General features: G+C 68.8%; 62 protein-coding genes and 1 pseudogene (1 of these 63 only partly in view). 38 read left to right on the top strand and 25 right to left on the bottom strand.

Translation table 11 applies throughout. The features are described from left to right. From ACZ7FF_RS15070 to ACZ7FF_RS15090, 5 genes are all read right to left on the bottom strand, one after another. Positions 1-879: the 5' portion of a hypothetical protein gene (locus tag ACZ7FF_RS15070; RefSeq protein ID WP_470812582.1), read on the bottom strand. 345 nt of this gene lie to the left of the window's left edge; only the first 879 of its 1224 coding nucleotides appear in the window; its start codon is at positions 877-879; its stop codon lies off the left edge, out of view. Between the two features lie 76 nt (positions 880-955). Then, positions 956-1225 carry a hypothetical protein gene (locus ACZ7FF_RS15075; protein WP_470812584.1) on the bottom strand — a complete coding sequence of 90 codons (270 nt, stop codon included), beginning with the start codon at positions 1223-1225 and terminating at the stop codon, positions 956-958. 14 nt (positions 1226-1239) lie between these two features. Further along, positions 1240-1671, bottom strand: a complete 432-nt coding sequence (locus ACZ7FF_RS15080; protein WP_470812586.1) for a phage terminase small subunit — start codon at positions 1669-1671, stop codon at positions 1240-1242. Beyond that, a complete protein-coding gene (locus ACZ7FF_RS15085) occupies positions 1668-1847 on the bottom strand; it encodes a hypothetical protein (protein WP_470812588.1) in 180 nt (59 codons plus the stop codon). The genes ACZ7FF_RS15080 and ACZ7FF_RS15085 overlap by 4 nt, the downstream gene beginning before the upstream one ends. 84 nt (positions 1848-1931) lie before the next feature. Continuing rightward, the gene (locus tag ACZ7FF_RS15090; RefSeq protein WP_470812590.1) at positions 1932-2372 is read right to left on the bottom strand and encodes an HNH endonuclease; all 441 of its coding nucleotides are present in this window, start codon (positions 2370-2372) and stop codon (positions 1932-1934) included. A gap of 383 nt (positions 2373-2755) precedes the next feature. Between ACZ7FF_RS15090 and ACZ7FF_RS15095 the strand changes: the two genes are divergently transcribed. From ACZ7FF_RS15095 to ACZ7FF_RS15205, 23 genes and pseudogenes are all read left to right on the top strand, one after another. Then, positions 2756-3238, top strand: coding sequence for a hypothetical protein (locus ACZ7FF_RS15095; protein ID WP_470812591.1), 483 nt, complete (start codon positions 2756-2758; stop codon positions 3236-3238). Positions 3239-3639: 401 nt separating this feature from the next. Continuing rightward, the gene (locus tag ACZ7FF_RS15100; protein WP_470812593.1) at positions 3640-4143 is read left to right on the top strand and encodes a hypothetical protein; all 504 of its coding nucleotides are present in this window, start codon (positions 3640-3642) and stop codon (positions 4141-4143) included. Then, positions 4140-4925, top strand: a complete 786-nt coding sequence (locus tag ACZ7FF_RS15105; RefSeq protein ID WP_470812595.1) for a RecB family exonuclease — start codon at positions 4140-4142, stop codon at positions 4923-4925. The genes ACZ7FF_RS15100 and ACZ7FF_RS15105 overlap by 4 nt, the downstream gene beginning before the upstream one ends. 24 nt (positions 4926-4949) lie before the next feature. Beyond that, the gene (locus ACZ7FF_RS15110; RefSeq protein WP_470812597.1) at positions 4950-5765 is read left to right on the top strand and encodes an AAA family ATPase; all 816 of its coding nucleotides are present in this window, start codon (positions 4950-4952) and stop codon (positions 5763-5765) included. Between the two features lie 78 nt (positions 5766-5843). Continuing rightward, positions 5844-6254: a hypothetical protein gene (locus ACZ7FF_RS15115; RefSeq protein ID WP_470812599.1), complete on the top strand. Its 411-nt coding sequence runs from the start codon at positions 5844-5846 to the stop codon at positions 6252-6254. 2 nt (positions 6255-6256) lie between these two features. Next, positions 6257-6400: a hypothetical protein gene (locus tag ACZ7FF_RS15120; RefSeq protein WP_470812601.1), complete on the top strand. Its 144-nt coding sequence runs from the start codon at positions 6257-6259 to the stop codon at positions 6398-6400. Continuing rightward, positions 6390-6773: a CHC2 zinc finger domain-containing protein gene (locus tag ACZ7FF_RS15125; protein ID WP_470812603.1), complete on the top strand. Its 384-nt coding sequence runs from the start codon at positions 6390-6392 to the stop codon at positions 6771-6773. Before ACZ7FF_RS15120 ends, ACZ7FF_RS15125 begins: the two co-directional genes overlap by 11 nt. Next, a complete protein-coding gene (locus ACZ7FF_RS15130) occupies positions 6697-7299 on the top strand; it encodes a topoisomerase (protein ID WP_470812605.1) in 603 nt (200 codons plus the stop codon). Before ACZ7FF_RS15125 ends, ACZ7FF_RS15130 begins: the two co-directional genes overlap by 77 nt. After that, positions 7296-7496 (top strand): hypothetical protein, encoded by a 201-nt coding sequence (locus ACZ7FF_RS15135; RefSeq protein WP_470812606.1) that lies wholly within the window; start codon positions 7296-7298, stop codon positions 7494-7496. Before ACZ7FF_RS15130 ends, ACZ7FF_RS15135 begins: the two co-directional genes overlap by 4 nt. Continuing rightward, positions 7493-7891, top strand: a complete 399-nt coding sequence (locus ACZ7FF_RS15140) for a DUF3310 domain-containing protein (protein WP_470812608.1) — start codon at positions 7493-7495, stop codon at positions 7889-7891. Before ACZ7FF_RS15135 ends, ACZ7FF_RS15140 begins: the two co-directional genes overlap by 4 nt. 14 nt (positions 7892-7905) lie before the next feature. Beyond that, positions 7906-8694 (top strand): metallophosphoesterase, encoded by a 789-nt coding sequence (locus ACZ7FF_RS15145; RefSeq protein ID WP_470812765.1) that lies wholly within the window; start codon positions 7906-7908, stop codon positions 8692-8694. Next, positions 8694-9254, top strand: a complete 561-nt coding sequence (locus ACZ7FF_RS15150; RefSeq protein WP_470812610.1) for a hypothetical protein — start codon at positions 8694-8696, stop codon at positions 9252-9254. Before ACZ7FF_RS15145 ends, ACZ7FF_RS15150 begins: the two co-directional genes overlap by 1 nt. Positions 9255-9258: 4 nt before the next feature. Further along, complete coding sequence (gene nrdJ, locus ACZ7FF_RS15155; RefSeq protein WP_470812612.1) at positions 9259-11268, top strand: ribonucleoside-triphosphate reductase, adenosylcobalamin-dependent; 2010 nt, start codon at positions 9259-9261, stop codon at positions 11266-11268. A gap of 77 nt (positions 11269-11345) precedes the next feature. Further along, positions 11346-11855: a hypothetical protein gene (locus tag ACZ7FF_RS15160; RefSeq protein ID WP_470812614.1), complete on the top strand. Its 510-nt coding sequence runs from the start codon at positions 11346-11348 to the stop codon at positions 11853-11855. A 57-nt stretch (positions 11856-11912) separates the two neighbouring features. Continuing rightward, a complete protein-coding gene (thyX, locus tag ACZ7FF_RS15165) occupies positions 11913-12611 on the top strand; it encodes an FAD-dependent thymidylate synthase (RefSeq protein WP_470812616.1) in 699 nt (232 codons plus the stop codon). Positions 12612-12995: 384 nt separating this feature from the next. Beyond that, complete coding sequence (locus tag ACZ7FF_RS15170; RefSeq protein ID WP_470812618.1) at positions 12996-14789, top strand: DNA polymerase; 1794 nt, start codon at positions 12996-12998, stop codon at positions 14787-14789. Positions 14790-14798: 9 nt separating this feature from the next. Then, positions 14799-15077, top strand: coding sequence for a hypothetical protein (locus ACZ7FF_RS15175; RefSeq protein WP_470812620.1), 279 nt, complete (start codon positions 14799-14801; stop codon positions 15075-15077). 154 nt (positions 15078-15231) lie between these two features. Next, entirely contained in the window at positions 15232-15480 is a 249-nt protein-coding gene (locus tag ACZ7FF_RS15180) for a hypothetical protein (protein ID WP_470812622.1), read from the top strand. Further along, entirely contained in the window at positions 15477-15920 is a 444-nt protein-coding gene (locus tag ACZ7FF_RS15185) for a cytidine/deoxycytidylate deaminase family protein (protein WP_470812624.1), read from the top strand. Before ACZ7FF_RS15180 ends, ACZ7FF_RS15185 begins: the two co-directional genes overlap by 4 nt. Positions 15921-15927: 7 nt before the next feature. Continuing rightward, entirely contained in the window at positions 15928-16116 is a 189-nt protein-coding gene (locus ACZ7FF_RS15190; protein ID WP_470812626.1) for a helix-turn-helix domain-containing protein, read from the top strand. A gap of 53 nt (positions 16117-16169) precedes the next feature. Beyond that, positions 16170-17384: a tyrosine-type recombinase/integrase gene (locus tag ACZ7FF_RS15195; protein ID WP_470812628.1), complete on the top strand. Its 1215-nt coding sequence runs from the start codon at positions 16170-16172 to the stop codon at positions 17382-17384. 87 nt (positions 17385-17471) lie between these two features. Continuing rightward, a pseudogene (locus tag ACZ7FF_RS15200) lies at positions 17472-18008 on the top strand (amidohydrolase family protein); the annotation flags it as partial. 151 nt (positions 18009-18159) lie between these two features. Then, the gene (locus ACZ7FF_RS15205) at positions 18160-18528 is read left to right on the top strand and encodes an ATP-binding protein (protein WP_470812630.1); all 369 of its coding nucleotides are present in this window, start codon (positions 18160-18162) and stop codon (positions 18526-18528) included. A 95-nt stretch (positions 18529-18623) separates the two neighbouring features. Here the strand turns inward: ACZ7FF_RS15205 and ACZ7FF_RS15210 are convergent, their stop codons facing one another. The 5 genes from ACZ7FF_RS15210 to afsQ1 form a co-directional block, all read right to left on the bottom strand. Beyond that, the gene (locus ACZ7FF_RS15210; RefSeq protein WP_470812632.1) at positions 18624-18827 is read right to left on the bottom strand and encodes a PspC domain-containing protein; all 204 of its coding nucleotides are present in this window, start codon (positions 18825-18827) and stop codon (positions 18624-18626) included. Positions 18828-18934: 107 nt separating this feature from the next. Beyond that, positions 18935-19486 (bottom strand): VanZ family protein, encoded by a 552-nt coding sequence (locus ACZ7FF_RS15215; RefSeq protein WP_470812634.1) that lies wholly within the window; start codon positions 19484-19486, stop codon positions 18935-18937. Between the two features lie 119 nt (positions 19487-19605). After that, positions 19606-20208: a hypothetical protein gene (locus ACZ7FF_RS15220; RefSeq protein ID WP_470812636.1), complete on the bottom strand. Its 603-nt coding sequence runs from the start codon at positions 20206-20208 to the stop codon at positions 19606-19608. Then, entirely contained in the window at positions 20205-21797 is a 1593-nt protein-coding gene (locus ACZ7FF_RS15225; protein ID WP_470812638.1) for a sensor histidine kinase, read from the bottom strand. The genes ACZ7FF_RS15220 and ACZ7FF_RS15225 overlap by 4 nt, the downstream gene beginning before the upstream one ends. Next, positions 21794-22471, bottom strand: coding sequence for a two-component system response regulator AfsQ1 (gene afsQ1 / locus ACZ7FF_RS15230; RefSeq protein ID WP_026248263.1), 678 nt, complete (start codon positions 22469-22471; stop codon positions 21794-21796). Before afsQ1 ends, ACZ7FF_RS15225 begins: the two co-directional genes overlap by 4 nt. 242 nt (positions 22472-22713) lie before the next feature. On the opposite strand from afsQ1, the gene ACZ7FF_RS15235 reads away from it, so the two are divergent. Then, entirely contained in the window at positions 22714-23451 is a 738-nt protein-coding gene (locus ACZ7FF_RS15235) for a SigE family RNA polymerase sigma factor (RefSeq protein WP_470812640.1), read from the top strand. A gap of 161 nt (positions 23452-23612) precedes the next feature. On the opposite strand, the gene ACZ7FF_RS15240 is transcribed toward ACZ7FF_RS15235, so the two are convergent. Beyond that, entirely contained in the window at positions 23613-24215 is a 603-nt protein-coding gene (locus tag ACZ7FF_RS15240; protein WP_470812766.1) for a uridine kinase family protein, read from the bottom strand. A gap of 160 nt (positions 24216-24375) precedes the next feature. Between ACZ7FF_RS15240 and ACZ7FF_RS15245 the strand changes: the two genes are divergently transcribed. Continuing rightward, positions 24376-24777 (top strand): hypothetical protein, encoded by a 402-nt coding sequence (locus ACZ7FF_RS15245; protein ID WP_470812641.1) that lies wholly within the window; start codon positions 24376-24378, stop codon positions 24775-24777. Between the two features lie 88 nt (positions 24778-24865). Here ACZ7FF_RS15245 and ACZ7FF_RS15250 read toward each other — a convergent pair whose 3' ends face one another. Genes ACZ7FF_RS15250 through deoC form a run of 3 tightly spaced genes read right to left on the bottom strand, consistent with a single transcriptional unit; the run spans position 24866 to position 28144 of the window. Beyond that, on the bottom strand, positions 24866-25750 hold the full coding sequence (locus ACZ7FF_RS15250; protein WP_470812642.1) for an aldehyde dehydrogenase family protein: 885 nt from the start codon (positions 25748-25750) through the stop codon (positions 24866-24868). Beyond that, positions 25743-27179 carry an aldehyde dehydrogenase family protein gene (locus ACZ7FF_RS15255; RefSeq protein ID WP_470812643.1) on the bottom strand — a complete coding sequence of 479 codons (1437 nt, stop codon included), beginning with the start codon at positions 27177-27179 and terminating at the stop codon, positions 25743-25745. The genes ACZ7FF_RS15250 and ACZ7FF_RS15255 overlap by 8 nt, the downstream gene beginning before the upstream one ends. Positions 27180-27184: 5 nt before the next feature. Further along, positions 27185-28144 (bottom strand): deoxyribose-phosphate aldolase, encoded by a 960-nt coding sequence (deoC, locus tag ACZ7FF_RS15260; protein ID WP_470812767.1) that lies wholly within the window; start codon positions 28142-28144, stop codon positions 27185-27187. Positions 28145-28280: 136 nt separating this feature from the next. Between deoC and ACZ7FF_RS15265 the strand changes: the two genes are divergently transcribed. Then, on the top strand, positions 28281-29000 hold the full coding sequence (locus ACZ7FF_RS15265; RefSeq protein ID WP_470812644.1) for a PH domain-containing protein: 720 nt from the start codon (positions 28281-28283) through the stop codon (positions 28998-29000). A gap of 120 nt (positions 29001-29120) precedes the next feature. Here the strand turns inward: ACZ7FF_RS15265 and ACZ7FF_RS15270 are convergent, their stop codons facing one another. From ACZ7FF_RS15270 to ACZ7FF_RS15280, 3 genes are all read right to left on the bottom strand, one after another. Beyond that, entirely contained in the window at positions 29121-30767 is a 1647-nt protein-coding gene (locus ACZ7FF_RS15270) for a phospho-sugar mutase (RefSeq protein ID WP_470812645.1), read from the bottom strand. Positions 30768-30881: 114 nt separating this feature from the next. Continuing rightward, positions 30882-31706: a purine-nucleoside phosphorylase gene (locus tag ACZ7FF_RS15275; RefSeq protein ID WP_470812646.1), complete on the bottom strand. Its 825-nt coding sequence runs from the start codon at positions 31704-31706 to the stop codon at positions 30882-30884. A gap of 137 nt (positions 31707-31843) precedes the next feature. Further along, a complete protein-coding gene (locus ACZ7FF_RS15280; RefSeq protein ID WP_470812647.1) occupies positions 31844-32281 on the bottom strand; it encodes a gamma-glutamylcyclotransferase family protein in 438 nt (145 codons plus the stop codon). An 86-nt stretch (positions 32282-32367) separates the two neighbouring features. On the opposite strand from ACZ7FF_RS15280, the gene ACZ7FF_RS15285 reads away from it, so the two are divergent. Both ACZ7FF_RS15285 and ACZ7FF_RS15290 read left to right on the top strand, forming a co-directional pair. Then, positions 32368-33816, top strand: a complete 1449-nt coding sequence (locus ACZ7FF_RS15285) for an NAD(P)H-quinone dehydrogenase (RefSeq protein ID WP_470812648.1) — start codon at positions 32368-32370, stop codon at positions 33814-33816. 166 nt (positions 33817-33982) lie between these two features. Next, a complete protein-coding gene (locus ACZ7FF_RS15290; protein ID WP_470812649.1) occupies positions 33983-34927 on the top strand; it encodes a DeoR/GlpR family DNA-binding transcription regulator in 945 nt (314 codons plus the stop codon). Positions 34928-35953: 1026 nt separating this feature from the next. Here the strand turns inward: ACZ7FF_RS15290 and ACZ7FF_RS15295 are convergent. Continuing rightward, on the bottom strand, positions 35954-37726 hold the full coding sequence (locus tag ACZ7FF_RS15295) for an acetyl/propionyl/methylcrotonyl-CoA carboxylase subunit alpha (RefSeq protein ID WP_470812650.1): 1773 nt from the start codon (positions 37724-37726) through the stop codon (positions 35954-35956). 391 nt (positions 37727-38117) lie between these two features. Between ACZ7FF_RS15295 and ACZ7FF_RS15300 the strand changes: the two genes are divergently transcribed. After that, on the top strand, positions 38118-38669 hold the full coding sequence (locus ACZ7FF_RS15300; protein WP_470812651.1) for a hypothetical protein: 552 nt from the start codon (positions 38118-38120) through the stop codon (positions 38667-38669). On the opposite strand, the gene ACZ7FF_RS15305 is transcribed toward ACZ7FF_RS15300, so the two are convergent. The 4 genes from ACZ7FF_RS15305 to ACZ7FF_RS15320 all read right to left on the bottom strand — a co-directional run bounded on the left by ACZ7FF_RS15305 (position 38641) and on the right by ACZ7FF_RS15320 (position 41376). Further along, entirely contained in the window at positions 38641-39258 is a 618-nt protein-coding gene (locus ACZ7FF_RS15305; protein ID WP_470812652.1) for a Maf family protein, read from the bottom strand. The genes ACZ7FF_RS15300 and ACZ7FF_RS15305 overlap by 29 nt on opposite strands. 32 nt (positions 39259-39290) lie before the next feature. After that, positions 39291-39419: a morphogenic membrane protein MmpB gene (mmpB, locus tag ACZ7FF_RS15310; RefSeq protein WP_470812653.1), complete on the bottom strand. Its 129-nt coding sequence runs from the start codon at positions 39417-39419 to the stop codon at positions 39291-39293. 108 nt (positions 39420-39527) lie between these two features. Further along, entirely contained in the window at positions 39528-39737 is a 210-nt protein-coding gene (locus ACZ7FF_RS15315; RefSeq protein ID WP_470812654.1) for an acyl-CoA carboxylase epsilon subunit, read from the bottom strand. Positions 39738-39762: 25 nt separating this feature from the next. Further along, complete coding sequence (locus ACZ7FF_RS15320) at positions 39763-41376, bottom strand: acyl-CoA carboxylase subunit beta (protein ID WP_470812655.1); 1614 nt, start codon at positions 41374-41376, stop codon at positions 39763-39765. Positions 41377-41486: 110 nt separating this feature from the next. On the opposite strand from ACZ7FF_RS15320, the gene ACZ7FF_RS15325 reads away from it, so the two are divergent. Continuing rightward, positions 41487-42353 carry a biotin--[acetyl-CoA-carboxylase] ligase gene (locus tag ACZ7FF_RS15325; RefSeq protein ID WP_470812656.1) on the top strand — a complete coding sequence of 289 codons (867 nt, stop codon included), beginning with the start codon at positions 41487-41489 and terminating at the stop codon, positions 42351-42353. Positions 42354-42634: 281 nt separating this feature from the next. After that, on the top strand, positions 42635-43753 hold the full coding sequence (locus tag ACZ7FF_RS15330) for an adenylate/guanylate cyclase domain-containing protein (RefSeq protein ID WP_470812657.1): 1119 nt from the start codon (positions 42635-42637) through the stop codon (positions 43751-43753). Positions 43754-43817: 64 nt separating this feature from the next. On the opposite strand, the gene ACZ7FF_RS15335 is transcribed toward ACZ7FF_RS15330, so the two are convergent. Next, positions 43818-44417: a hypothetical protein gene (locus tag ACZ7FF_RS15335; RefSeq protein WP_470812658.1), complete on the bottom strand. Its 600-nt coding sequence runs from the start codon at positions 44415-44417 to the stop codon at positions 43818-43820. Positions 44418-44614: 197 nt separating this feature from the next. Between ACZ7FF_RS15335 and ACZ7FF_RS15340 the strand changes: the two genes are divergently transcribed. The 3 genes from ACZ7FF_RS15340 to hutH all read left to right on the top strand — a co-directional run bounded on the left by ACZ7FF_RS15340 (position 44615) and on the right by hutH (position 48268). Further along, positions 44615-45409 carry an enoyl-CoA hydratase/isomerase family protein gene (locus ACZ7FF_RS15340; RefSeq protein WP_470812659.1) on the top strand — a complete coding sequence of 265 codons (795 nt, stop codon included), beginning with the start codon at positions 44615-44617 and terminating at the stop codon, positions 45407-45409. A 66-nt stretch (positions 45410-45475) separates the two neighbouring features. Continuing rightward, positions 45476-46618: a GGDEF domain-containing protein gene (locus tag ACZ7FF_RS15345; RefSeq protein WP_470812660.1), complete on the top strand. Its 1143-nt coding sequence runs from the start codon at positions 45476-45478 to the stop codon at positions 46616-46618. A 111-nt stretch (positions 46619-46729) separates the two neighbouring features. Then, positions 46730-48268 (top strand): histidine ammonia-lyase, encoded by a 1539-nt coding sequence (hutH, locus tag ACZ7FF_RS15350; protein WP_470812768.1) that lies wholly within the window; start codon positions 46730-46732, stop codon positions 48266-48268. Between the two features lie 69 nt (positions 48269-48337). Here hutH and ACZ7FF_RS15355 read toward each other — a convergent pair whose 3' ends face one another. Continuing rightward, positions 48338-49126: a hypothetical protein gene (locus ACZ7FF_RS15355; protein WP_470812661.1), complete on the bottom strand. Its 789-nt coding sequence runs from the start codon at positions 49124-49126 to the stop codon at positions 48338-48340. Between the two features lie 42 nt (positions 49127-49168). Continuing rightward, complete coding sequence (locus tag ACZ7FF_RS15360) at positions 49169-49495, bottom strand: hypothetical protein (protein WP_470812662.1); 327 nt, start codon at positions 49493-49495, stop codon at positions 49169-49171. A 110-nt stretch (positions 49496-49605) separates the two neighbouring features. Between ACZ7FF_RS15360 and ACZ7FF_RS15365 the strand changes: the two genes are divergently transcribed. From ACZ7FF_RS15365 to ACZ7FF_RS15380, 4 genes are all read left to right on the top strand, one after another. After that, on the top strand, positions 49606-49950 hold the full coding sequence (locus tag ACZ7FF_RS15365; protein ID WP_470812663.1) for a hypothetical protein: 345 nt from the start codon (positions 49606-49608) through the stop codon (positions 49948-49950). Positions 49951-50168: 218 nt separating this feature from the next. Beyond that, positions 50169-51413 (top strand): L,D-transpeptidase, encoded by a 1245-nt coding sequence (locus ACZ7FF_RS15370; RefSeq protein ID WP_470812664.1) that lies wholly within the window; start codon positions 50169-50171, stop codon positions 51411-51413. 144 nt (positions 51414-51557) lie between these two features. Then, positions 51558-53042, top strand: coding sequence for an ABC transporter permease (locus ACZ7FF_RS15375; protein ID WP_470812665.1), 1485 nt, complete (start codon positions 51558-51560; stop codon positions 53040-53042). Positions 53043-53143: 101 nt separating this feature from the next. Further along, the gene (locus ACZ7FF_RS15380; protein WP_470812666.1) at positions 53144-53827 is read left to right on the top strand and encodes an ABC transporter ATP-binding protein; all 684 of its coding nucleotides are present in this window, start codon (positions 53144-53146) and stop codon (positions 53825-53827) included. Positions 53828-53921 lie beyond the last annotated feature (94 nt).

Below are 53921 nucleotides of genomic sequence, written 5' to 3' on the forward strand. Positions count from 1 at the left end.
AGGCGGGTCACCATAGAACCACTCGACGCGATACGTTTTGAAGGCTCGGTGTACTGCGGCCTCGACGGACAGGACGTCAACTTCCCAGTCGGGATTGTTGGGGTCGCGGGGGTTTTCCCAGAGCCCCAAGACGAAGAGTTTTCCGTCCCTGAGCCTGCAACCAACGAGCCCTGTGGCGTCTCCACGGATAGAGCCATCGAATCCCACGGCTATCTGATCGCCGGGCTTGATGGGGTCCTGGTCGTCCAGGCAGGCCAGCCACTCGGAACGGCTCATCCAGCCGTCTGAGGATTCGGCAATCCTGTTGCAGAAGAAGCGCAGGTAGGTGGAATCCGGGGTCGTCCTGTCATGCAGGATCGTGCGAGTCAGGCCGTCAATGTCAGCCCAGGTCGCATCCCCGTACGCCTGCTTGAGCGCGTCGCGGACCTTGGCCTCGTCCCGCAGCTCGTCATGCTCGATATCGCCCTCAAGGCAGTCGTACAGCCAGAATCCCTGACGGACCATGTCCGACTCGTGGATCTGCTGAGCGACTGAATCCTCATTGGGATTGTAAGCATTTGTGGTCGTGACCCATCGAGAACCGGCAGATGCGGTCTTCTCGATGTTTCGCTTGATGACCTGGTAGAAGTCCGGGCCGCCATTCGAACCGACCCAGTGATGGACCTCGTCCATCAGAGCGAACGTCGGCCTGTTTCCTTCATTCGTTCTGCCGGCGGTCGCCTTCGGCTTGATGGTGCCGGGCTTACCGCTCTTGAACTGGATGACGGACTTGCCGATGTCCAGACCGAATTCCTTCTCGGCTGGAGACTCCGAGAGCATTCCTCGGATCATCTCTAGCGTCTGGTCGGTCTGGTCCAGCGCGGTCGCACCGATCTGCACCGTGGGCAGCGGGACGCGCTTGGCGACAGGGAGCCCGTAGGCGTCCCAGTGGGAGAATCGGCACGGTCCGATAAATTCAACGATTGCCAGTGCGGCGAGGAGAGGCGTCTAACTTGCCCCAGCCCTTCGCACGCCGAAGCGTGCCAGCTGAGTAACGCCACCCCCCATCCTCGTTGATGGCGTAGAACCACAGCACAAAGCGAAGCTGCTCGGGAGTGAATTGCCAGGGTTCGCCGGCGCGCTCACCGTCGGGCTGCACGATGTATTTCTGAGCCCAGCGGATGACCTGATAGCCCAGCGTTTCCTTAGGGCTCGGAACCCCTGCGGGCAGATTCCCTGTCTGCAAGGGCGGTCACCTCTTTATTCACTCAGAAGCCGGAACAGCTCCTCATCCATGTCTGTGGTCGATGCGACGGCCGCAGCCTCCGAGCCGGCGGTGTCGTCCTGGTCCTGGTGGTCCTCGATGGACATGCGGAGCCTCGCCCTGTCCTCCGTGGTGGCGCCCCACTTGGCGACGCGCTGACGGATCTCACCGGCCAACTTCAGGTCGCCTTGGAACAGGGAGTCCACGAGCTTGGTCGTGATCTCCAGCTCGGCCCAGTCGGTTTCGATCCACCGACCGGCCTGGGGCGAGGTCGCCCAGGTCTTCCAGAACCGCCGGGCTCCAGCCGTCTTGATCCCGAGGCCAGCGGGGAGTGCTCGGCCCTCGGTGGCCGTGCTGGCGAGGTTCTGGGCGTGCTCGTGCTTGTTCCTGCGGATCGCGTTGTCTTTCGGTCTCGGTCCGCGAGTCACAGCCTCACCTTGCTCATGTCCACGCCCCAGATGTCTGCGAGGTCTTCCAGCTCGAAGAGCGCGTCCTGACGCCAGCTCCGCCGGTCGGCTGCCTTCGTGGGCCTCGGCGCCTTGGGGGCCGGCGGCGCACAGAAGTCGTAGGGACAGTCCGGGCAGTGGCCGTTGCAGGCGCTCATGCACTCTCCGCTCGTGAATGAATGAATGAAATGAATGAGCCCGCCCCCGGAGTCGTGGGGACGGGCTTCGTGGATCGGGGCCGCTCAGCGGCGGTCCTCGTTGTAGGTCTTCCGCCGGTGGCACGGCTTACAGAGGACCCATAGGTTGTCCAGCTCCCAGGAGCCTCCACGGGCTACCGGGACGATGTGATCGACCTCCAGGCGCTCCCTGGCGCCGCAGAGCTGGCAGCGGAAGCGATCACGGGCCAGCACGCGAGCCCGGCGCTTGGACCAGTCCGCCGGCCTGCTGGCATTGCGGGCTGAGATCCGGTCCCAGCTCTTCCGTACCTGGTGGCTTTCACACCGGCCATCTCGGATGGTGGGAGACACGCACCCTGCTCGGAGACAGATGCTCTTTGCTCTGGGCATGTGTCCCCCTTTCGAAAAGTAAGTGGCCCCGGCCGGTTGCTGATCTGGCAGCCGGGGCCGCTCCTGGCCACGCACCCGGAGACTGCTCTCAACGGGGGGGTCAACAGGAGAAACCATGGCGACGCGTTCACCGAATGTTCACCTCGCCTCGCGGTTGACTACATGCTCGTAGTCAGACCGCTAAGGCAACAGCGTTGCTGTACTCCTGGGTGAGTCACATAACTTCTTAATTCGGACTCGAACAGTCTTTCGAAAAAGCTCTCTGACCTGTTCGTTCGTTCGCTTCACTCGCTCTCTCACTAAAGACGTCGGTGACAAAGATCGGGACCAGTGACACGAGACCTGCTAGATGAGACGGACGTCACATCATCAACTTCTGAGAATGCGTCACACCAGGTCAGGGCACATACAACACTTGAAGATGTGGCCAGTTGACGCTACCTTGGTCAAGATCGCTGCACTCATGCCCCAGTGAACCGCCCGCCAGATGGACAGGACCGATGACAAGACTGCCGGAGAACCCAGAGCTGCTGAAGCTCTATAGAAATGGTCTTTCCGATAAGGAAATTGCCGAGCGGTTCGACGTTACTCCTCAGGCAGTTAACAAAAGGCTCGATGCTTTGGGCATTAAGCGTCAGCCTTTTAGCACTCAGGTGCGAATCATTCTCGAAGCGGCATGGCCTGCTAAGGAAACTCAGCGATCTAAGTTCATTGGCCGTAATCGCGCACGGGACCTTTACGCTTTTCTGCGTCGTCAACTCGGCGATAAAGCCCTTACTCCTTTGCAGCTCGCCCAGGCTGAGCGCTTTGAGCGCACGCTGCGCGAGGAGAATGCTGTTCTCGACTTCAGGCCGGATCAGCCAGAGGAGCCGTGGGTGTTCGTGCCGCGTGTCCCCGAAGACGGCCGGAAGGTGATCCGCTGGCCGGAAGGCCGCGAGCTGCCCACCGGTAAAGCGCGCGTCGCGCTCGAACTGCCGGACTAGCCCAGGCGCCAGCCGTCGAGGCGAATTGGTTTAGACCTCCCGACAACGCTGTCGGGGGGTTTTTTGTTGCCGGTACATGACAGGTGCACTTGCCTTGCGGTGAGTGACCCTTAAACATTTTGTCACCTCTTGAACGTTAACGGCCTGTAACCGGAACCGGTGGTTACGTTTCGGTGTGTAGCCGTTGTGTCCGTTTGGTCCGTTCTTGATCGTTGCATGTTCCGATCTGCGAAGTAGACGGTGTGTCAACAGCGAAAAGGTTGTACGCCTAGGGTCCTCACCTGGGAAAACTCGGGGTTTTAACGCGTCTCTAACCTTGCTACGTTGATTCACAGGAGCAGCACAGAGGCTCCATGTGTGTGAAGTAGACCCCTGAGGGGGCTGGGCCTACGGGAGCCGAAGTGACGCTTGAGCTGGGGGTTGAGGACTCTGGAGCTATCCCGAAGGTCGTCCTGGGGAGCCGGATGCCTCATGTCCGCGACAAGGAAGACGTCCCCCATGAAGGCGCGATCCCGGACCTCTACGGACTCGGGCGGGGATTCACTCTTGGTGAGCTGGGAAGTGCCGTGCGAGGGGAGCGCAGACTGCGGGCGGAGCTGCTTGAGCTGATCGACCAGTGCACTGACATGGTGTGCATGGAAGACGACGAGACGGACGGAGTTCTGATCATCCGGACTCGGGCGTACTCGGAGAGGCAGCCGAGGGCGGCCGTCGGGTACGTGGACGTGATCGTGTCCGACCTGATGGACGACGAGGGCAGGAGGCGCGTGCGCTCGCTCCTGGTCGAGCTGCACGGAGAACTCATGGTCGAGGTGGAGCGCGTGAGTATGGACCGGCCTCACGCTCAGATCCCTGGCAGTAATTCATTCAAGATCGTTAGGTACGCGAAGGCGGTGCTTGCTTGAGCATTGAGACTCAGCCCAGGTCGGTCAGTCAGACGGAGCAGTACGAGAAGTGCGCGTGGCGCTTCTACCTCCAGCGGGTAGAGCGAGTGACCCCGAGGCCGGCGGCCTGGTCGAACCACGGCGTGGCCTTCCACGCGGCGGCTGAAGCCTTCGAGAAGTCGGGGCGGACGATGACGGCCGAAGAGGCGGTGCAGGTCTTCTCTGACCAGTACGAGGCCCTGACGAACAAGGCGCTCGACAAGGAAGAGGACACTGACCGCTGGCTGTCGGCTGGTCGGTACAGCGGCGGCGAGGACATCGAGCGGCGCTACGTCCTGGGCCAGGAGCAGACGGCGTACTACGTCGAGTGGGCCAAGGAGAACGGCCCGGACATCTGGAAGACGCCTGAGGGTGTGCCCGCACTTGAGCTGTACTTCATGGTGGAGTTGGGCGGGATCGCAGTCCGCGGTTACATAGACCAGCTCGTGACGGTGAAGGGCGCCGTGCGGCCTCGGGACCTCAAAACGGGGTCGACCAAGTCGAAGTTCCAGCTCCAGACGTACGGCATCGCCGTGAGGGAGCTGTACGACGTCCAGGTCAACGATGCTGACTGGTACCTCGCGCGGGACGGAAGACTTTCCAGGCCGGTGAAGTTGGACCAGGTGAGCGCTGACGAGCTGGGGGAGCGGTACGCGGCGATGGACGCGGGCGTGAAGGCTGGTGACTTCCCTGCGAACCCCGGCTATGACTGTCGCTTCTGCGATGTGTCGCACGCGTGCTCATTTTTTTCTGGCAAAAGTTGAAGTTGTGGCAAAGGGAGGATGTAGATGTACTCACTCGTTCAGAGCGTGCAGGCCAGGGGCGAGGCCGGCGAACCGATCCCGTCGCCCTTCGGGGGCCTGCGGAAGCATGAGGTCGAGTTCCGGCGGGGGGAGCTGTCGCTCGTCGCGGCCGGACCGGGTACCGGAAAGTCGATCTTCGCAGCGAACCTGGCTCTGGCGGGCAACATGCCGGTGCTCTACTTCAGCGCCGACTCGAACGCCGCGACGCAGCTGACCAGGGCCACGGCGATCATCACCGGTCAGAACGTCCGGGACATCAAGCGGAAGCTGGTGCACGACGAGTTCGGGGAGTATTACGCCGACCTCGGGAAGCGCTGGTGGATCAGGTGGAACTTCGAGGCCCGGCCGACGCCTGGGGACATTGAGCGCGACCTCGCCTGTTACTTCGAGGTCTTCGGCATGGACCCCCACCTGATCGTGGTGGACAACATCACGAACGTGGACGGTGGGTCGACGCCCGACGCTGAGTCCTTCGTCTTCGGCCTGGAAGCCATGTGCGAGTACCTGAGCGAGATGGCTCGGGACACCAACGCCCATGTGCTCGGGCTCCATCACGTCATCGGGGAGTTCTCTGACGGTCTCCAGCCCATCCCGCTGTCCGGTGTGAAGGGCAAGATCGGTCGAGTGCCCTCAGTGATTCTGACGATCCATAAGGAAATCGACGGCATGGACGGCCGGATTCTGCATGTCTCTCCGGTGAAGAACCGCGAGGGGTTCGAGGACAGCTCTGGTCAGACGTTCAGCAGCTACGACTTCAACAACGCGAACATGCGCCTAACGGACATTTCTTCTGAGTTCTAGGTCACACATTTTTCATGACTCAGAAGTTGAAGTTGTGGCGAGGGTGATCTACTTTGAAAGTAAGGGAAGGGGGGCGCGATGACATCGACCGCCAGGGCCAATAAGGACAAGGGCTACCGCTGGGAAAAGCAGGGCCTTGACCACCTCCGGGAGACTTTCCCGGACATCGATCCGGAAGAAATCCAGAGGCACGGAACCCTGTACGGGGTCAACGATCGCGGAGACATCACCCTCATCCCGATGGCGTTCCTCTTCGAGATGAAGAACGTCCAGAAGTTCGACCTAGCTCAATTCATGCGCGAGCTGAAGCGCGAGCTGGAGCACAACCCCCACGCGACGAATGGGGCCGTCGTCATCAAGGCCCGCTTCAAGAGCGTCGGGGAAGCGTATTCGGTAATGCCCTTCGATCAGCTTCTTCAGCTGGTCAAAGAGAACTACGACCTCAAGCGTCTCCTCCAAGAGGAGCGTCGAATGCGAAAGGCCGGATGACCGTGGCTGAGAAGTCCACCAAGTTCGATTACCGCAAGTTTCGCGGCGAGAAGGCGCTCATGCTCGCCACGTACCGCAAGTACGACTTCCCGGTAACGGTCCGCAAGGTCGGCGAGCCGTCCCCTGCCCCGGCCAGTGACCAGTAAGCCGCCTATCGCCGAGGTGCTGAAGCACTTCTACGGCGTCGAGGTGAGGGAGCGGGCAGGGTGGCAAAAGATGCTCTGCCCGCTCCACCCCGAAGAGAATCCAAGCGCCTCGGTAAACACAGAGAAACAGCGCTGGTCCTGTTTCGTGTGCGACGTCACCGAGGACTCTTACGACGTAATCCAGCGCGAGGAAGGCATTGGCTTCAGAGAAGCACAGGCGGTTGCACGTTCCCGGTTCGGTGGAAGCGGCGAAGACCTACTTCCAGCAGTACAAGGGCAGCCCCGCAGAGGCGTACATGGAGGCCCGAGGACTGGGCAGCGTCGCGGAGAAGTTCAGAATCGGCTACGTCGGTTCGGCTCTTACGGGCCATGAGCAATATGCGGGATCGCTGGTCATCCCGTACCTCAGGCCGGCGGGGGGTGCTCACGGAGTCGCCACGGTCCGCTTCCGCTGTATTCGAGACGAATGCGTGAAGGACGAGTCCGGCGAATACCTGGCCCCTCTCCGCAAGGAGAACCACCACAAGCACGGCAAGTACAAGACGATTCCGGGCGACTGCCCCCGCCTCTTCAACACACCCGCACTGATCACCACGAGCCCCTTCGTAGTGAACACAGAGGGCGAGTTCGACGCGATGGCCTGGGCAGTGGCAGGAGTCCCCGCCACGGCCTACCAGGGCACATCGGCCTGGCGCCCGCACTTCACCCCCGCCTACCTCGGCTTCGAGGTGGTCTATCAGGTCGCAGACGACGACGAGCCCGGCATTGAGGCCGGTGAGAAGCGAGCCACCGAGCTGGCGAACAACTCGAAGCTCATCATCCTCGGCGACGGTCACGACTCCAATTCATTCATGCACGCCCATGGCCCCAAGGCCATGCGAGAAAGGATCGGCCTTTGATCTCGAAGTGGAAGCCCGGTACGCGAGTGCGCGTGAAGGCGACCGTCATGGACGGCACGGCAGGAATGACGGGCGTTATCGAGGCCGTGAACTACGCCTATGAGGAAGCAGCAACGTCGGTGCTCCTGGACGGGGAAAATGGCTTGCCCCCGAGCGCCGGCGCCTTCTTCGAGGACGACGAGTTGGAGGCAGAGTGAACTTCGAAGTTGGTCAGATCGTGGTCGTCTCCAACCCCGGCACCTTCTACACGAAGCAATTCCAGGGTGAGCGAGTCGTGATCACGAACTACTTCGAGGGAGACCCGTTCCCGTACGAGGTCGCGTTCAAGAACGGCCGCACCCTCGGCTTCTCTGCTGAGGAGCTTTCCCCACTGGCCGCCAAGGACAGCAGTGATCCGGTCAACAGCCCGAGTCACTACACCTGGCTTCCCAACGGCATCGAAGTCATCGACATCACCCAGCACTTCAACTTCAACGTCGGCAACGCGCTGAAGTACCTGATGCGCGCCGGTCGCAAGGGCGACGCAGCTGAGGACCTGAAGAAGGCCGCTCGATACATCGAGTTCGAACTCAAGCGCATGGAGTCCCACTGAAGCGAATAGTCGTCATCTCGGACACTCAGATCCCCTATGAGGACAAGCGCGCTCTGCGCAATGTCATCGCCTTCGTGGGCGACTACCAGCCCGACGAGGTCATTCAGATTGGTGACCTGGTCGACTACCCGGCCCCGTCCCGCTGGTCCGCAGGGACCCGCGCGGAGTTCGAGGGCAACGTCATCCGGGATTCCGAGTACGCCAAGGAGAACTTCCTCGGACCTCTGCGCGAGGTCTACAGCGGGCCCGTGAAGGTGCTGGAAGGCAACCATGACGAGAGACCGCGGAAGTACCTGGCGTCCAAGGCGCCGGCCCTCGCGGCGGAGGACACCCACTACCGCTTCGAGAACCTGTTGGACTTTGCGGCCTACGACGTCGTGAAGGCAGAGCCCTACTACGCCTTCGCTCCCGGATGGGTCGCCATCCATGGGCACGAGAGTCCCGGCATGAACCAGGTGCCGGGCGCCACGGCCCGACTGAAGGCCGTGAAGGCAGGCACGAGCGTGGTCATGGGCCACACTCACCGCCTGGCCGTCTCGCCTCATACCACTGGGCACAACGGCAAGTTGAAGACAATTTACGGCTTCGAGGTCGGCCATCTCATGGACGTGAAAAAGGCCGGTTATCTCAAAAACGGCCCGGCGAACTGGCAGCGCGGTTTCGGTCTGTTCTACGTCGGCAAGTACAGCGCAACTCCCCACGCTATCCCGGTCGAGGACGACGGCTCTTTCGTGGTCGAGGGTCAGCGTTTCGGAGAGATCAAGCGTGGGCCGCGAGGCAAGTTCGCGGCGAAGGGGGCCTAATGGCAGAGCTGGACTGGGAACGCCTCGGTGAGCTGGCGGGCAGGGTCGCCCGCGAGATCGCGGGGAAGTGGGCTGTGGTCGAGGCCGACGACGTGAAGCAAGAGATCCTTGTTCACGCCCTGGAAGAGCGACACATCCTCGCTCGGTACCAGCACGACGAAGACCTGATCCGGAAGATTTTCTGGAACGCCGGTAGGCGGTACGCCGCCAAGGAACGGGCTTACCGGGACCTCATGGACGACCAGTATTACTACACCCCCGAAGAGGTCAGGGCAGTGCTGCGGTCCTTCATCTACACCGACGACGAGATCGGCCAGTCGATCGGCAAGAAGGACGACCTCACCCGCTGCACCATCGCCGACAACATCATGTCGGCCCGTATGGACGCCTCGAAGGCCCTCAACAAGATCACCCCGGACTACCGGGACTTGCTCATGCGCCTGTTCGTCTACGGCCTGCCTCCCGCAGACGAGGCCGAGCAGCGACGTGGCTACCGGGCCGTTGACGCCCTGGCCCTCGCCATGAACCGACACATACGCACCGCCAAGGGAGCTGCATAACTGCATGACCACATGGAAGACCGAGACCGCACAGACCGTCTACGAACGCACCTACCGCCGTGAGCTGCCCTCCGGGGAGCTTGAGACCTGGCCTGAGACCGTCCGCCGAGTTGTCGACGGAAACCTCGCCCTGGTGGACGAGCGCTACATCGAGCCCGGCGAGCGTGACCGCCTGGTGGAGCTGATCGAGGACTGGAAGATCCTTCCGGCCGGACGGCACCTCAAGGCGTCCGGCGTCACTGACTTCGCGCTGAACAACTGCTGGGCCGCGGGCTGGAACCCGCAGGACCCGGCCGAGCACTTCACCTTCACTCTGCTGCGGCTTGCTGAGGGCGGTGGTGTCGGCTCGAACTACTCGGCCCGGTACCTGAACGAGTTTCCGGCCGTCGAGAACGCCGTCCGCGTGCACATCGTGTGCGACCCGTCCCACCCTGACTACCTGGACATGGTTGAGGCCGGACTCATCAGTACCGAGTACGCGCACACCTGGGCCGGCGCCTACAGCGTCGAAGACTCCCGAGAGGGCTGGGCTGCGGCCCTGGCGGACCTGATCCGCACTGCCCACAACCCGAAGACCAAGCACGAGAACCGCGTCTATGACGTCTCCCGCGTCCGGCACAAGGGCGCCCCGCTGCGCTCCTTCGGGGGCACGGCCAGCGGTCCAATCCCCTTCGCGGAGATGCTGACACGCGTGGGCGAGATCCTGACCAACGCGGCAGGTTTCCCGCTCACCGGCCTGGACGCCATGGAGATCGATCACGAGATCGCACGCTGCATCGTCAGCGGGGGAGTTCGGCGTTCGGCCCGTATGTCGATCATGCACTGGGCTGACTTGCAGATCGAAGAGTTCATGGCCTGCAAGGCTGACCAGGCTCAGCACTGGACGACGAACATCTCTGTCGAGGTGGACGATGCCTTCCTCAAGGCCCTGGACGCCGGGCACAGGGGTGCCCAGCTCGTACTCAACCGGCTCGCCGCCGGTGCCTTGCAGAACGGTGAACCAGGCTTCTGGAACAGCTCGTTGTCCTCTGTGGGCGAGGTCGACGGCGTGTTCACGACCAACCCATGCGCCGAAGCGTTGCTTCTGCCCGGAGAACCGTGCTGTCTCGGCTCGGTCAACCTCGGGGCGTACGTCTCCGATGAGGGCGACATCGACTTTGGCGGCCTGGACGAGGCTCACCGGCTGATGACCCGGTACCTGATCAGGGCGACGTTCGCGCCGGTCCAGGACCCGAAGTCGGCGGCGGCCATCGCTCGATACCGAAGGATCGGTGTCGGACACCTGGGATTCGCCGACTACTTGGCGAAGCAGGGCATCCGCTACTCGCAGGCCCCGGCCGACTGGCAGGTGCCGCTCGACCTGGAGGACTGGGCCCGAACGGTCGACAGGGCTGCGGCTGAGTACGCCAGGGAGCTGCGTATCCCTGTGCCGATCAAGACGCGGGTCGTGGCGCCGACCGGTACGACGTCCAAGGTGGCCGGCGTGAGCGGGGAAGGCGTGCATGCTCCTTTCAGCACTTACTTCATTCGTCGTATCCGGTTCTCTCTGGTGGAGCCGGAGGAGAAGCGAAAGGTGGAGGAGTACCGCAGGCAGGGCTACCAGGTCGAGGACTGTATCTACGCTGCGAACACGGCGGTCGTGTCGATCCCGACCAAGGACCCGCTGGTGGACCAGGTGGAGGACCCCTCCGTCATCGAGCACACGGGACAGCTCTCGCTGGAGCAGATGCTCAACGTGCAGGCGATGTATCAGCGCTACTGGGCGGACCAGGCCGTGAGCTACACGGCCTCGCTGGACCCGTCGAAGTACACCGTGGAGCAGGTGGCGGCGATCCTGCGGGACTACATGCCTCGGTTGAAGGGAAGCACGATCTTCCCCGAGATGAGCCGCGCGCAGGCCCCGTATGAGCGCATCACGCGCGAGGAGTACGAGCGCCTGGTGGCCGAGCTGGGCCAGGAGTCTGCGGACACCTCGTACGACGAAATCTGTGCGAGCGGTACCTGTCCTATCTAGTGGCCTTAGTCACTACCCAAAAAGTTGAAGTTGTGGCGATGCTCAGCCACTATCGGAATTGAGGAGAGGAAAGCCCCTTGAGCTACCCCGACCCCTTTGAGGAGAAGTCCCCCTGGGATGAGCCCTCGGAAAACCCGTCGCCGACGAAGGAGAACGCGCCTATGACCGAAGCTCCCGCTGGACCCGCCCCTTTCAAGATCGGCTTTACTCTGAAGGCCGGCTCTGGCTATGACGCCGAGTGGATCACGCCCACTGTCTTCGGGCATTCCGCAGACGAGACCGCGAAGCGCGGCGCCGAGCTGCTGGCCGCGCTGAAGAATGAGGGCCTGATCGAGCTGAACGCGAAGGCTGCTGCCTACACCCGCGAGCAGTTCAAGGGCGGTTCTGCGGGCGGAGGTTCCGGCCCGAAGAAGTTCCAGGGCGGCAAGGTCGTCTCGAAGAAGCCCTCTGTGGCCGATGACGACTGCCCGCACGGCCGCAATCTCGTAGAGAAGGCGAACTGGGCGGCGCTCTTCTGCAACGGCGATGACGGCGACAAGTGCGAGCCCCTGTGGCGCCAGAAGGACGGGTCCTTCAAGGCCCGATAGTCGACTGTCGCAATTGGGGGCCGGGTTCCCGCTCGGCCCCCTTTCTCATGGAGAATCATGCAGTTCCGCTCTGACATGTACGTCGACCTCATGAAGTCCGATGCAACGGACTTCGACGTGACTGCCGCAGCCCGCGTCTCAACGATCGGTGCCGATGGCCTGAACCTCAACCTCCCCGTTGAGCCCCTGATCAATTACCTCATGCGCGACCGGCACGGCAGCCCGTTCGAGCACACCCGATTCACCTTCTACGTAGAAGCTCCCATCTTCGTAGCGCGTGAATTCTTTCGTCACAGGGCGGGGTGGAGCTACAACGAGGAGTCGGGAAGATATAAGGAATTGGCTCCGGTCTTCTACGTCCCAGACAGTGACCGGCCACTCCGCCAGATCGGCAAGCCCGGCGCCTACCGCTTCGAGGCCGGCACCTACAAGCAGGCCCAGGCCGTGAATGGAGACCTGCGAAGGATCAGCACCGAGGCATACACCACCTACCAGAGACTTCTGGACCTGGAAGTTGCGCGGGAAGTCGCTCGGATGGTTCTCCCCGTCAACATCTTCACCTCGTTCTACGCCACCTGTAACGCACGCTCGCTCATGCACTTCCTGAGCCTCCGCACAAAGGTCGAAGGCGCAAAGGTGCCTTCCTTCCCGCAGCTCGAAATTCAGATGGTGGCTGGCCAGATGGAAGCCGCCTTCCGAAACCAGATGCCGCTTACGGCAGCGGCATTCGACAAACACGGACGGGTCGCGCCTTGACGAACCTCCGCCTCGTCCAAGTCATCGGGTGGGACAACGGCGGAGTCGAACTCTACTGCTGTCTCTGTGATGAGTCGTTCGCCGCAGGCGGCTGTGACTGCTGCGACGACAACGAAGTGTATTTGGCCGACCTCGTGAAATCGGCCCGAGACCATCTCTGCAAGGAGTCTTCATGAACATCATCTACTTCGTCTCTGGCATGGCGACCATGTATCTCCTCCTGGTCCTCGCCGCCGTAGCGCGGGACGGCAAGTAATGGCGGAGCCGGACGGACTCTTCTTCCTTGCCACTGTCGTCCTCGTCATGGCCCTCGCTGTCGCGGTCGGCTACTGCCTCCCGATGCTCTTCGACGCAATCCGTAGACGCTGAATCTGAAAGGTCTCAATGCAGGTCATAACCTACAAGATCAAGGGCCAGACGGTACGGATCAACGTAGCTCAGACCACGTGGGACCTGGACAAATTCATTGACTTCGTCGTCGCCAATCCCGTCCTGGGATACGACACGGAGACAACGGGACTCGACTGGTGGAACGCTGACCGTGGCTTCCGAATCCGCCTCGCCCAGTTCGGCAATGCCCGTGAGAGTTGGGTTCTCCCGGTCGAGATCAACCCAGAATTCAAGGCCGCAGCGATATGGGCACTCCGCAAGGCCCAGTGGCTCATAGCCCACAACGGCACGTTCGACCAGCACGTAAGTGAGAAGTGCCTCGGTGTCCCACTCGAAGAGCTGGCACCGCGAATGTTCGACACCAAGATTCTCGCTCACCTCGTTGACCCCCGGCAGGTCAAGGAACAGGGACCCGGCCTCAAGCTCGAAGAGCTGACGAAGTTCTACCTTGACCCGGTCCTGGCGGCCGAGGTCAAGGGCTCCATGGCCCAGATAGCCAAGCGATACAAAGTCAAAAAGGAAGCCATCTGGCCCATCGTCCGGACATTCGATGCAGAATACCTGCTGTACGCGGGTATGGACCCGATCCTCGCATTCCGCCTGCTTCACATCCTTCTGCCGCTCGTGCCGGCGCGGTCAAAGAAGAAGGGATTGATCAGCTGGGAACACCGCCTTGCCCATGTCACGGCGAAAATGGAGCGCACCGGATACCTCGTTGACGAGGAGTACGCAGAGCTGCGTATCGCCGAGTTGAAGGCCGAGGAAGCTCGGTGGGTGGCGTTCGCAAGTCAGTGGGTCGAGAACGTCAATAGCGACAAGCAGCTCATTGAGGCTTTCCAGAGGCTCGGCTTCAAGCTCACGAAGCGGACGCCGAAGGGGAACCTGAGCATGGACGCCGAAGTCCTTGACTCCATCGACCACCCCTTGGCCGAGGCGGTCAAGAAGGCGACCAAGGCCGCAAAGTGGCGGAAGACCTGGTTCGAGAACGCTCTGAATGGCCGGGACTCCGAAGGTCGGGTGCACCCCAGTATTAATTCAATCCAAGCCAGAACGGCGAGGATGTCAATTACTGGCTCTGTCCCGGCCCAGACGTTCCCCGCGGGCACTGGATACGTCCGCAGCATGTTCCTCGCCGAGGAAGGTCACGTTTCCGTCAGCATCGACTTCGGAAACATGGAGCTGCGATTCCTCGCCGCTGAGAGTCGGGACCCGGTCATGATGGATGCGTTCCTGAATGACAAGGACTTGCACCAGATCACTGCTGACGCCGCTGGAGTCGACCGCAAGACGGGCAAGCAAGCGAATTTCTTGACGGTATTCGGGGGCGGCTGGAAGGCCCTGATGACGAATGCAGGCGTCACCGAAGAGGTAGCCCGCAGAACCATCGACGCCTTCAACCAGACCTATACGTGGGTCAGCAAGCTGTCGAAAAAGCTCATGGCCGAGGCCAGGCGGTATGGCTACATCTACACCGTCACCGGCCGCCGGCTCCCCGTCGACAGGAACCGCGCGTACGCGGCCCTCAACTACTACATCCAGTCGGGAAGCAGGGACATCACGGCCCGAGCCGTGATCAACCTCGACAAGGCCGGATTCACTCCCTGGATTCGGCTCGTGATCCACGACGAGATCGTTTTTTCCTTCCCGAAGGATCGGGTCGAGGAGCTGACCAAACAGGCCGCCAAGATCATGGAATTCACGGTCAAGGGCGTCCTGGTCCCCGCTGAGGGAGAGATCGGAGACCGCTCATGGGGATCCATTCTCGACCTGGAAGACAGCAAGCACTAGGAGACACAAATGACTACCGAAAGCCGGTTCCGTTCTTTTCATGAGGAAAACCCTCACATCGTAGTGGCCCTGGAGCGTCTTGCCGAGGAGTGGTTCGAGTCCGGTAAGGGGGCAATCGGTATCGCCTTCCTCTGTGAGGTTCTTCGGTGGGACCAGTCCATCAAGACTAAGAGCCACGACGAATTCAAGATAAACAACAACTTCCGCCCGCACTACGCGCGAATGCTGATCGAACGAAACCCTGAATGGGAAGGCCGCATTCGGGTTCGCGCACTTCAGACGTCCTGAGGATAGGACGGAGCTTGAACTACGAGGACGTAGAAGGCGGCGAGGACTGCGAATGCTGCCAGAACACCGATAACACACTGCTTTACGACTGGGGCGGAGTAGAAGCCTGGCTCTGCCCCGAGTGCGCAACAGATCAGAACGCAGAGAGGTGCGAATGACCGACAAGCCTGAGGATCTTGAGTCCGTCATGAAGTCCATTGAGGACAACTTCGTCCTCGCCGAGCTGGAGAAGCGCGCCCTGGTCGCGGTCGCTATCGCCGAGGTGGCCGGCACTGTGCTCCGTGCCGCCCTGGAGCACGGTATCCCTTACGAGATGGCCAAGGAGATGGCTCAGGACTACTGGCACTCCGAGATGGGCCCGGTCCTGGAAGTCGTACACCACGTGCACGAGGACGACGAGTGAGCAAGCGCCTCCCCAAGGAGGAGAGGCGCCTTCGAGTGGCCGATGCAGTCGCCCTTGGTGGCGACTGCGTCCGGTCCCAGGTCGGTGCCGTCCTGTACGACCAGCGGGGCCGCCTGGTGATGAGCGGCCACAACGGCTCAGTGCCCGGCAAGCCCGGCTGCCTCGAAGACGGAGCCTGTCCCCGCGGGCGTCTGACGTACGACGAGTTCCCGGCCGGGGGCGACTACTCCAACTGCATCGCCCTGCACGCCGAAGAGAACCTTCTGATTCATGCACGGCGCGAAGACCTCGAAGGCGGGACTGTCTACGTCACCCGCGCTCCCTGCTACCGCTGCATGCCTCGCCTTGAGGCGGCTGGTGTCTATCGCGTCGTCTGGCGTGTGAATGGCACCGGAGAGCGAATAACCGAAGCTCGAATTCTCAATCCTCGGAACAGCTAGGAATACTGTGTCTGCTGGTGGTTCGAATCAGCTCCTAACGCCGGATGAGGTGGCGGACCTGCTTGCCGTGAGTAAGCGCACGTTGATGGGGTCCTACCGCAAGTGGGGGCTGCCGTCAGTGAAGGTCGGTAAGCACGTCCGTTTCCGAACTCGGGCCGTAGAACAATGGGTTGACGCTCAGTCGGATGCCATGTAACTGTTTTAAAGGTCAGCACCAAGGTACTTAAACCCGTTGGGGGGTCATTCGGCATGGCTACCGTCTGGAAAGAGGACTGTGCTTGTCCGAAGGCGAAGAAGCCGACTTGCAGACACAAGCCCTGGAAGGTCCGGTATCGGGCTCCTGGTGGGCGTGCCGGTAAGCAGCTTGAGGCTTCCTTCAAACTGAAGGACCAGGCGGACGACTTCGCCAAGAAGGTTGAGCGTGACAAGCAGGTTGGGACGTACATCGACCCGAAGCAGACCGGCCGCATGTTCTCTGACGTGTGGAAGGAGTGGCTGACGGCCGGCACTCGGGAGCCGTCGACTCTCGTGTCCTACGACTCGACCTACCGCAACCACTTCGAGAAGGTGTTCGGTGGACGCCCCATCGGTGCCATCACGTCCAAGGACATAGCCGACTGGAAGCGGAACCAGGACGAGAACTATGCCAAGTCCACGGCGCATCATCGGATGGTCGTACTGAAGACTGTTTTTCGGTATGCACACGAGATGGAGATAATCCCTCGCAACCCTGCCCTCAGCCAGAGGCAGCGGGGGCGGTCCGCTCCCATCGCTCGACAGGTGAAGCCGACCGAGATCCCCACCACTGGTGAGGTCGAGCGCATCTTCGAAGCCATGTGGGGACCGCTGAAGGCGTCGGTCTGGATTCAGGCCGGCGCCGGGGCCCGTGTCGGTGAGGGCCTGGCGGTCAGCCGTACGTCGGTCGAGGCCACTCCTGGGATGCTCAAGCTCTGGCAGCAGCTCACGACGCACGGGAAGAACGACGGGAAGAGTCGTGGAGCGGCCTTCAAGGACGAGCTGAAGTGGTCACGTGAGGCCCGGACGACGCCGCTGAGCTACACCGTCCAGCAGGCCATTGAGCGGCACATGGAGGAGTACGGGACCTGGGGTGAGCACGGCTGGCTCTTCGAGAGTCCCAAGTTCCGGGAACAGCCCATCTCGTTCAAGTCCTACGCAACCCACTGGGAGAAGGCCCTCACGAAGGCGGGCCTGGAGGACAGCGGGTACACCCCCAAGAGCCTGCGCCACTACTTCGCCTCTGTCTGCATCGCTGGCGGTGTGCCGCTGTACGAGGTGGCTCAGTGGATGGGGCACAAGTCCACTCGGGTCACTGAGACGACCTACGCCCACTTGCTGAAGGACGCTCACCTGAGGACGATGGATGCCGTCGAGCTGGCCATCCTGGAGCACGCTCGTACGGTGATGGCAGCCAAGCCGGTTGTGCTGGCGGTCGAGGCCGCGTGATGGCAGTCGGACCCCGTGCTGATTCTGTGATGAGAGTCGGCGCGGGGTTTGGCGTTTTCGCAGGTGAGAGCGCCTAGGTTCAATTACAACCACTTCACCATCCACGCGGGCGAGGCGTTCGGGCTGCCGTCCATCTGGCAGGCGCTGCAGTGGTGCGGCGCCGACCGGCTCGGCCACGGGGTGCGGATCATCGACGACATCGAGGTCCTGCCGGACGGGTCGGTGAAGCTCGGGCGGCTCGCCTCCTACGTCCGGGACAAGCGGATCCCGCTGGAGCTGTGCCCCAGCTCCAACCTGCAGACCGGGGCCGCCGCCTCGTACGCCGGGCATCCGATCGGGCTGCTGCGCCGGCTGCACTTCCGGGCCACGGTGAACACCGACAACCGGCTGATGTCGCACACCAGCATGAGCCAGGAATTCGAGCATCTCGTCGAGGCGTTCGGTTACACGCTCGACGACCTCCAGTGGTTCTCCGTCAATGCGATGAAATCAGCGTTCATTCCTTTCGATGAACGACTCGCGATGATCAATGACGTCGTCAAGCCCGGATATGCCGAGCTGAAATCCGAATGGCTGTTTGAGCAGACGGCTTCCACCAGCGGTTCTGTCGGTTCGGAGGGGTAGTACCGCCGCCTTTCCGTGCGCGGAATGCGGACGCTCTTTCACGGGGCGTCCGCATTCCGGTGTTTGCGGGCGGTGGTCCGGCGTGTTTACGGTCGTGGACCGCTCGGATCGTTTGTGATCTTCCGTCTCCGTATTCAAGGACGCATTCACGATGAAGCAGTCTGCTGCCAAGACCCTCGGTGTCGCCGCCCTCGGTGCCGCCTTCGCCGCCGTCGGCGCGGGCGCCGCAAGCGCGGCCCCGGCCGTCCCGGACGCGCCCCAGGCCACGCAGGCCCTGGACGGCGTCACCAAGACGCTGCCGGCCGAGAACGTGGGCAAGGCGCTGCCGGGGGCCACCGAGGCGCTCACCCAGGGGCAGGGTGCCGTGGGTGCCGGGATGGCCGCCGCGCAGCCGGCCGTCCAGAACGTGCTCGCCAAGGGGCCGGCCGCGCCGGTCGCCCAGCTCCTCGGCGGCCTGCCGCTGCAGCACACGGGCCTGCCCACGCACGGCATGCCGGTGAACGGGATCCCGCTCGGCTGACGCCCCCTCTTCCCCCATGACGCCGCTGGGGCGCTCCGGAAAGGCCCGGAGCGCCCCAGCGGCGTCACTGCGCACGGATCCGGGTGGATCCGTCCTCACCACGCGGTGGAGTGGGCCCTGTCCTCGGACGGCAGCAGGATCCACAGCGCTATGTAGAGCAGGAACTGCGGACCCGGCAGCAGGCAGGACAGCAGGAAGAGGACCCGCATCGTCGTGGCGGAGGTGCCGAAGCGCCGGGCCAGCGCTGCGCAGACTCCGCCGAGCATGCGGCCGTGGGTGGGGCGGGCGAGGGCGGCCATGTCGGCTCCTGTCGTGATCGTCGGTTCGCTGTGCGCCCGACTTCGGCGGACTCCAGCTCTCTCAGCTGTCTTCGACGATACGGAGACGAAGCGGACGAAGCCTCCCTCTACGGTGCTATCCCGACCCTGGGAATCGTCGGGGTACGCCCCTGAGCCGGCTCCTCCTGGACGGTGACCGTCCCGGCCCCGCCGTGCCCCTCCCGCCGGAGCCGGGCGCGGCCCGCGGGGACGACGGCCAGGTGGGCCAGGATCACGCCGGTGGTGTTCAGCAGCAGCGAGTCGACGTCCACGACCCTGCCGGGCACCCCGGTCTGCAGCAGGGCGATGCCGAGGGAGATCAGGGCGCCCGCGGCGGCCGTGCGGATCAGGGAGGCCGGCGCGGACACCGCGAGCCGGCCGTGCACCATCGGCAGCAGCACGCCCAGCGGGGCGAGCAGGGCCAGCCCCTCGCCGAGCGGCTTGGCGGCGGCCGGCCAGCCCAGCGCCAGGTCGGCCCGGATGCCGGCCAGGGGGCGCAGGTTGGGAGGCGTCACCCAGGGGACGTCCAGGGGCCGCAGCATCAGCCAGGCGACGACGGCGAGATGCGCGACGAGGAGGACACCGCCTGTCACACGGATGCGGGTTGCGGCGTTGCCGCCGATGGAGCCTTGACGCTGCACGACCCCCAAGACGCACCGACGTGCACGATCGGTTCCGCATCGGTCACGCGGATGTGTGTGCGAGGGGTGCGGTGCCGTGCCGGATGTCGCGGGCCGGTGAAACCTCTCCGGTCGCGGCGCTAGGTGCCGGTGACCGCGCTGGACGGGGGCGCGGTGCTGCCGGGGCGGCTGCGGACGTCGTCGGTGCACTCGTAGCGGCGCAGGGCGGCCGGGACGGGGCCGCCGAGGATGACCGAGCCGTCGCCCTCGGTGGCGGCGGAGTCGGACAGCGTGCAGACGAGCTGGGCGAGGGCGTACGAGGTCAGGCGGCCCGGGACGGTGCTGAGGCGGAGGGTGTCCTCGGGGTCCTTGGGGCCGGGTCCGGTCGCGCTCAGACCGCCCGGCACGTACGTCGTGTACCCGGCGGAGCGCTCGGCGGCCGACGGCGCCGCGGCGAGCTGGTCCAGGAGACCCTGCGCCACCATCACCCGGCGCTTGGCGTCCGGGGTGCCCTCCGGCACGCGCACGGTCCGGTCCACGGTCACCAGGGACGCCCCGCACAGCAGGAAGACCTGCACCGGTACGCCCTGCGAGGTCTGCGCGGCCAGGTCGGGCCCGGCCAGCGAGCACGGCACCCGCGAGGGCGCCGCGCCGAAGTCGGTCGGCACCTCCGTGGCCCGGATGCCGCAGCCGGTGAGCAGGGCGCCCAGGAGGGGCAGCGCCAGCAGGCGTCGTACGGTCATGACCCCTCCTTTCTCGGACTCTCGTTCGTGTCGGACGTGCTGTTCTTCGTGCCGTCGTCCGCCTCCTCCGTCAGCCGGGAGGCGTCCCTGGGCAGCCGCAGTGTGAACACCGCTCCGCCCTCCGGGGAGTTGGCTGCGGTGATCTCACCGCCGTGGATGTGGGCGTTCTCCATGGCGATGGAGAGGCCGAGCCCGCTGCCCTCGGAGCGCGGACGGGAGGCGCTCGCCTTGTAGAAGCGGTCGAAGACGTGCGGGAGGACGTCCTCGGGGATGCCCGGGCCGTGGTCGCGGACCTGGATCACCATGTCCTCGTCGGCCACGCGCACCGACACCCGGACCGGCGAGCCGCCGTGCTTGAGCGCGTTGCCGATCAGGTTGGCGAGGATGACGTCCAGCCGGCGCGGGTCGAGGAGGGCGTGGACGCCCCGGTCGGCGTCCAGTTCTACGGCGTCCAGCCAGGCCCGGGCGTCGATGCAGGCGGTGATCTGGTCGGCGACGTCGACGTCGTCCAGCACCAGCCGGGCGGTGCCCGCGTCGAAGCGGGTGACCTCCATCAGGTTCTCGACCAGGTCGTTCAGCCGGCGGGTCTCGCTGACCACCAGCCGTACCGCCGGTTCGATCATCGGGTCGATGCTCCCCGACTCGAACTCCAGCTCCTCCTCCAGCACCTCCGTCACGGCGGTGATGGCGGTCAGGGGGGTCCGCAGCTCGTGGCTCATGTCGGCCACGAACCGGCGGGACGCGTCGTCCCGCGCGGCCATCTCCGCGACCCGCTTCTCCAGTGCCTCCGCCGCGTTGTTGAACGTCCGTGAGAGGTCGGCGAGTTCGTCCGTGCCCGAGACCCGCAGCCTGGTGTCCAGCCGGCCCTCGCCCAGCCGCCGGGCGGCCACGCCCAGCCGGTGCACCGGCTTCAGCACGGTCGTGGCGGCGGCCTGCGCGAGCAGCGCGGCGCCGATCAGGGCGAGGCCGGTGGCGATGCCCAGCGACCAGGCCAGCGAGTTCAGGTCCTTGGCCTCCGGCTCCAGGGACTTCGACATGTAGCCGGTGGGGCCGCCGCCGATCACCCTCGTGCCGGCCACCAGATACGGCGTGCCGTGGTTCACGACCCGCTGCCAGTACAGGTGGTACGGCTCCTTGTTGGTGTCGGAGACCTTCTGCTGCTTGTTCACGGCCGTGCGCAGCGACGTCGGCACGTCCTCCAGCGAGAAGCCGTTGATCCCGCCCGAATTGCCGTACACCGCCTTGCCGTTCGTGTCCTGGCCGACCAGGAGCACGCTGAAGCTCTGGCTGCTCGTGGCCATCTGGCCCGCGGTGCGCTGGAGTTCGTCCTGGGTGGGGTGCGCGGGCAGCGCGCCCGCGCGGTTCTGCATCTCCTGCCGGAAGTCGCGCAGCACCGCGTCCTGGGCGCGGGTGAGCACGGCCTCGCGGTTGAGCCAGTAGGCGATGCCCGACGCCGACACCGCGGCGGTGAGGGCGACCAGCCCGAAGACGACGACGAGCCGCAGCCTGAGGCTGGTGAACCTGAGCCGCGACAGACTTCCCGTGCGCCCCGCGGCCCAGCCGCGGAACCCCCCCTGCGTGTCGGTCACTGAGGGGCGTCCAGGCGGTAGCCGACACCCCGGACCGTACGGATCAGGGTCGGGGACGACGGGACGTCCTCCACCTTGGCGCGCAGCCGCTGCACGCACGCGTCCACCAGGCGGGAGTCGCCCAGGTAGTCGTGCTCCCACACCAGCCGCAGCAACTGCTGCCGGGACAGCGCCTGGCCGGGCCGCCGGCTCAGCTCCAGGAGCAGCCGCAGCTCGGTCGGGGTCAGCTGCAGGTCCTCGCCGTTCTTCGTCACGGTCATCGCCGAGCGGTCGATCACCACGTTGCCGAACGTCGCCGAGTCGCTGGACTCGCGTTCCCCGCGCCGCAGCACGGCCCGGATCCGGGCGTCCAGCACCCGGCCCTGGACCGGCTTGACGACATAGTCGTCGGCGCCGGACTCCAGCCCGACCACCACGTCGATGTCGTCGCTGCGCGCGGTCAGCAGGATGATCGGCAGCTGGTCCGTGCGCCGGATGCGCCGGCACACCTCGAACCCGTCGATGCCGGGCAGCATCACGTCCAGCACGATCAGGTCCGGCCGCTGCTCGCGCAGCAGCTTCAGACCGTCCTCGCCGCTGGCAGCGGTGGCCACCCGGTGTCCCTGGCGCGTCAGGGAGAGCTCCAGGGCCGTACGGATGGCGTCGTCGTCCTCGATCAGCAACAGGGAAGGCACCCGCTCATTCTGGCCCATGGACGGGGTGTCGTACGACCTGTCGGCACCAGGCCCTCCCTACCGCCACCACCTGTGCACTTGCTGTGACGATCCTGCCCCGGACCCCTGTGACAGGTCTGTGACAGTCGGCGGACACGGCGATGAAGTCGCCCCGGCAGAGTTCTCGGCACGGGCAGCGACGGTGAGCCACAAGCGGCCCGGGCAGGACCGAATCACCGGAAGTACACGACGGGGAGCGCGAGATGAACACGCTGCACAGCATCAGCACCAGCGCAGTGGTCACGCGTCTGCACGACGTACACCGGGGTTCCGAGCGGTCCGGTGCCGTGGGCGGGCGGGGGTGCGCTCGCGGCACCGGGCGTCAGCACACCGCTTACATGACGGTGGTTGACGCGCGTACGGGGGAGACGCACGGGGGAAGCGCGTACGGGGAGGACTCGGGGGAGCGCCGTTCGCTGACGGAGGCGGAGTTCACCGCCTACGTCCAGGAGCGACGCGCCTCCCTGTACGCCACCGCCTACCACCTGACCGGGGACCGCTTCGAGGCCGAGGACCTGCTGCAGAGCGCGCTGTTCTCGACGTACCGGGCGTGGGAGCGGATCAGCGACAAGGCGGCCGTCGGCGGGTACCTCCGCCGCACCATGACGAACCTGCACATCAGCGCCTGGCGGCGCCGCAAGCTCAACGAGTACCCGACCGAGGAACTGCCCGAGACGGTGGGCGAGACGGACGCGATGCGCGGCACCGAGCTGCGCGCGGTCCTGTGGCAGGCGCTGGCCCGGCTGCCCGAACTCCAGCGCACCATGCTGGTCCTGCGCTACTACGAGGGCCGCACGGACCCGGAGATCGCGGACATCCTCGGCATCAGTGTCGGCACGGTGAAGTCCAGCATCTGGCGGTCGCTCCGCCGGCTGCGCGAGGACGAGGTCCTCAGCTTCGGCCGTGACGAGGAGAGTGCCTTCGGCGAGCTGGTCGCCTGAGGTCACGGGTCACCGGGGGGTGGCCCACGGGGGGAGCACGGGGGAACGGGGGACCACTGGGGGGTGGGCCCACGGGGGAAGACGGGGGAGAAACAGGAGCGGGACTGGTGGGCCGTGAGGTCCGGCAGTCCCGTTTCCCGTTTCCGGCCGGACGCGGGGTGTCAGGCCACCGTCTGCCGGTGCGCCTGCCGGCCCGCCGCCGCGGCCGCGAGCCGGCCGAGCGCTTCGTCCCGGTCGCACGGGTGCGCGCCGAGGGACACCTGGCGGGAGACGATCGTGCGCTCGGAACGCATCAGGCGCCAGCCGCGGCGCAGCAGGAACGGCACCGACTTGCGGCCCTCCTTCAGGTCCCGCAGGAAGCGCCGCCGGAAGGTGGTGACGGGCCCTCGGGACAGGCACAGCGCGTCCGCGAGCAGACCGAGTTCGCGGCAGCGCCCGACGATCTCCGCGGCGAAGATGCCCTCCGCGATGAACAGCGGGGTACGGCCGATGCTCAGCGTCTCCTCGCCGGTACGGGCGCTCAGCGCGATGTCGTACACCGGCACCGGTGTCGAACCGGAGGCGCACAGCCGGGTGATGGCCTCGACCGCCACGTCGGCGTCCCACGAGCCGGGGTGGTCCCAGTCGATGTCCGAACTCCCCTCCACCAGGGGCAGAGTCGGGTCGTCGGCCTCCTTGTAGAAGTCGTCCAGGCGCAGGACGGGGAGCCCGGAACGGGCGGCGACCAGTGACTTGCCCGAGCCCGAGGGGCCGCACAGCAGCACGACACGGGCGGGGGACGGTGGATGAATGCTCACGGAACACCAGTTTGACGCATGGGGGGCCGCCTGCCGACCCCGCGGGTCGGCTTTTGAGCGTGACTCCGGCCTCAACTACCCTGTGTGCCGACATCCTTACCCTGCGCACCAGAAGGTGGCATCAGCGATGGCCCGACACACCTCATCCCAGCACCCCGCCGCGCAGCGCGCCCTGATCGCCCTCGCGAGCGCGGGAGCGGCACTGGGCGCGGGCGCGGCGACCGCGCACGCGGCCTCCGCGCCGGTCGTGGACGTGCCGTGGCGGCCCACCTCGCTCGGCCACATCGACCCGCAGGCCGGGCTCACGGCCCTCACCGGCACCGTCGGCTTCGTCACCGGACCGGTGACGGGACTCAAGCCCAACCCGCTGGCGGGCACGGGCGTGGACCCCCTGGACAACGGGGTGGGCACCAGGATCGCCGACTTCAAGCCGGTGGGCTCGCGGATGCTGACGGCTCCGGTCGCCGAGGCGAGCTCGCTCGGCACCCTGCCCGTCGCGGGTCAGGTCCTCGGAGCGCTGGGCCGCTGAGGCGCCCCGTGCGGGGTGCGGGGAACCGCGCGACCGGCCGCGCACCGCACGTGGCGGCCGGCGCCGGCGGTTCCCCGCCCGGACTCCGTCAGTAGGAGGACCCCGACGCGCCCAGCGAGCCCGTCGGGTGCCAGACCGTCTTCGTCTCGAGGAACGTCGTCATCCGGTCGATGCCCGGCGTCTCGAAGTAGTCCACAGGCTGTGGACGAAGGACGCGCTTCAGGTTGTCCGCCGCCGCGATCTCCAGCTCCTTCGCCAGCACCTCGTCGGCGCCCGCGAGGTCGATCGCGTTGACGTCCTGGTGCGCGGCCAGCGGCGCCGCGATCTCGGCCGTACGGCCGGACAGGACGTTGACCACACCACCGGGGACGTCGGAGGTGGCCAGCACCTCGCCCAGGGACAGGGCGGGCAGCGGGGCCTTCTCGGAGGCGACCACGACGGCCGTGTTGCCGGTGGCGATCACCGGGGCGAGCACCGAGACCAGGCCCAGGAACGACGACTCCTGAGGGGCCAGGACGGCGACCACACCGGTCGGCTCCGGCGAGGACAGGTTGAAGAACGGACCCGCCACCGGGTTGGCGCCGCCGATCACCTGGGTGATCTTGTCGGTCCAGCCGGCGTACCAGACCCAGCGGTCGATCGTGGCGTCCACCACCGCGGCGGCCTTCGACTTCGACAGGCCCTCCGCCTCGGCGACCTCGCGCACGAACTGCTCGCGGCGGCCCTCCAGCATCTCCGCGACGCGGTACAGCACCTGGCCGCGGTTGTACGCGGTGGCGCCGGACCAGCCGCCGAACGCCTTGCGCGCGGCGACCACGGCGTCGCGGGCGTCCTTGCGCGAGGACAGGGGAGCGTTGGCCAGCCAGTTGGCCTTGGAGTCCGTCACCTCGTACACCCGGCCGCTCTCGGAACGCGGGAACTTCCCGCCGACGTACAGCTTGTAGGTCTTGAAGACAGACAGTCGGTCAGACATCGAGGTACGCCTCCAGGCCGTGGCGGCCGCCCTCGCGGCCGAAGCCCGACTCCTTGTAACCGCCGAACGGCGAGGTCGGGTCGAACTTGTTGAACGTGTTGGACCAGACGACACCGGCCCGCAGCTTGCTCGCGACGGCCAGGATCCGGGAGCCCTTCTCGGTCCAGATGCCCGCCGACAGGCCGTACTGCGTGTTGTTCGCCTTGGCGACCGCCTCGTCGGGGGTGCGGAAGGTGAGGACCGACAGCACCGGGCCGAAGATCTCGTCGCGGGCGATGGTGTGCGCCTGGGTGACGTTCGTGAAGAGCGTCGGGGCGAACCAGTAGCCGGAGGAGGGCAGTTCGCAGGCCGGGGACCAGCGCTCGGCGCCTTCCGCCTCGCCCTTCTGGGCGAGCGAGGTGATCCGGGCCAGCTGCTCGGCGGAGTTGATCGCACCGATGTCGGTGTTCTTGTCCAGCGGGTCGCCGAGGCGGAGCGTGGACAGGCGGCGCTTCAGGGCGTCCAGCAGTTCGTCCTGGACCGACTCCTGGACCAGGAGGCGGGAGCCCGCGCAGCAGACCTGGCCCTGGTTGAAGAAGATGCCGGTGACGATGCCCTCGACGGCCTGGTCGATCGGCGCGTCGTCGAAGACGATGTTGGCGCCCTTGCCGCCCAGTTCGAGCGTGAGTTTCTTGTCCGTGCCGGCGACCGTGCGGGCGATCTCCTTGCCGACGGCGGTGGAGCCGGTGAAGGCGACCTTGTTCACGTCCGGGTGCGCGACGAGCGCGGCGCCCGCGTCGCCGTAGCCCGGAAGGATGTTGACGACGCCCTTGGGCAGGCCCGCCTGGCGGCAGATGTCCGCGAAGAACAAGGCGGACAGCGGGGTCGTCTCGGCCGGCTTCAGGACGACCGTGTTGCCGGCCGCGAGCGCCGGGGCGATCTTCCACGCCAGCATCAGCAGCGGGAAGTTCCAGGGGATGACCTGGCCGGCCACGCCCAGCGGACGGGGGTCGGCGCCGAAGCCCGCGTGGCCGAGCTTGTCGGCCCAGCCCGCGTAGTAGAAGAAGTGCGCGGCGACCAGCGGAAGGTCCGCGTCGCGGGTCTCCTTGATCGGCTTGCCGTTGTCCAGCGTCTCCAGGACGGCCAGCTCGCGGCTGCGCTCCTGGACGATGCGGGCGATGCGGAACAGGTACTTGGCGCGCTCGGAGCCGGGCAGCGCCGACCACTTCTCGAACGCCTTGCGGGCCGCCTTCACGGCGCGGTCGACGTCCTCGGAACCCGCCTGCGCGACCTCCGAGAGGACCTCCTCCGTCGACGGCGAGACGGTCTTGAAGACCTTGCCGTCCGCGGCCTCGGTGAACTCACCGTCGATGAACAGGCCGTACGAGGGCGCGATGTCGACGATCGAGCGGGACTCGGGCGCTGGTGCGTACTCGAATGCGGATGCCATGGTGATCAGTCCACCGTTACGTAGTCGGGGCCGGAGTAGCGGCCGGTGGCCAGCTTCTGACGCTGCATCAGCAGATCGTTCAGGAGCGAGGAGGCGCCGAAGCGGAACCAGTGGTTGTCCAGCCAGTCCTCGCCGGCCGTCTCGTTGACGAGGACGAGGAACTTGACGGCGTCCTTGGTGGTGCGGATGCCGCCGGCCGGCTTCACGCCGACCTGGACGCCGGTCTGGGCGCGGAAGTCGCGCACCGCCTCCAGCATCAGCAGGGTGTTGGCGGGGGTGGCGTTGACCGCGACCTTGCCCGTGGAGGTCTTGATGAAGTCGGCGCCGGCCAGCATGCCGAGCCAGGAGGCGCGGCGGATGTTGTCGTACGTCGACAGCTCGCCGGTCTCGAAGATGACCTTCAGCCGGGCGCTCGTCCCGCAGGCCTCCTTCACGGCGACGATCTCGTCGTACACCTTGAGGTACTTGCCCGCGAGGAACGCGCCACGGTCGATGACCATGTCGATCTCGTCGGCGCCCGCGGCGACGGCGTCGCGGACGTCGGCCAGCTTCACGGCGAGGGCGGCGCGGCCGGCCGGGAAGGCGGTGGCGACCGAGGCGACCTTCACGCCCGAGCCGGCGACGGCCTCCTTGGCGACGGCCACCATGTCGGGATAGACGCAGACGGCCGCCGTGGTCGGGGTCGTCCGGTCCGTCGGGTCGGGGTGGACCGCCTTGGCGCCGAGCGCCCGGACCTTGCCCGGGGTGTCCGCGCCTTCCAGCGTCGTCAGGTCGACCATCGAGATGGCGAGGTCGATGGCGTACGCCTTCGCGGTGGTCTTGATGGAACGGGTGCCGAGAGACGCGGCGCGCGCCTCCAGGCCGACCGCGTCGACGCCGGGCAGCCCGTGCAGGAAGCGGCGCAGCGTGCTGTCGGACGCGGTGACGGCGGCGAGAGCGTTGGCTGGGGGTGCAGTGGTGGGCATGGTCACCAGACGAGCATATCTACGCGCGTAGTTTCTGTACACCCCAGGCGCTCATCTCGTGCCTTGTCGATCACGGATGAGCGCCGTGACCGGGGCGCGTGGCGGCGCCCGCACCGGCGTCGTGCACAATCGGGCCATGACGACCCCGGACCACCAGTCACCCGCGTCACGGCCTCCGGCGCCCGGAGCCAAGGACCGGATCTACCGCTCGCCGATGGCGCTCGCGGGCGGCGTGCTGCTGCTCGCGGTCGTCGCCTGGCTGGGCTTCGACGCGCTGTTCCACGGCCACGGGCGTACCCCGTGGCTGGCGCTCGCCGGAATGATCCTGGTCTTTCCGCTGGTGATCGCCTTCACGCTGCGCCCGGCCGTGTTCGCGAACGAGGACCGGCTGCGGATCCGCAACCCGTTCCGGGTGATCACCGTGCCCTGGGGCCAGGTGGCGCAGCTGCGCTCCAGCTTCTCCAACGAGGTCATCACCGAGTCCGGCACCAAGTACCAGCTGTGGGCCGTCCCGGTCTCGCTGCGGGCCCGCAAGCGGGCCGAACGGCGCCAGGTCAAGGCGGCGGCGGACGCGGCCCGGGGCCGCTCGGCGGGCGGACGGATCGGCGGGCTCGGCGCGGGTGGCTACAGCCCCGGCGGCTTCGGCTTCGGGGGCGGGTTCGGCCAGCGCGACGACACCGCCGGTCCGACCCGGGCGGAGACCGACAAGGTCATGGACGACCTGCGCGAGCTCCTGGACGGCCGCGGCGACGCGGAGACGGCCCAGGGCGAGGTCACGGTCCGCTGGGCCTACGAGGTGGCCGCGCCCGCCGTGGCCGGGGCGATCCTGCTGGCCATCCTGCTCGCCACCGGGTGAGCGCAGGCCCTAGGGCCGGCCCTGGGCGCCCCCGATGCCGGTGTGACAGAACCCCCGGGTGCCGTGGAGCACCCGGGGGTTCCGCCGTGCCGGGGCTCGCTGTGGCACCCGGCACGGGGGTCAGATGCCGGCCGCGGCCGACAGGTCCCGCTTGACCGATTCCAGGAGCTGCGTCGCGCGCTCCCGGGCGGCCGGGAGCCCGGCGTGGCCGGCGACCGGGACGACGACCTCCAGGTAGCACTTCAGCTTGGGCTCGGTGCCGCTGGGGCGGACGATGACCCGGGCGCCGTCCAGGGTGTAGCGCAGGCCGTCGGTGGGCGGCAGCCGGTCGGTGCCCCGGGTCAGGTCCTCGGCGCGGGTGATGGCCAGACCGGCCAGCTCGGTCGGGGGCTGCTCGCGCAGGCGGCGCATCGCGTCGGAGATCACCGAGAGGTCCTCGACACGGACCGAGAGCTGGTCGGTCGCGTGCAGACCGTGTTCGACGGCGAGGTCGTCGAGCAGGTCGAGGAGGGTGCGGCCCTCCTCCTTGAGCACCGAGGCCAGCTCCGTGATCAGCAGCGCGGCGGTGATGCCGTCCTTGTCGCGCACGCCCTCCGGGTCCACGCAGTAGCCGAGGGCCTCCTCGTAGCCGTAGCGCAGACCGTCCACGCGGGCGATCCACTTGAAGCCGGTGAGCGTCTCCTCGAACGGCAGGCCCGCCTTCTCGGCGATCCGGCCGAGCAGGGACGAGGAGACGATCGACTCCGCGAAGGTGCCGGACGCCCCGCGCCGGACCAGGTGGGCGGCGAGCAGGGCGCCGACCTCGTCGCCGCGCAGCATCCGCCACTCGCCGCCGTCCTGCACGGCCACCGCGCAGCGGTCGGCGTCGGGGTCGTTGGCGATGACGAGGTCCGGGTCGGTCGCGCGGGCCCGCGCGAACGACAGGTCCATCGCGCCCGGCTCCTCCGGGTTGGGGAAGGCGACCGTCGGGAAGTCGGGGTCCGGGTCGGCCTGCTCGGCGACCAGCACCGGCTCGGGGAAGCCGGCGCGGGCGAAGGCGGCCAGCAGCACGTCCCGGCCCACGCCGTGCATGGCCGTGTAGACCGTGCGGGCGGTGCGCGGGGAGCCGGCGGCCAGGACCGCGTCCGTACGGGCCAGATAGGCGTCCAGGACCGCGTCGTCGAGGATCTCCCAGCCCTCCTGTGGACGGGGCACGTCGTGCAGGGAGGCGATCGCGTCGATCTCCGCGGCGATCCCCGCGTCCGCGGGCGGCACGATCTGGGAGCCGTCGCCGAGGTACACCTTGTAGCCGTTGTCCCGGGGCGGGTTGTGGCTCGCGGTGACCTCGACGCCCGCGACCGCGCCCAGGTGCCTTATGGCGAAGGCCAGGACGGGGGTGGGCAGCGGGCGGGGGAGCACGGCGGCGCGCAGGCCGGCGCCGGTCATCACGGCGGCGGTGTCGCGGGCGAAGTCGGCGGACTTGTGGCGGGCGTCGTAGCCGATGACCACGAGGCCGGCGTCCTCGCCCCCGTGCGGGGTCCCGTCCTTCTTCAGGTACGCGGCGAGTCCGGCGGCGGCGCGGATGACGACGCTGCGGTTCATGCGCATGGGACCGGCGCCCAGCTCGCCGCGCAGTCCGGCGGTGCCGAACTGCAGCGTGCCGCCGAACCGGTCCGCCAGCTCCGTGACGTCACCGGCGTCGATCAGCTTGCCCAGTTCGTCGCGGGTCTCCGCGTCCGGGTCCTCGGCGAGCCAGGCCTTGGCCCTGCTGATGAGATCGTCGTGCACCTTGGGATCAACCTCTCCTAGTCTTCGCCGGGGGCTCGGCCCCCGGACCCCCGTCGGCCCGCCCGCCCGTCCGGGACCGTCGGCGGGACAGCGGGCGGGCGTGACAGCGGGCGCTTACAGCTTGCCCAGCACCTGGCCCAGCAGCGCGCCCATGCGCGCCGCGGAGTCGCGGCCCGCCTGGAGGACCTCCTCGTGGTTGAGGGGCTCGCCGGTCATGCCGGCGGCGAGGTTGGTGACCAGGGAGATGCCCAGCACCTCGGCGCCGGCCTCGCGGGCGGCGATGGCCTCGAGCACCGTGGACATGCCGACCAGGTCCGCGCCGATGACGCGGGCCATGCGGATCTCGGCCGGGGTCTCGTAGTGCGGGCCGGGGAACTGCGCGTAGACGCCCTCCTCCAGGGAGGGGTCGATCTCCTTGCACAGGGCGCGCAGGCGCGGCGAGTACAGGTCCGTCAGGTCGACGAAGTTGGCGCCGACGATCGGCGAGGTCGCCGTGAGGTTGATGTGGTCGCTGATCAGGACCGGCTGGCCCGGACGCATGCCCTCGCGCAGACCGCCGCAGCCGTTGGTGAGCACCACGGTCTTGCAGCCGGCGGCGACGGCGGTGCGCACGCCGTGCGCGACGGCGGCGACGCCACGGCCCTCGTAGTAGTGCGTGCGGCCCAGGAAGACCAGGGCGCGCTTGTCACCGAAGGAGTACGAGCGGACCTTGCCGCCGTGGCCCTCGACGGCCGGCGGCGGGAAGCCCGGCAGCTCGGTGACCTGGAACTCGGCGTCGGGTGCGCCAAGGGCGTCGACGGCCGGAGCCCAGCCGGAGCCCATCACGAGGGCGACGTCGTGGGTCTCGGCGCCGGTCAGTTCGCGCAGGCGCGCGGCGGCGGCGTCGGCGGCGGCGTAGGGGTCGCCCTGGATGTCGTCCGGAAGAAGAGATGCGTTCACGGGACTGAGGGTAGCCGCTCTTCGCCTACGCGCGTAGATGACAGACATCACGGGATGGGGATCGTTGTCTTGTCGTTTTCCACGAGGCGCGTCCCGCCCGCCGTCCGGCCCTGCCGAATCCGCCGGGACCGGCGCCGTCAGCAGGGCCGCTTCCGCAGTTCCATCACGTAGTCGTGGGGCGCCCCGGCGGACTCCGCCGCGTCGGCGACTTCGCCCAGGTAGCGTGCCGACGGCAGCCCGCCCTCGTAGCCGTTGAGGACATAGGTCCAGGCCGGTTCCTCGCCGTCCAGGGTGTGCACCCGGACCCGCACGCGCCGGTAGATGCCGAGGCCCACGCCCTCCCACCGGTCGAGCGACTCCTCGTCCATGGGTGCGATGTCGTAGAGACCGACGAAGACCTGCGCCAGCGGCTCCTCGACGATCGTCGCCAGCGCGCCCTCCCAGCCGAGCTGCTCGCCGCCGAAGGTCAGCCGCCAGTCGTTCAGCCAGCCCGTGGCGCGCAGCGGGGAGTGCGGGGCACGGCGGGACATCAGCCGCGCGTCGAGGTTGCCGGCGTACGCGGCATAGAGCGACATGGGGAGAGGGTACGGCAGGGGCCGCGCGGGCCTCTCCCGCCCCGGGAGCGAGCCCCGGGCAGTAGCACCTTGAAGCGTGCGGGACAATGGAGTACGTGACTCGGATCGTGATCATCGGTGGCGGACCCGGCGGATACGAAGCTGCGCTGGTGGGCGCCCAGCTCGGCGCGGAGGTGACCGTCGTCGACTGCGACGGCCTGGGCGGGGCGTCGGTGCTGACCGACTGCGTGCCGTCGAAGACCCTTATCGCTACGGCCGAGGTCATGACGACCTTCGACTCGTCGTACGAGGAACTGGGCATCATCGTCGCCGACGACACCCCGCCGCTGGAGCAGGCGGCCCGGGTGGTCGGCGTCGACCTGGGGAAGGTCAACCGCCGTGTGAAGCGGCTGGCCCTCGCCCAGTCCCACGACATCACCGCCTCCGTCACCCGCGCGGGCGCCCGGGTCATGCGCGGCCGCGGCCGGCTGGACGGCATGCAGGGCCTCGACGGGTCCCGCAAGGTCGTCGTCACCGCCGCCGACGGCACCGAGGAGACCCTCGACGCCGACGCCGTGCTCATCGCCACCGGCGGGCACCCGCGCGAGCTGCCCGACGCCCAGCCCGACGGCGAGCGCATCCTCAACTGGACCCAGGTCTACGACCTCGACGAGCTGCCGGAAGAGCTGATCGTGGTCGGTTCCGGTGTGACCGGTGCCGAGTTCGCCGGCGCCTACCAGGCGCTGGGCTCCAAGGTGACCCTCGTGTCGTCCCGGGACCGCGTGCTGCCGGGCGAGGACCCGGACGCGGCCGCCGTCCTGGAGGACGTCTTCCGCCGCCGCGGCATGAACGTCATGGCCCGCTCCCGCGCGCAGTCCGCCAAGCGGGTCGGCGACCGGGTCGAGGTGACGCTGGCCGACGGCCGGGTCATCAGCGGCACCCACTGCCTCATGGCCGTCGGCGCCATCCCGAACAGCGCGGGCCTGGGCCTGGAGGAGGCCGGCGTCAAGCTGCGCGAGTCCGGTCACATCTGGACCGACAAGGTGTCGCGCACGACCGCTCCCGGTGTCTACGCGGCCGGGGACGTGACCGGTGTCTTCGCCCTCGCGTCCGTCGCCGCCATGCAGGGGCGCATCGCCATGTACCACTTCCTGGGCGACGCGGTGGCCCCGCTGAACCTGAAGACCGTCTCCTCGAACGTCTTCACCGACCCCGAGATCGCCACCGTCGGCTACTCGCAGGCGGACGTGGACGCGGGCAAGATCGACGCCCGGGTCGTCAAGCTGCCCCTGCTGCGCAACCCGCGCGCCAAGATGCAGGGCATCCGGGACGGCTTCGTGAAGATCTTCTGCCGCCCGGGTACGGGCATCGTCGTCGGCGGTGTCGTCGTGGCGCCCCGCGCCTCGGAGCTCATCCACCCGATCTCGATCGCCGTCGACAACAATCTGACAGTCGAACAGATCGCGAACGCCTTCACGGTGTACCCCTCCCTTTCGGGGTCGATCGCGGAGGTCGCCCGGCAGCTCCACACCCGCAAGGCGACCGGCGAGGCCTGACGTCCGGCGCCAACTTCCCGCTGGTCACAGGGAGTTGTCGAGCATGCGTGCGGCATAGTCGGGGCGGGTAAGCCCTATACCACTTCCCGCTCTGCCATGCGAACATCTTCTGTTATTCGGCGCAAACTGCTGAAACCAGACGGTCGCTGGGGTTACTGTCAGTTTCGTGTTCGCTGCTGAACGTCGCCAATTGATCCTCGAAATGGTGCGAGCGAACGGTGCCGTGTCGCTCCGTGAACTCGCCCGCGTCGTCCAGACCTCCGAAGTGACCGTACGGCGGGACGTGCGGGCACTGGAGGCAGAAGGACTCCTCGACCGCCGGCACGGCGGTGCGGTACTGCCCGGTGGGTTCACGCGGGAGTCGGGCTTTCCGCAGAAGTCCCATCTCGCGACCGCCGAGAAGACGGCCATCGCCGACCTCGCCGCGGGCCTCGTCGAAGAAGGCGAGGCGATCGTGGTCGGCGCGGGTACCACCACACAGGAGCTGGCCCGCCGGCTCGCGCGGGTGCCCGGCCTGACCGTCGTCACCAACTCCCTGCTGGTCGCACAGGCGTTGGCCCATGCCAACCGGGTCGAGGTCGTGATGACCGGCGGCACCCTGCGCGGCTCCAACTACGCACTCGTCGGTTCCGGCGCCGAGCAGTCCCTCCAGGGCCTGCGCGTGTCGAAGGCCTTCCTGTCCGGGAGCGGGCTCACCGCCGAGCGGGGGCTGTCCACGTCCAACATGCTCTCGGCGTCCGTCGACCGGGCGCTGGTGCAGGCCGCCGCGGAGGTCGTGGTCCTCGCCGACCACACCAAGCTGGGTACGGACACGATGTTCCAGACCGTGCCGACCGACCTGATCACCCGGCTGGTCACCGACGAGCCGCCCGCCCACGACGACCGTGCGGCCACCGAGCTGCAGGCCCTCGCCGATCAGGGGGTGCAGATCGCCGTGTCCGGGGCGAGCGGGAACCCGGGGGGTGAGCAGGTCCCGGCGGCGCGGCGCGCTCCGCTGCCGGGGCCGCGCAGGGGCCAGGTGCCCGGTGGGGCGCTGCGGTCGGCCTCGGTGCTGGGGGAGCAGCCGACGGGCTCGGAGCGGGCCCGGGTCGCGGACCTGCGACGGCGGTGACCGTCACGCCGGCGCTGCGCCACCGTGCCGAGGGGCCTCCGCCGCGTGCCGGCAAAGGACCGGGCGCCCCGTCCCGGGACCGCGCGAAGGCGTCCCGGTCCACGGTCCCGTAACGCCCACGGGCCCCACGCCCCGCCGCGCAAGGAGCTCGTCCTCCAGATCCCCGGGCAGGACGAGACCTGGCCTCCGGCGGGACGAGGGCGAGTCTCGGGCAGTGGCTGGTGGCGCGAGGCCGGGCTGTGGCTTGAGGTCGAGCCTCGGGCGGTGCTGGAGCGAGCCTCCGGCGGGATGAGGCGGAGCCCTGGGGAGTGGCTTGCGGCCGATCCCTGGGCGGGATGAAAGCGAGCCTCGGGCCGTGGCCCGAGGCCCGGGCGGAACGAGAACGAGCCTCCGGCGGGACGAGACCGGGCCCCGGGCAAGTGGCCCCCGGCCGGTCCCCTGGCGGGAGGAAGCCGAGCCCTGGGCAGTGGCTCGAGGCCGAGCCTCGGGGGAACGAGACCGGGCCGCGGGCAGTGGCTTGTGGGCGGGGCCAACAAGGCGGCCGTGCCGCCGTCGTCGGCTCGCTCGTGGCGGACGTCGCCGCGTGACCGTGTGGCAGGGCCGTGAAGAAGTTCATGTCGGCGCGGGTGGCGTCGTTCGCACGGGCTGGGTGCTTCGCTCGTGGCCGGGCGGGCGGCGGCTCGGCTTTCAGGTGGGCAGGGTCCGCCGGACGGGTGAGGACCCGGGGGCGGCCGTGGGCCGGCGGCGCGTCGCCTCGCTCGTACGCAGGCGGCCGGGGCCCGCGTACCCCCTCAGAACGCGGTACAGGGGCGTCTGGGGCGCTTTGAGGGGCAGGCCGGGCGGGAGGGCCGCGGCGAGGAGCAACGGCGCGCTGTGGCCCACCGAGGCGTGCCCGAACCCTGCGGGGCGCGGAGGCCGGACGCCGGTGCCGCGGCACCGGCCTCGGCGAGCCCCGCTCGGGAGCCCGGAAACGGAGTCGGCCCCCGGTGGGTACCGGGGGCCAACTCACGTGTCGTGCCGCGGACTTCAGTCCTTGATCTCGCAGATCGCCGCGCCCGAGGTGACGGACGCGCCGACCTCGGCGCTCAGGCCCTTGATGGTGCCCGCCTTGTGCGCGTTCAGCGGCTGCTCCATCTTCATGGCCTCCAGGACGACGACCAGGTCGCCCTCCTTGACCTCCTGGCCCTCCTCGACCGCGATCTTGACGATCGTGCCCTGCATCGGGGAGGCGAGGGTGTCGCCGGAGGCGACGGGGCCGGACTTCTTGGCCGCGCGGCGCTTCGGCTTGGCGCCGGCCGCGAGGCCCGTGCGGGCCAGGGACATGCCCAGGGACGAGGGCAGGGAGACCTCGAGACGCTTGCCCCCGACCTCGACGACGACGGTCTCGCGGCCGGTCTCCTCCTCCGCCTCGGTGTCGGCGGGAGCGGCGAACGGCTTGATCTCGTTGACGAACTCCGTCTCGATCCAGCGCGTGTGGACCTTGAACGGCTCCGCCGAGCCCTCAAGCTCGGGGGCGAACGCCAGGTCCCGCACGACCGCGCGGTGGAAGGGGATGGCCGTGGCCATGCCCTCGACCTGGAACTCGTCCAGCGCACGGGCGGCCCGCTCCAGGGCCTCCTTGCGGGTCCGGCCGGTGACGATCAGCTTGGCGAGCAGCGAGTCCCACGCCGGGCCGATGACCGAGCCGGACTCCACGCCCGCGTCCAGGCGGACACCGGGACCGGACGGCGCCTCGAAGCGGGTGACCGTGCCGGGGGCGGGCAGGAAGTTGCGGCCCGGGTCCTCGCCGTTGATGCGGAACTCGAACGAGTGACCGCGCAGCACCGGGTCGTCGTAACCCAGTTCCTCGCCGTCGGCGATGCGGAACATCTCGCGCACCAGGTCGATGCCCGCGACCTCCTCGGTCACCGGGTGCTCGACCTGCAGACGGGTGTTGACCTCCAGGAAGGAGATCGTGCCGTCCTGGCCGACCAGGAACTCGCAGGTACCCGCGCCCTCGTAGCCGGCCTCCTTCAGGATGGCCTTCGAGGCGCGGTACAGCTCGGCGACCTGCTCCTCGGACAGGAACGGCGCCGGGGCCTCCTCCACCAGCTTCTGGTGGCGGCGCTGCAGGGAGCAGTCACGGGTGGAGACGACGACCACGTTGCCGTGCTTGTCGGCCAGACACTGGGTCTCCACGTGCCGCGGACGGTCCAGGTAGCGCTCGACGAAGCACTCTCCGCGGCCGAAGGCGGCGACGGCCTCGCGGACCGCCGAGTCGTACAGCTCGGGCACCTCTTCGAGGGTGCGGGCGACCTTCAGGCCGCGGCCGCCACCGCCGAAGGCGGCCTTGATGGCGATGGGCAGGCCGTGCTCCCTGGCGAAGGCGACGACCTCCTCGGCACCGCTCACCGGATCGGGCGTACCGGCCACCAACGGGGCGCCGGCGCGCTGGGCGATGTGCCGGGCGGCGACCTTGTCGCCCAGGTCCTGGATGGCGTGCGGGGGCGGGCCGATCCAGATCAGGCCCGCGTCCAGTACCGCCTGCGCGAAGTCGGCGTTCTCCGAAAGGAAGCCGTAACCCGGATGGACGGCGTCCGCGCCGGACTCCCGGGCGGCGTTCAGGACCTTTTCGATGTCCAGGTAACTGGTGGCCGGGGTGTCACCGCCCAGGGCGAACGCCTCATCCGCGGCGCGGACATGCAGAGCGTCCCGGTCCGGGTCGGCGTAGACGGCCACGCTCGCGATCCCGGCGTCCCGGCAGGCCCGGGCCACGCGGACAGCGATTTCGCCACGGTTGGCGATGAGCACCTTGCGCACGATTGAGGCTCCCTCCTTGAAACAAGCCGAGTTTAGGGACTGCCGACACGGCACTTCGACCCGTCCCCAATGGTGAGCTTGCCCACACGGAGCGTGATTCGAGGCTCGCTCGACCCGCGAAAGCCCTAGTCGCACCTCGGTACGCAGGACTCCTCCGGGAAACCCTAGCCCTGTCATGTGGTCAAGGTCTCTGTGAGGGGGTGCTGCGGCCCACTCCGTTTCTTTGTCGAGTCCCTACGAATGGCCCAATGATTCTTTGCTGCCGCGCGAACCCTTGTCCCCCGGTTTACCCGTTAGTAGCGTTCGCGATGTCTCGAACGTACTTGGGGTAACACGGATCTGGCTGGAGAGTGGGTGGGGGCCGGTGGTGCGCAGGCCGGTGGCGTGGATCGTGACGTTCGTCCTTCTCGCCGAGGCGCTCTTCATCGGGGCGCTGAACTGGTTCCTCGGCGTGGTCGTGGACCGTCAGAAGATGTCCCTGGCCGGCCTCGACCCCCACGTCATGTCGGTGTCCTCGAAGATCGGCGGGGTCGTCTTCGGGCTCTACTTCGCGCTGTGCGCCCTGGTCGCCCTGCTGGTCGCGGTGCGCGACCGCGCCCCCGCGGGCTTCGGCAGGGTCCTGCTGATCAGCGTGGCCGTGGTGCACGCCCTGCTGGGCGCCGTGGCCTTCGGGCTGGTCGGCTGGGCGGCGTTCCTGTTCATGGTCGTGGTGCTCGGGCTCGTCGTCCTGCTCCTGATGACGTACGACCGTGAGGCCGGCCCGGAGCAGGCCGCCCGCGGCGGGGGTGCGGGCGGGGGCGGTGACCCGCGGGCGGAGCCGGAGCCGGCGACCACCCCGGCGGGTGAACCGGTGGGCCGTACGGAGCAGCCCCAGGACGGGGACGACGAGCCCCAGGACTCCGTCCCGGCCGGGTTCACTCGGACGGAGCCCACAACTCCGTGATGCCCACGCCGAGTTCGGCCAGGAGCTTGCGCACGAGGGGCAGGCTGATGCCGATCACGTTGCCGTGGTCGCCGTCGATGCCGTCGATGAACGGCGCCGAACGGCCGTCCAGGGTGAACGCCCCGGCGACGTGGAGGGGTTCCCCGGAGGCCACGTAGGCGGCGATCTCCTCGTCGCTCGGCTCGCCGAACCGGACGACGGTGGACGCCGTCGCCGACACGTACCGCTTGGCCGTCGTGTCCCAGACGCAGTGCCCCGTCTGGAGTACGCCGGCCCGCCCGCGCATGTCCTTCCAGCGGGCCGTGGCCTCCTCGGCGTGGGCGGGCTTGCCGAGGGCCTTCCCGTCCAGTTCGAGGACCGAGTCGCAGCCGATCACGAGGGCCCCCTGGACCTCCGGCCTCGCAGCGACGACGGAGGCCTTCGCCTCGGCCAGGGCGAGCGCCAGGTCCGCCGGGGTGGGGGCGGTGACGGCGTCCTCGTCGACGCCGCTCACGATGACCTCGGGCTCGAGGCCCGCCTGCCGGAGCAGTCCGAGCCGGGCGGGGGACTGGGAGGCGAGCACGAGTCGCCTGCGGCGCGTTGCAGTCATGCCGTCAGGTTAGTCACCCTGCTCCGTCCGGCTCACCTCAGACCGATGACCAGCATGACCAGGACCATCGCCACGGCCATGAAGAAGCCGAGCCGCCGAAGCATCTCCTGCGTCTCGCGCAGTTCCTTCGGCGGCTCGTCCTCGGGGTCCGACCACAGCATGCCCCCAGCGTGCGGCCCGGCCGGGCCGGGGTGCCTGAGTAGGCGTACTCAAATCGGAACCCGGTGTTCTCCTCCCGCGCGTGTCCTTTCCCGCGCCCCCCGCCCGCCTCAGCTCGGCCAGTAGGTCCGGGTCCAGGACGCCGGGCCCGGCTTGGGCAGCCGGGCGGCGGCGATGCGGGACGGGTCGGACCACGCGTCGCGGGGGCCCGGCGCGCCGGACGGCTGCGCCGCCACCGCCGCGGCGCGGGCGCGGACCACCGCCAGGGCGGCGGCCAGCTCCTCGGGGGTCGGGTTGCCTCGTACGACCTTGATCGTCATGTCGGCTCCTGTCGGTCGGCCGGGCCTAGAGGGGGATGTTGCCGTGCTTCTTCGGAGGCAGTGATTCCCGCTTGGTGCGCAGCTGACGCAGCCCGCGGACGATGTGGGCACGGGTGTCGGACGGCATGATCACCGCGTCGATGTAGCCGCGCTCGGCCGCCACGTAGGGGTTGAGGAGGGTGTCCTCGTACTCCCGGATCAGCCGTGCGCGGACCGCCTCGACGTCCTCCCCGCTCGCCTCCGCCTCGGCGATGGTGCGGCGGTGCAGGATGTTGACCGCGCCCTGGGCGCCCATGACGGCGATCTGGGCGGTCGGCCAGGCGAGGTTGATGTCCGCGCCCAGGTGCTTGGAGCCCATGACGTCGTAGGCGCCGCCGAAGGCCTTGCGGGTGATCACGGTGATCAGCGGGACGGTGGCCTCGGCGTAGGCGAAGATCAGCTTGGCGCCGCGCCGGATGATGCCCTCGTGCTCCTGGCCGACGCCGGGCAGGAACCCGGGCACGTCCACGAACGTGAGCACCGGGACGTTGAAGGCGTCGCAGGTGCGCACGAACCGGGCGGCCTTCTCGGAGGCGTCGATGTCGAGGCAGCCCGCGAACTGCATCGGCTGGTTCGCGACGATGCCCACCGGGTGGCCCTCGACCCGTCCGAACCCGGTGAGGATGTTCGGCGCGAACAGGGCCTGCGTCTCGAAGAACTCGCCGTCGTCCACGATGTGTTCGATCACCGTGTGCATGTCGTACGGCTGGTTCGCGCTGTCCGGCACGGCGGTGTCCAGCTCACGGTCCTCGTCGCTGACGGCGAGGTCCGCCTCCTCCGGGAAGACCGGGGGCTCGGACAGGTTGTTGGACGGCAGGTACGACAGCAGCTGCTTGACGTACTCGATGGCGTCCTTCTCGTCGCCGGCCATGTGGTGGGCCACACCGGAGGCGGTGTTGTGGGTGCGGGCGCCGCCCAGCTCCTCGAAGCCGACGTCCTCGCCGGTGACGGTCTTGATGACGTCCGGGCCGGTGATGAACATGTGCGAGGTCTGGTCGACCATGACCGTGAAGTCGGTGATGGCCGGGGAGTACACCGCGCCACCGGCGCAGGGCCCGACGACCAGGCTGATCTGCGGGATGACGCCGGAGGCGTGGGTGTTGCGGCGGAAGATCTCGCCGTAGGCGCCGAGGGAGGCGACACCCTCCTGGATCCGCGCGCCGCCGGAGTCGTTGATGCCGATGACCGGGCAGCCGGTCTTCAGCGCGAAGTCCATCACCTTGACGATCTTCTGGCCGTAGACCTCGCCCAGGGCGCCGCCGAAGACGGTGAAGTCCTGCGAGAACACGGCGACGGGGCGGCCGTCGACCGTGCCGTACCCGGTGACGACGCCGTCGCCGTACGGCCGGTTCTTCTCCAGCCCGAAGTTGGTGGAGCGGTGCCGGGCGAACTCGTCGAGTTCGACGAACGAGTCCTCGTCCAGCAGCAGCTCGACGCGCTCACGGGCCGTCAGCTTGCCCTTGGCATGCTGCTTCTCGACGGCGCGCTCAGAGCCGGCGTGCGTCGCCTCGTGAATGCGCCGCTGGAGATCCGCGAGTTTGCCCGCGGTCGTGTGGATGTCGATCTCTTGGATCTCTTGACGCTCTTCCGGCTCGGACATCGGGATGCGGCTCCCTGCCTGCTCAAAAGGGGGGACGGTTACTCATCCGTAGCGTAGTGGCGGCCCTACCGATCAGCACTGCGTCGTTTACCACACCTAGGGTGGCTTGCATGACGCCCCGAGATGCAGCAGACGACGACCGCAGCCGCTGGTCCGACCTCGACCGCCCGCCCCTCAACGCCTCCGCGCTGCGTCGCGCGCTGGTCCGCGAGGGCGGCCTGTGGTCGGACGTGGAGGTGCTGCGGCGCACCGGCTCCACCAACATCGACCTGGTGGAGCGTGCCGCGGCCGGCAGTGCGGCCGAGGGCGCGGTGCTGGTGGCGGAGGAGCAGACGGCGGGGCGGGGCCGCCTGGACCGCCGGTGGACGGCACCGCCGCGCTCCGGCCTCTTCTTCTCCGTCCTGCTCAAGCCCGCCGAGGTGCCGGTGGCCCGCTGGGGATGGCTGCCGCTGCTCACCGGGGTCGCGGTCGCGACCGGGCTGGCGCGCGCGGCGGGCGTGGACACGGCACTCAAGTGGCCGAACGACCTGCTGGTGACCGTGGGCGGCGAGGAGCGCAAGACCGGGGGCATCCTCGCGGAGCGGGCCGGGACGGACGGCGTGGTCGTCGGCGTCGGCATCAACGTCACGCTGCGCGCCGAGGAACTGCCGGTGCCGCAGGCGGGGTCCCTCGCGCTGGCCGGCGCGGTCGGCACGGACCGGGACCCGCTGCTGCGGGCGGTGCTGCGGTCGCTGGAGGACTGGTACGGGCGGTGGCGCGGCGCCGGGGGCGATCCCGTGGCGAGCGGGCTCCAGCAGACGTACGCGGCGGGCTGCGCGACGCTCGGGCGCACGGTGCGGGCGGAGCTGCCGGGGGACCGGGCGCTGGTCGGGGAGGCGGTGGCCGTGGACGGCGACGGACGGCTGGTCATCGCCACCGAGGAAGGCGTGCAGGAGCCGGTCGGCGCGGGCGACATCGTCCACCTGCGACCGGCGTGACGCGCCGGAGCCCCGCGCGCCTGCGAGCCCTGGGGCGGGCGCGGGGTGCCGGGCGACGGGCCCCCGCCCGCGGCTGCGGACGGCGGGCCGGGACCGCAGACTGATGGCGAGGGTCCGGGGGCCGTGGGTCCCCGGAGGACGTCGGCCGCCGCTCCGGTGCACGTGAGCCGGTACCGCGCGGGTGAACCCCCGCCGAACCCGACGGAGTGAGCTGGCGCACACCTGCCGTAGAGTTGAGGCCGGTCGATACCTGACCGTGGCAGATCGGAAGGGCAGCAGGAGTGACCGTCGACGACACGGGCCCCGGCGAGGACGGCTGGCTGGACCCCAACGCCGCCGACTCCGGCGAGGACCCGCTCGCGCTGCGTCTCGAAGGGCTCATCCTGGGCGCGGAGCGCCGTTACACCCCTTTCCAGGCCGCCCGGAGCGCCGGTGTCTCCATGGAGCTGGCCTCCCGCTTCTGGCGGGCGATGGGCTTCGCCGACATCGGCCAGGCCAAGGCCCTCACCGAGGCCGACGTCCTGGCCCTGCGCCGCCTGGCCGGTCTGGTGGAGGCGGGCCTGCTGAGCGAGGCCATGGCGGTGCAGGTGGCCCGCTCCACCGGTCAGACCACCGCCCGGCTGGCCGAGTGGCAGATCGATTCCTTCCTGGAGGGCCTGACCGAGCCCCCCGAGCCCGGCATGACCCGCACCGAGGTGACGTACCCCCTGGTCGAGCTGCTGCTGCCCGAGCTGGAGGAGTTCCTGGTCTACGTCTGGCGCCGGCAGCTGGCCGCCGCCACCGGGCGGGTCGTGCAGGCGGCGGACGACGAGGAGATGGTCGACCGGCGGCTCGCCGTCGGCTTCGCCGACCTGGTGGGGTTCACCCGGCTGACCCGCCGGATGGAGGAGGAGGAACTCGGCGAACTCGTCGAGGCCTTCGAGACCACCGCCGCCGACCTGGTGGCCGCGCGCGGCGGCCGGCTCATCAAGACCCTCGGCGACGAGGTGCTGTACGCGGCGGACGACGCGGGGATCGCCGCGGACATCGCGCTGCGCCTGGTCGAGACGCTGTCGAACGACGAGACGATGCCGGAACTCCGGGTCGGCATGGCGTTCGGCACGGTGACCACCCGGATGGGCGACGTGTTCGGTACGACGGTCAACCTCGCCTCCCGTCTGACCTCCATAGCCCCGCGGGACGCCGTGCTGGTGGACAGCGCGTTCGCCGAGGAGCTGATCCGCAGCCGCGAGGCGCCCGCCTCGGAGGCGGAGGCGGCCGAGGCCGCGGCCGCCGCGGAGAAGGAGGGCGAGGAGCCGCCGGCGTACCGCTTCGCGCTCCAGCCGATGTGGCAGCGCCCGGTGCGCGGCCTCGGCGTGGTCGAGCCGTGGCTGCTCGCCCGCCGGGACGGACAGCCGTAGCCGCCCGGGACCCTGTCCCCTTTCCCCGGCTTCCCCGGTTTCCCGGCTTCCCTCCGGACCCCTCCTAGTTCTTCGGCGCGCCGAGTGCCTCGACGCACAGGCTGATCAGCGGCAGGCACAGCCCGCCCGGTGCCGGTGCCGGTGCCGCCGTGCTGTGGCCGGGCGCCGGGGCCGGGGTGGTGGGCCGTGCCGACGTCGGATCGGGGCGCGGGGCCGCGGTGGTGGCCGGGGGCGGGGGTGTGCCCGCCGGTGTGGCCGGGGCTCCGGTCGGGATGGTGGTCGGGACGGTGGTGTCCTCGGGCGGTGTCACGGGCTGGACGGAGGCACCCGGCGCCGACGACGAGCGGCCGGCCGTCGGCTCCGGGCCGCGCCCGCCCATGACGGAGGAGGACGAGGGCAGCGCGGTGGGCCGGGAGGGGGCCGTGACGGCGGTGTCCGCCGAGCGGTCCGAGGCCCCGCCGCCCGCGTCGAGCCGGGGCTCGGCCTCCGCCGTGCCCGGGGCGCCGACGCCGGAGTCCGGGGAGATGCGGACCAGGGTGAGCACGCCGGCCGCCAGGGCCAGGCCGCCCGCGGCCAGCATCACCTTGCGGGGGCGGGGCTTGCGGTGACGCCCGCGCCGGATACCGGACGAACGCTCGCTCGACTCTGCAGGTATCGGTGTCATGGTTTCCTCCCCGCCGCGCGCCCCGGGGCGCGCCGTGGCGGAGCGCACGCTATGCGCTCCTGTGGGCGGTGTGGGGGGAGACGGTCGGGATGTCACTCGAACGGGCGTAGCCCTCCGGGCTTTCCGTGATCGGGTACGGCTGCGATGATCGGACCGACAGCGAGTTAACCCTCGTTAACGCGGAAGCGGAGGACGCCATGGGCGAGGAGCGGTTCGGGGAGTTCGTGCTGGTGCGGCGGCACGGGCACGTCGCGGAGCTGGTGCTGGACCGGCCCAAGGCGATGAACGCCGTCTCCACGGAGATGGCCCGCTCCCTCGCGGGCGCGTGCACGGCGCTGGCCGCGGACCGGGACGCGCGCGTGGTCGTCCTGACCTCGTCGCACGAACGGGCGTTCTGCGTCGGCGCCGACCTGAAGGAGCGCAACTCCTTCAGCGACGCGGACCTGGTGCGCCAGCGGCCGGTGGCGCGCTCGGCGTACACCGGCGTGCTGGAGCTGCCGATGCCTACGATCGCGGCGGTGCACGGGTTCGCGCTGGGCGGCGGGTTCGAGCTGGCGCTCTCCTGCGACCTGATCGTGGCCGACCCGACGGCCGTGGTGGGCCTGCCCGAGGTGTCCGTGGGCGTGATCCCGGGCGGTGGCGGTACGCAGCTGCTGCCGCGCCGGGTCGGGGCGGCGCGGGCGGCCGAGCTGATCTTCACGGCGCGGCGGCTGGAGGCGGCGGAGGCCGCCGGGCTGGGCCTCGTGGACCAGCTGGTCGAGGAGGGGCGGGACCGCGAGGAGGCGCTGGCGCTCGGTGCGCGGATCGCCGCGAACTCGCCCGTGGGCCTGCGGGCGGCCAAGCGGGCGCTGCGGCTCGGGTACGGGCTGGATCTGCGGGCGGGCCTGGAGGTCGAGGACGCCGCCTGGCGTTCGGTGGCGTTCTCCGGGGACCGGGCGGAGGGCGTGGCGGCCTTCAACGAGAAGCGCAGGCCGCAGTGGCCGGGGGAGTAGCCACCGGTACCCCCTGTTCGCCCCGCCAATGACCCTATTGACCCCATTTCTCCCTAACCTGGAGTGATGGGTGAGGACAAGCGGCTCGCGGCCGTGGTGGCGCTGGCCCAGGGGATGGCGGCGGCGCACACCCCCCGGGAGTCCTGGCGGGCCGCCGCGCTCGGCGGCTGCCGTGCGCTGGACGGCAGCTTCGCGGCGCTGTCGGTGTGGGAGCGGGAGCTGGGCCGGCTGCGGGTCCTGGTGAACGTGGGGGACAGGGCGCCGGACGAGAAGGAGTTCCCGGAGGCCGAGGCCTACCCGGTGCACCAGTTCCCGGAGATCACCGAGTTCCTGCACGAGCGGTGGGCGGGCGGGGGCGAACCCAACGCGTGGGTGGAGACCGCCGAGGGCCCGGCCGCCGGTACCCCCGGCTACTTCCACCAGCGGGTCGCCGCCCTGCGTCGGCGCGGTCGCGGCTGCTGTGTCGTCGCCCCCGTCGTGCTGCACGGCAGGGCGTGGGGCGAGCTGTACGTGGCGCGCCCGGCCGGGGTGCCCGTGTTCGGGCGGGCCGACGCCGACTTCGCGACCGTCCTGGCCGCCGTCGTCGCCGCCGGCCTCGCGCAGACCGAACGTCTGGAGGAGGCCCGCCGGCTCGCCTTCACCGACTCCCTCACCGGGCTCGCCAACCGCCGCGCGGTCGACGTGTGCCTGGAGGAGGCGGTGGAGCGGCACCGCACCGAGGGCGTGGTGGTCAGTCTCGTGGTCTGCGACCTCAACGGGCTCAAGCGGGTCAACGACACCCTCGGGCACGCGGTGGGCGACCGTCTGCTGGAACGCTTCGGCTCGGTGCTGTCGCTGTGCGGGGCGATGCTGCCGGGTGCGCTGGCCGCGCGGCTCGGCGGGGACGAGTTCTGCCTGGTCGCGGTCGGCCCGTCCGCCGACGACGTGGTCAAGGCGGCGGACGAACTGTGCCGCCGGGCGGGCGAGATGGAGCTGGGCGAGGGCGTGGCCTGCGGGATCGCCTCGACCGAGGATCCGATCGGTCCCGTGGAGGACGCGCGCAGGCTGTTCCGGCTGGCGGACGCGGCGCAGTACCGGGCCAAGGCCGTGCGCGGCTCCCGTCCGGTGGTGGCCGGCCGGGAGGGCCCCGACGACCCGGTCGTACGGCTCGCCGACGAGCCGCCGCCGTCCCGCGCCGAACGCCGCCGCTTCCGCGGGCGCCACCCGTGAGCCCGGGGCGGCCGGCGGGCCGTGACCCGAAGCACACGGAGAAGTAAGGGTCACCCCCGCTCCCCACTAGTGACATCAACGCATTCAATGCGTACGCTCCTGAATATGGATATGCACACTGTGGTGGTGGGGACGTCCGGTGTCACGGCGTCCGACGTTCTCGCCGTGGCGCGCGGCGCTGCCCGGATCGAGCTGTCGGCGGAGGCGGTGGCGGCCCTCGCCGCGGCCCGCGAGATCGTGGACGCGCTGGCTGCCAAGCCGGAGCCGGTCTACGGCGTCTCCACCGGCTTCGGTGCCCTGGCGACCCGTCACATCAGCCGGGAACTGCGCGCCCAGCTGCAGCGCAACATCGTCCGCTCGCACGCCGCCGGCATGGGCCCGCGCGTCGAGCGCGAGGTCGTACGGGCGCTGATGTTCCTGCGCCTGAAGACCGTCTGCTCCGGGCACACCGGTGTGCGGCCCGAGGTCGCGCAGACCATGGCCGACGTGCTGAACGCCGGGATCACCCCGGTCGTGCACGAGTACGGCTCCCTCGGCTGCTCCGGCGACCTGGCCCCGCTGTCCCACTGCGCCCTCGCGCTCATGGGCGAGGGGGACGCCGAGGGCCCCGACGGTGTCGTACGCCCCGCCGGCGAACTGCTCGCCGAGCACGGGATCCAGCCCGTCGAACTCCGCGAGAAGGAGGGCCTCGCTCTCCTCAACGGCACCGACGGCATGCTCGGCATGCTGATCATGGCCCTCGCCGACCTCGACACCCTTTACAAGTCCGCCGACATCACCGCCGCGCTCAGCCTCGAGGCGCTGCTCGGCACCGACAAGGTGCTCGCGCCCGAACTGCACGCCATCCGCCCGCACCCGGGCCAGGGCGCCTCCGCCGCCAACATGCTGGCGGTGCTGCAGGGTTCGCAGCTCACCGGGCACCACCAGGACGACGCCCCGCGCGTCCAGGACGCCTACTCGGTGCGCTGCGCCCCGCAGGTCGCGGGCGCCGGCCGCGACACGATGGCGCACGCCCGCCTGGTCGCCGAGCGCGAGCTGGCCTCGGCCGTCGACAACCCGGTCGTCCTGCCCGACGGCCGGGTGGAGTCCAACGGCAACTTCCACGGAGCCCCGGTCGCCTACGTCCTGGACTTCCTCGCCGTCGCCGCCGCCGACCTCGGCTCCATCGCCGAGCGCCGCACCGACCGGCTGCTCGACAAGAACCGCAGCCACGGCCTGCCGCCGTTCCTCGCCGACGACGCCGGTGTCGACTCCGGCCTGATGATCGCCCAGTACACGCAGGCCGCCCTGGTCAGCGAGATGAAGCGGCTCGCCGTACCGGCCTCCGCCGACTCCATCCCGTCCTCCGCCATGCAGGAGGACCACGTCTCCATGGGCTGGTCGGCCGCGCGCAAGCTGCGCACCGCCGTCGACAACCTCACCCGCATCATCGCCGTCGAGCTGTACGCGGCCACCCGCGCCATCGAGCTGCGCGAGGGCCTCACCCCGGCGCCCGCCTCCCAGGCCGTCATCGCGGCCGTGCGCGCCGCCGGCGTCCAGGGCCCGGGCCCGGACCGCTTCCTGGCCCCCGACCTGGCCGCGGCCGACGCCTTCGTGCGCGGCGGTGGGCTGGTGACGGCAGCCGAGACGGTCACCGGACCGCTGCAGTAGCGGCACCAAGCCCCGCAGGGGAAACGGAAGAAGGAGGGGGCCCTGTCGCCGTACAGGGCCCCCGAAACGTCACTTCAGCTTGGCCTCCTGCGCCTTCACGACCGCGGGTGAGACCGCGTACGCCTTCTTGGCCATCATCGCGCCGATGTTCATCGTGAAGTAGACGGACAGGTTGCCGCCGTGCCGGTCCACCTCGGCGTGGACGGGCGCCGCGTCCCCGTCGCCCGAGTCGCTGGTCGCGGCGAACGCCACCGAACCCTCGCCCGTGCCCGCGGACTTCTCCGCGTCGATCCTGGTGAACTTCACCTCGGTTCCGGCCTGTTTGCCGGTGAAGCCGCCCGCGCAGGCCCGTACGGCGTCGGAGACGGACTCCAGGGCCTTCTCGGCGCCGTCCCCGTCGTAGGAGGACAGGGTGACCGTGGTGACGTCCCGGTCCAGGGACTTCTTGATCGACTCCTCGAACTTCCCGTCGGCCATGTCGTCCAGGGACGTGGGGTCGGACGACGGCCGCTTCTTCGGGTTCTCCGTGGCCATGCGGTCCGTCCGGGCCGCCGTGCCGACCGGCGGGAGGCCGCTCATGACGCGGGCCAGGGGACGGCACCGGGCGCTGTCGGTCGTGATCGGCTTGGCGCGAGCCGCCGGTACGGCCTCGACCTTGTAGCCGGGCACCTCGTCCGAGGCGATGATCAGGTCCTTCAACTCGGCGGCGCTCAGCGCCTTCGCGGCCGGCCCGGCCGCCTCCGTGCCCGCGTGCCCGGAGCCCTTCGAACCGCCTCCGGAACAGCCCGTGACGAGGGCGAGCGAGAGCGCGCCCACGACGGCGGTGGCGCACAGCCGCACGCCCGATGATCTCGTCATGGGCGCACTATGTGCGTATCGTCAAAGCTCAGTCAAGGGAAATTAAAAGCCCAGGCGTTCCCGGCGCACCGAATACACCACGAAACCGGCGCCCACGCCGAGGAACAGGGTGCCGCCGACGACGTAGGGCGTGGTGTCGGGGCTACCGGTGTCGGCGAGTGCGGAGTCGTCGGCCGTCTCCTGCCCGGCCTCGGTGGTCCCGGCCGAGGTCGCCCTGGCCTGCTGTGCGACCGGCGTCGAGGCGTACGTGGACGCCGTGTCTCTCGCCGGGGAGTCCTGTGACGCGTGTGCGGACGGGACGAACCACAGGGCGCAGAGCAGGGTGCCCGCGGCGGTGGCGGTCAGCAGCGGGCGGCGAGCGGATGACACGGAATATCGATCCCCCTTGTGACGCTGGCGAATTGGCCGTGTGGCCCGATGTTAGTGAAAGGCGCGGGTCACAGGAAAGTCACGGGAGGTTTCAGTCGTACGCTCGCGGCATGAGCGCTGAAGAGACATCACGTTTTGTACGGCTTCGTGTGGAGCTGGTCGTCGAGGTGCAGGACGAGGACGAGGTGACCAAGGCCGCGCTGCGCCGCCTCGCGCAGGATCCGGAGCTGCCGGAGGCGGAGCGCAGTCACGCCGAAGGCGCTGTGACGGAAGACACCGCGGAGGCCCTCGCCTATCTCGTGGACCCCTTCGACCTGGTCGGTGAGGTGCCCGGGGTGGAGCTCCAGCAGGCCTCCTGGTCCACCGAGCGGATCGAGTACGACCCGGACTCGCCCGACTGGGACCTGGACGAGGACGATGTGGAGGACGACGAGGAGGAGGACGGCGTCGGCTGAGCGTCCCGGGGAACCCTCGACCCCGGACGGCGCGGCCGTCCGGGGTTTCGCCGTCCCAGGGGGCACACGGGCCGGTTCCCGCACACCCGCCCGCGGTGGACGTGGTGTGCCCCACAGATCCACTGGATGGGAACGGGACGACGCGGCCGTACCGTTGAAGGTTCTTGCGGGGGGACTCTCGGGGTTATCGCGACTCGGCAACGATGGAGAAGTGTGTGATGACGGACAGTAAGCGGCGCAAGAGCCTCATGGCCGCGTCCGCCCTGCTCGGCGGTGCGCTGGCGCTCACGGCCTGTTCCAGCGGCGGCAAGGCCTCGGCGAACGGCAACGCCGAATCCTCGCAGGCCCAGGCCGACGCGGCGGCCGCCAAGAAGTCGTCGGCGGCGCAGATCACGATCACGCCCAAGGACGGCTCCGACAACGCGTCGATCAACAACTCCGCCGTCACCGTCAGCAAGGGGACGCTCACCGGCGTCACGATGACCACCGAGGACGGCAGGGCCGTGGCCGGCCAGCTGTCCGCCGACAGGACCAGCTGGAAGCCCTCCCTGCAGCTGCAGCGCTCCACCACCTACAAGGTCGCCGCGGAGGCCAAGGACTCCCAGGGCCGCATAGCCCACGAGAACGCGTCCTTCACCACCGTCTCCCCGGCCAACAGCTTCATCGGCACCTTCACCCCGGACGACGGCTCCACCGTCGGTGTCGGCATGCCGGTCTCGATCAACTTCGACAAGGCGATCAGCAACAAGGCGGCCGTGCAGAAGGGCATCACGGTCACCTCCAGCGGCGGCCAGGAGGTCGCCTGCCACTGGTTCAACGCCAACCGCATGGACTGCCGCCCGGAGCAGTACTGGAAGGAAGGCTCCACCGTCACGCTGAAGCTGGCCCTGGACGGCGTCGAGGGCGCGCCCGGCATCCATGGCGTCCAGCAGAAGACGGTCACCTTCCACATCGGCCGCAACCAGGTCTCCTACGTCGACGCGAAGACCAAGCAGATGAAGGTCACGCAGGACGGCAAGGTCGTCAAGACCATCCCGATCTCCGCCGGTGCCCCCGACCACACCACGTACGAGGGCCAGATGGTGATCTCCGAGAAGTTCAAGCAGACCCGGATGAACGGCGCGACGGTCGGCTTCAAGGACTCCGACGGCAAGGGCGAGTACGACATCAAGGACGTGCCGCACGCCATGCGCCTGACCACGTCCGGCACCTTCATCCACGGCAACTACTGGGGCGCTCCCTCGGTGTTCGGCAGCGTCAACACCAGCCACGGCTGCGTCGGCCTGCAGGACGTCAAGGGCGCCGGCGACCCCAGCACGCCGGCCGCGTGGTTCTACGGCCACTCGCTGGTCGGTGACGTCGTGGTCGTCCAGAACACCGGCGACAAGACGGTCGCGCCGGACAACGGCCTCAACGGCTGGAACATGGACTGGTCGCAGTGGAAGGCCGGTTCGGCCGTCTGACCGTCCGGGCCCCGGCCCGCACTCCTCCTCCGGTGCCGCCCCCCAGGGGCGGCACCGGTGTTTCCGAGGCCCCGCACAGCCTTCTCATGCTTCTCTTATGCCGGCCTTAGGGTGTCGTCACGGTCCGTACCTAGCTTGCGGGCCATGTTCTTCACCTACCTGAGGCGCGAACTGCGCCGCCGCAGAAAGGCGGCCCTCGTCGTCGCCTCCGGGCTCGCGCTGGGTATCGCACTGGTCATCGTGGTCAACTCCGTCTCCAGCGGCATGGGGAAGGCCCAGGACAAGGTTCTGCAGTCGCTGTACGGCCTCGGCACGGACATGACGGTCACCAAGGCGGCCGCGCCGGCCGGCTCCGGCGCCCAGCAGCCCCGCTTCCAGTTCGGCGCGCGGAACAGCGACGACAAGTCCTCCCAGAGCAGCGACCGGGTCCGGGTGCAGGGCTTCACCACCCTCGCCTCCTCGACCGTCACCAAGGTCGCCGGCCAGCAGGGCGTCTCCTCCGCCGCCGGCGGCCTGAACCTCAGCGTGGTCAAGGTCAGCGGCCAGTTCACCCGTGGCCAGTTCCAGCAGAACGGCGGCGGCGCTGGCTTCCGGCGGGGCGGCGGCACCGGGCAGCCGCAGGGCGAGGTGAAGGGCGGCGGCGCCGACTTCGGCATCAACCAGTACACGGTGTACGGCACCGACGTCACCAAGGCCGGGATCGGCCCGCTGACCTCCTCGAAGATCACCAGCGGCCGTACCTTCAAGACGACGGAGACCGACGCCAAGGTGGCCGTGGCCGACTCGGCGTACGCCAAGGAGAAGAAGTACGAGGTCGGTTCGACGGTCACCGTCAAGGGCACCACGTTCACGGTGATCGGCATCGCCACCGCGAACAGCGGCGACCCGGCGGCCAACCTGTACGTCCCGCTGCAGCAGGCGCAGACCCTCGCGGGCGAGAAGGACAAGGTCACCACGATCTACGTCAAGGCGACCGACTCCCAGCGGATCGACTCCGTCAAGAGCGCCATCCAGAAGAACGTCTCCGGTACGACGGTCACCACCTCCTCCGACCTCGCCAAGACGGTGTCGGGCTCCCTGTCCACCGCCTCCTCGCTCGCCACCAAGGTGGGCCGCTGGCTGTCCATCGCGGTGCTGGTGGCCGCGTTCCTGGTCGCGGGCCTGCTCACCTCCTCCGCGGTCTCCCGCCGGGTCCGCGAGTTCGGCACCCTGAAGGCCCTCGGCTGGAAGTCGGGCCGGGTCACCCGGCAGGTGATCGGCGAGGCGATGGTCAACGGCCTGGTGGGCGGCGCCCTCGGCATCGCGCTCGGCCTGGCGGGCGCGTACGCCGTCACCGCCGTCAGCCCGACGCTCCAGGCGCAACTGGGCGGCGGCAGCGGGGGCGGAGGCTTCGGCGGCGGTCCCGGCGGCGGTGGCTTCGGCGGCGGCCGCGGTTTCGGCGGGGGCGGCTTCGGCCCCGGCCGTCAGGCGGCGAAGTCCCTTGAGGTCGCCCTGACCGCTCCGGTCAGCGTCACGACGATCGCCCTGGCGGTCGGACTCGCCGTGGCGGGCGGCCTGATCGCGGGAGCGTTCGGCGGCTGGCGTGCCTCGCGCCTGCGTCCGGCGGACGCCCTGCGCCGCGTCGAGTAGCCGGGGTGGCCGGATCCGAGGGACGCGGGCGACCGCCCGGCCGGCCGGATCCGCAGCCGCCACGGCGCGCAACCACCCCGAGAACCCACCCAGGAGCCACCATGTACGAACTCAGGAACGTCACCAAGCGCTACACGAGGGGCAAGGACACCGTCCAGGCCCTCGACGGGGTCGACCTGGCCATCCCCGACGGGGACCGCCTCGTCATCCAGGGCCCCACCGGCGGCGGCAAGTCCACCCTGCTGCAGATGCTCGGCGGCCTGGACCGCCCCACCTCGGGCGAGGTGGTGCTGGACGGCACCGACCTGGCCAAGCTGAGCGAGGCCCGGCTGACCAGGGTGCGCAGCGAGAACATCGGCTTCGTCTTCCAGTCCTTCAACCTCATCCCCACCCTCACCGCCCAGGAGAACGTGGAGACGGCCCTGGTACCCCTCGGCATCAAGGTGAAGGAGCGGCGCGAACTGGCCGCCGACGCGCTGAAGTCCGTGGGCCTCGGCGAGCGCCTCGCCCATCTGCCCTCGGAGATGTCCGGCGGTCAGCAGCAGCGCGTCGCCATCGCCCGTGCCCTGGTGAAGAAGCCCAAGGTGCTGCTCGCCGACGAGCCGACCGGCAACCTCGACGAGGGCATGCGCGACGAGATCATGGACGTGCTCGAACGCCTGTGGAAGGAGCACGGGTTGACCTTCATCATGGTCACCCACGACTCCACGCTCGCGCGGAAGGCCCCGCGGGTCGCCACCATCCGCAAGGGCCGGATAACGGTGAAGGAGAACGCGGGCGCCTGAGGGTGCTCAACTCTCGCTTCTCTCACGGAACTTCGCGGTTGTGTAACGGTGTCCCGCCCACCGCGTAACAGTTTCCGGGCCTCCTTCTTACCGT

This window comes from Streptomyces sp. NPDC037126 (assembly GCF_055605965.1).

Excerpts from the sequence above, each read along its gene's own strand:
- ACZ7FF_RS15180 (WP_470812622.1), top strand. The coding sequence starts at position 15,232 with ATGACCGACAAGCCTGAGGATCTTGAGTCCGTCATGAAGTCCATTGAG.
- ACZ7FF_RS15115 (WP_470812599.1), top strand. The coding sequence starts at position 5,844 with ATGACATCGACCGCCAGGGCCAATAAGGACAAGGGCTACCGCTGGGAA.
- ACZ7FF_RS15365 (WP_470812663.1), top strand. The coding sequence starts at position 49,606 with ATGAGCGCTGAAGAGACATCACGTTTTGTACGGCTTCGTGTGGAGCTG.
- ACZ7FF_RS15280 (WP_470812647.1), bottom strand. The coding sequence starts at position 32,281 with ATGTCGCTCTATGCCGCGTACGCCGGCAACCTCGACGCGCGGCTGATG.
- ACZ7FF_RS15170 (WP_470812618.1), top strand. The coding sequence starts at position 12,996 with ATGCAGGTCATAACCTACAAGATCAAGGGCCAGACGGTACGGATCAAC.
- ACZ7FF_RS15205 (WP_470812630.1), top strand. The coding sequence starts at position 18,160 with ATGAAGCAGTCTGCTGCCAAGACCCTCGGTGTCGCCGCCCTCGGTGCC.
- ACZ7FF_RS15245 (WP_470812641.1), top strand. The coding sequence starts at position 24,376 with ATGGCCCGACACACCTCATCCCAGCACCCCGCCGCGCAGCGCGCCCTG.
- ACZ7FF_RS15305 (WP_470812652.1), bottom strand. The coding sequence starts at position 39,258 with ATGACTGCAACGCGCCGCAGGCGACTCGTGCTCGCCTCCCAGTCCCCC.
- ACZ7FF_RS15195 (WP_470812628.1), top strand. The coding sequence starts at position 16,170 with ATGGCTACCGTCTGGAAAGAGGACTGTGCTTGTCCGAAGGCGAAGAAG.
- ACZ7FF_RS15220 (WP_470812636.1), bottom strand. The coding sequence starts at position 20,208 with ATGACCGTACGACGCCTGCTGGCGCTGCCCCTCCTGGGCGCCCTGCTC.
- ACZ7FF_RS15085 (WP_470812588.1), bottom strand. The coding sequence starts at position 1,847 with ATGAGCGCCTGCAACGGCCACTGCCCGGACTGTCCCTACGACTTCTGT.
- ACZ7FF_RS15315 (WP_470812654.1), bottom strand. The coding sequence starts at position 39,737 with ATGACGATCAAGGTCGTACGAGGCAACCCGACCCCCGAGGAGCTGGCC.
- deoC (WP_470812767.1), bottom strand. The coding sequence starts at position 28,144 with ATGCCCACCACTGCACCCCCAGCCAACGCTCTCGCCGCCGTCACCGCG.
- ACZ7FF_RS15325 (WP_470812656.1), top strand. The coding sequence starts at position 41,487 with ATGACGCCCCGAGATGCAGCAGACGACGACCGCAGCCGCTGGTCCGAC.
- ACZ7FF_RS15380 (WP_470812666.1), top strand. The coding sequence starts at position 53,144 with ATGTACGAACTCAGGAACGTCACCAAGCGCTACACGAGGGGCAAGGAC.
- ACZ7FF_RS15265 (WP_470812644.1), top strand. The coding sequence starts at position 28,281 with ATGACGACCCCGGACCACCAGTCACCCGCGTCACGGCCTCCGGCGCCC.
- ACZ7FF_RS15235 (WP_470812640.1), top strand. The coding sequence starts at position 22,714 with ATGAACACGCTGCACAGCATCAGCACCAGCGCAGTGGTCACGCGTCTG.
- mmpB (WP_470812653.1), bottom strand. The coding sequence starts at position 39,419 with ATGCTGTGGTCGGACCCCGAGGACGAGCCGCCGAAGGAACTGCGCGAG.
- ACZ7FF_RS15355 (WP_470812661.1), bottom strand. The coding sequence starts at position 49,126 with ATGACGAGATCATCGGGCGTGCGGCTGTGCGCCACCGCCGTCGTGGGC.
- thyX (WP_470812616.1), top strand. The coding sequence starts at position 11,913 with ATGCAGTTCCGCTCTGACATGTACGTCGACCTCATGAAGTCCGATGCA.
- ACZ7FF_RS15285 (WP_470812648.1), top strand. The coding sequence starts at position 32,368 with ATGGAGTACGTGACTCGGATCGTGATCATCGGTGGCGGACCCGGCGGA.
- ACZ7FF_RS15340 (WP_470812659.1), top strand. The coding sequence starts at position 44,615 with ATGGGCGAGGAGCGGTTCGGGGAGTTCGTGCTGGTGCGGCGGCACGGG.
- ACZ7FF_RS15320 (WP_470812655.1), bottom strand. The coding sequence starts at position 41,376 with ATGTCCGAGCCGGAAGAGCGTCAAGAGATCCAAGAGATCGACATCCAC.
- ACZ7FF_RS15130 (WP_470812605.1), top strand. The coding sequence starts at position 6,697 with ATGGAGGCCCGAGGACTGGGCAGCGTCGCGGAGAAGTTCAGAATCGGC.
- ACZ7FF_RS15345 (WP_470812660.1), top strand. The coding sequence starts at position 45,476 with ATGGGTGAGGACAAGCGGCTCGCGGCCGTGGTGGCGCTGGCCCAGGGG.
- ACZ7FF_RS15150 (WP_470812610.1), top strand. The coding sequence starts at position 8,694 with ATGGCAGAGCTGGACTGGGAACGCCTCGGTGAGCTGGCGGGCAGGGTC.
- ACZ7FF_RS15255 (WP_470812643.1), bottom strand. The coding sequence starts at position 27,179 with ATGGCATCCGCATTCGAGTACGCACCAGCGCCCGAGTCCCGCTCGATC.
- ACZ7FF_RS15210 (WP_470812632.1), bottom strand. The coding sequence starts at position 18,827 with ATGGCCGCCCTCGCCCGCCCCACCCACGGCCGCATGCTCGGCGGAGTC.
- ACZ7FF_RS15250 (WP_470812642.1), bottom strand. The coding sequence starts at position 25,750 with ATGTCTGACCGACTGTCTGTCTTCAAGACCTACAAGCTGTACGTCGGC.
- ACZ7FF_RS15090 (WP_470812590.1), bottom strand. The coding sequence starts at position 2,372 with ATGGTTTCTCCTGTTGACCCCCCCGTTGAGAGCAGTCTCCGGGTGCGT.
- ACZ7FF_RS15110 (WP_470812597.1), top strand. The coding sequence starts at position 4,950 with ATGTACTCACTCGTTCAGAGCGTGCAGGCCAGGGGCGAGGCCGGCGAA.
- ACZ7FF_RS15370 (WP_470812664.1), top strand. The coding sequence starts at position 50,169 with ATGACGGACAGTAAGCGGCGCAAGAGCCTCATGGCCGCGTCCGCCCTG.
- ACZ7FF_RS15335 (WP_470812658.1), bottom strand. The coding sequence starts at position 44,417 with ATGACACCGATACCTGCAGAGTCGAGCGAGCGTTCGTCCGGTATCCGG.
- nrdJ (WP_470812612.1), top strand. The coding sequence starts at position 9,259 with ATGACCACATGGAAGACCGAGACCGCACAGACCGTCTACGAACGCACC.
- ACZ7FF_RS15095 (WP_470812591.1), top strand. The coding sequence starts at position 2,756 with ATGACAAGACTGCCGGAGAACCCAGAGCTGCTGAAGCTCTATAGAAAT.
- ACZ7FF_RS15375 (WP_470812665.1), top strand. The coding sequence starts at position 51,558 with ATGTTCTTCACCTACCTGAGGCGCGAACTGCGCCGCCGCAGAAAGGCG.
- hutH (WP_470812768.1), top strand. The coding sequence starts at position 46,730 with ATGCACACTGTGGTGGTGGGGACGTCCGGTGTCACGGCGTCCGACGTT.
- ACZ7FF_RS15175 (WP_470812620.1), top strand. The coding sequence starts at position 14,799 with ATGACTACCGAAAGCCGGTTCCGTTCTTTTCATGAGGAAAACCCTCAC.